Source organism: Saezia sanguinis (assembly GCF_963921665.1).
Lineage (GTDB): Bacteria > Pseudomonadota > Gammaproteobacteria > Burkholderiales > Burkholderiaceae_C > Saezia > Saezia sanguinis.
The window spans coordinates 1-52,378 of record NZ_CAWUGC010000007.1 but is presented as its reverse complement, the minus strand read 5'-3'; the positions used below and the strand labels follow the sequence as shown (position 1 = coordinate 52,378).

Annotated in this window: 75 protein-coding genes and 2 tRNA genes (1 of these 77 cut by a window edge); 61 read left to right on the top strand and 16 right to left on the bottom strand. The window is 47.6% G+C overall.

Annotated elements, in window-relative coordinates; all coding sequences use genetic code 11:
• The 4 genes from pncA to AACY98_RS05480 all read left to right on the top strand — a co-directional run.
• Positions 1-616, top strand: partial view of a bifunctional nicotinamidase/pyrazinamidase gene (gene pncA, locus AACY98_RS05495; RefSeq protein ID WP_339802605.1) — the 3' portion only. It extends 17 nt beyond the left edge of the window; only the last 616 of its 633 coding nucleotides appear in the window; its start codon lies beyond the left edge, outside the window; the stop codon is at positions 614-616.
• 9 nt (positions 617-625) lie between these two features.
• Positions 626-1,108: a GNAT family N-acetyltransferase gene (locus AACY98_RS05490; protein WP_339802602.1), complete on the top strand. Its 483-nt coding sequence runs from the start codon at positions 626-628 to the stop codon at positions 1,106-1,108.
• Positions 1,109-1,271: 163 nt separating this feature from the next.
• Positions 1,272-1,460 (top strand): hypothetical protein, encoded by a 189-nt coding sequence (locus AACY98_RS05485; protein WP_339802599.1) that lies wholly within the window; start codon positions 1,272-1,274, stop codon positions 1,458-1,460.
• Between the two features lie 154 nt (positions 1,461-1,614).
• A complete protein-coding gene (locus AACY98_RS05480; protein ID WP_339802596.1) occupies positions 1,615-3,225 on the top strand; it encodes a hypothetical protein in 1,611 nt (536 codons plus the stop codon).
• Between the two features lie 147 nt (positions 3,226-3,372).
• Here AACY98_RS05480 and AACY98_RS05475 read toward each other — a convergent pair.
• Both AACY98_RS05475 and AACY98_RS15020 read right to left on the bottom strand, forming a co-directional pair.
• Positions 3,373-3,449: transfer RNA gene (locus tag AACY98_RS05475), tRNA-Arg, on the bottom strand.
• A 378-nt stretch (positions 3,450-3,827) separates the two neighbouring features.
• Complete coding sequence (locus tag AACY98_RS15020) at positions 3,828-4,250, bottom strand: surface-adhesin E family protein (RefSeq protein ID WP_423817528.1); 423 nt, start codon at positions 4,248-4,250, stop codon at positions 3,828-3,830.
• A 211-nt stretch (positions 4,251-4,461) separates the two neighbouring features.
• On the opposite strand from AACY98_RS15020, the gene AACY98_RS05470 reads away from it, so the two are divergent.
• From AACY98_RS05470 to AACY98_RS05460, 3 genes are all read left to right on the top strand, one after another.
• Positions 4,462-5,394, top strand: coding sequence for a 2-hydroxyacid dehydrogenase (locus tag AACY98_RS05470; protein WP_339802653.1), 933 nt, complete (start codon positions 4,462-4,464; stop codon positions 5,392-5,394).
• A gap of 416 nt (positions 5,395-5,810) precedes the next feature.
• Positions 5,811-7,538, top strand: coding sequence for an ABC-F family ATP-binding cassette domain-containing protein (locus tag AACY98_RS05465; protein ID WP_339802593.1), 1,728 nt, complete (start codon positions 5,811-5,813; stop codon positions 7,536-7,538).
• A gap of 100 nt (positions 7,539-7,638) precedes the next feature.
• Positions 7,639-7,715 (top strand) — tRNA-Pro (locus tag AACY98_RS05460).
• Between the two features lie 83 nt (positions 7,716-7,798).
• Here the strand turns inward: AACY98_RS05460 and AACY98_RS05455 are convergent.
• The 5 genes from AACY98_RS05455 to AACY98_RS05435 all read right to left on the bottom strand — a co-directional run bounded on the left by AACY98_RS05455 (position 7,799) and on the right by AACY98_RS05435 (position 10,790).
• Entirely contained in the window at positions 7,799-8,803 is a 1,005-nt protein-coding gene (locus AACY98_RS05455; RefSeq protein WP_339802590.1) for a tyrosine-type recombinase/integrase, read from the bottom strand.
• Positions 8,787-9,014, bottom strand: a complete 228-nt coding sequence (locus AACY98_RS05450; RefSeq protein ID WP_339802587.1) for a DUF4224 domain-containing protein — start codon at positions 9,012-9,014, stop codon at positions 8,787-8,789. Before AACY98_RS05450 ends, AACY98_RS05455 begins: the two co-directional genes overlap by 17 nt.
• Positions 9,015-9,023: 9 nt before the next feature.
• Positions 9,024-9,500 carry a single-stranded DNA-binding protein gene (ssb, locus tag AACY98_RS05445; RefSeq protein ID WP_339802585.1) on the bottom strand — a complete coding sequence of 159 codons (477 nt, stop codon included), beginning with the start codon at positions 9,498-9,500 and terminating at the stop codon, positions 9,024-9,026.
• A gap of 4 nt (positions 9,501-9,504) precedes the next feature.
• Positions 9,505-10,173: an ERF family protein gene (locus AACY98_RS05440; protein ID WP_339802582.1), complete on the bottom strand. Its 669-nt coding sequence runs from the start codon at positions 10,171-10,173 to the stop codon at positions 9,505-9,507.
• A 332-nt stretch (positions 10,174-10,505) separates the two neighbouring features.
• Complete coding sequence (locus tag AACY98_RS05435; protein WP_339802579.1) at positions 10,506-10,790, bottom strand: hypothetical protein; 285 nt, start codon at positions 10,788-10,790, stop codon at positions 10,506-10,508.
• A gap of 58 nt (positions 10,791-10,848) precedes the next feature.
• Here AACY98_RS05435 and AACY98_RS05430 point away from each other — a divergent pair, with 58 nt between their 5' ends.
• Positions 10,849-11,061: a hypothetical protein gene (locus AACY98_RS05430; RefSeq protein WP_339802576.1), complete on the top strand. Its 213-nt coding sequence runs from the start codon at positions 10,849-10,851 to the stop codon at positions 11,059-11,061.
• Here the strand turns inward: AACY98_RS05430 and AACY98_RS05425 are convergent.
• Genes AACY98_RS05425 through AACY98_RS05415 form a run of 3 tightly spaced genes read right to left on the bottom strand, consistent with a single transcriptional unit; the run spans position 11,054 to position 12,562 of the window.
• Positions 11,054-11,632: a hypothetical protein gene (locus tag AACY98_RS05425; RefSeq protein ID WP_339802573.1), complete on the bottom strand. Its 579-nt coding sequence runs from the start codon at positions 11,630-11,632 to the stop codon at positions 11,054-11,056. The two genes, AACY98_RS05430 and AACY98_RS05425, sit on opposite strands and share 8 nt — an antisense overlap.
• A complete protein-coding gene (locus tag AACY98_RS05420) occupies positions 11,632-11,880 on the bottom strand; it encodes a hypothetical protein (protein WP_339802570.1) in 249 nt (82 codons plus the stop codon). The genes AACY98_RS05425 and AACY98_RS05420 overlap by 1 nt, the downstream gene beginning before the upstream one ends.
• A gap of 19 nt (positions 11,881-11,899) precedes the next feature.
• Complete coding sequence (locus AACY98_RS05415) at positions 11,900-12,562, bottom strand: S24 family peptidase (protein ID WP_339802567.1); 663 nt, start codon at positions 12,560-12,562, stop codon at positions 11,900-11,902.
• Between the two features lie 74 nt (positions 12,563-12,636).
• Here AACY98_RS05415 and AACY98_RS05410 point away from each other — a divergent pair, with 74 nt between their 5' ends.
• Positions 12,637-12,879, top strand: coding sequence for a transcriptional regulator (locus AACY98_RS05410; RefSeq protein WP_339802565.1), 243 nt, complete (start codon positions 12,637-12,639; stop codon positions 12,877-12,879).
• On the opposite strand, the gene AACY98_RS05405 is transcribed toward AACY98_RS05410, so the two are convergent.
• Positions 12,880-13,032: a hypothetical protein gene (locus tag AACY98_RS05405; RefSeq protein ID WP_339802562.1), complete on the bottom strand. Its 153-nt coding sequence runs from the start codon at positions 13,030-13,032 to the stop codon at positions 12,880-12,882. It abuts the gene before it with no gap.
• A gap of 56 nt (positions 13,033-13,088) precedes the next feature.
• Between AACY98_RS05405 and AACY98_RS05400 the strand changes: the two genes are divergently transcribed.
• The 12 genes from AACY98_RS05400 to AACY98_RS05345 all read left to right on the top strand — a co-directional run bounded on the left by AACY98_RS05400 (position 13,089) and on the right by AACY98_RS05345 (position 19,743).
• Positions 13,089-13,481, top strand: coding sequence for a hypothetical protein (locus AACY98_RS05400; protein WP_339802558.1), 393 nt, complete (start codon positions 13,089-13,091; stop codon positions 13,479-13,481).
• Entirely contained in the window at positions 13,478-13,762 is a 285-nt protein-coding gene (locus AACY98_RS05395) for a hypothetical protein (RefSeq protein WP_339802555.1), read from the top strand. The genes AACY98_RS05400 and AACY98_RS05395 overlap by 4 nt, the downstream gene beginning before the upstream one ends.
• Before the next feature lie 8 nt (positions 13,763-13,770).
• Positions 13,771-13,938, top strand: a complete 168-nt coding sequence (locus tag AACY98_RS05390) for a hypothetical protein (protein ID WP_339802552.1) — start codon at positions 13,771-13,773, stop codon at positions 13,936-13,938.
• Positions 13,935-14,603 carry a hypothetical protein gene (locus AACY98_RS05385; protein ID WP_339802549.1) on the top strand — a complete coding sequence of 223 codons (669 nt, stop codon included), beginning with the start codon at positions 13,935-13,937 and terminating at the stop codon, positions 14,601-14,603. Before AACY98_RS05390 ends, AACY98_RS05385 begins: the two co-directional genes overlap by 4 nt.
• A gap of 16 nt (positions 14,604-14,619) precedes the next feature.
• Positions 14,620-15,474: a hypothetical protein gene (locus tag AACY98_RS05380; protein WP_339802546.1), complete on the top strand. Its 855-nt coding sequence runs from the start codon at positions 14,620-14,622 to the stop codon at positions 15,472-15,474.
• The gene (locus AACY98_RS05375) at positions 15,458-16,234 is read left to right on the top strand and encodes a hypothetical protein (protein ID WP_339802544.1); all 777 of its coding nucleotides are present in this window, start codon (positions 15,458-15,460) and stop codon (positions 16,232-16,234) included. The genes AACY98_RS05380 and AACY98_RS05375 overlap by 17 nt, the downstream gene beginning before the upstream one ends.
• Complete coding sequence (locus AACY98_RS05370) at positions 16,215-17,006, top strand: ATP-binding protein (protein ID WP_339802541.1); 792 nt, start codon at positions 16,215-16,217, stop codon at positions 17,004-17,006. The genes AACY98_RS05375 and AACY98_RS05370 overlap by 20 nt, the downstream gene beginning before the upstream one ends.
• Positions 17,003-17,197 (top strand): hypothetical protein, encoded by a 195-nt coding sequence (locus AACY98_RS05365; RefSeq protein ID WP_339802538.1) that lies wholly within the window; start codon positions 17,003-17,005, stop codon positions 17,195-17,197. Before AACY98_RS05370 ends, AACY98_RS05365 begins: the two co-directional genes overlap by 4 nt.
• Positions 17,194-17,601 carry a recombination protein NinB gene (locus AACY98_RS05360; protein WP_339802534.1) on the top strand — a complete coding sequence of 136 codons (408 nt, stop codon included), beginning with the start codon at positions 17,194-17,196 and terminating at the stop codon, positions 17,599-17,601. Before AACY98_RS05365 ends, AACY98_RS05360 begins: the two co-directional genes overlap by 4 nt.
• Entirely contained in the window at positions 17,598-18,344 is a 747-nt protein-coding gene (locus tag AACY98_RS05355; RefSeq protein ID WP_339802531.1) for a hypothetical protein, read from the top strand. The genes AACY98_RS05360 and AACY98_RS05355 overlap by 4 nt, the downstream gene beginning before the upstream one ends.
• Before the next feature lie 253 nt (positions 18,345-18,597).
• Positions 18,598-18,888, top strand: coding sequence for a hypothetical protein (locus AACY98_RS05350; RefSeq protein ID WP_339802529.1), 291 nt, complete (start codon positions 18,598-18,600; stop codon positions 18,886-18,888).
• 252 nt (positions 18,889-19,140) lie between these two features.
• A complete protein-coding gene (locus AACY98_RS05345; RefSeq protein WP_339802526.1) occupies positions 19,141-19,743 on the top strand; it encodes a hypothetical protein in 603 nt (200 codons plus the stop codon).
• A 105-nt stretch (positions 19,744-19,848) separates the two neighbouring features.
• On the opposite strand, the gene AACY98_RS05340 is transcribed toward AACY98_RS05345, so the two are convergent.
• Together AACY98_RS05340 and AACY98_RS05335 are read right to left on the bottom strand one after the other, a co-directional pair.
• Entirely contained in the window at positions 19,849-20,250 is a 402-nt protein-coding gene (locus tag AACY98_RS05340) for a surface-adhesin E family protein (protein WP_339802523.1), read from the bottom strand.
• A gap of 119 nt (positions 20,251-20,369) precedes the next feature.
• The gene (locus AACY98_RS05335; RefSeq protein ID WP_339802520.1) at positions 20,370-20,654 is read right to left on the bottom strand and encodes a hypothetical protein; all 285 of its coding nucleotides are present in this window, start codon (positions 20,652-20,654) and stop codon (positions 20,370-20,372) included.
• Between the two features lie 99 nt (positions 20,655-20,753).
• On the opposite strand from AACY98_RS05335, the gene AACY98_RS05330 reads away from it, so the two are divergent.
• The 21 genes from AACY98_RS05330 (at position 20,754) to AACY98_RS05230 (ending at position 37,348) form a co-directional block, all read left to right on the top strand.
• On the top strand, positions 20,754-21,386 hold the full coding sequence (locus AACY98_RS05330) for a hypothetical protein (RefSeq protein ID WP_339802517.1): 633 nt from the start codon (positions 20,754-20,756) through the stop codon (positions 21,384-21,386).
• A 125-nt stretch (positions 21,387-21,511) separates the two neighbouring features.
• Positions 21,512-22,072, top strand: coding sequence for a hypothetical protein (locus AACY98_RS05325; RefSeq protein WP_339802514.1), 561 nt, complete (start codon positions 21,512-21,514; stop codon positions 22,070-22,072).
• Positions 22,073-22,124: 52 nt separating this feature from the next.
• Positions 22,125-23,996: a phage terminase large subunit family protein gene (locus AACY98_RS05320; RefSeq protein ID WP_339802511.1), complete on the top strand. Its 1,872-nt coding sequence runs from the start codon at positions 22,125-22,127 to the stop codon at positions 23,994-23,996.
• Position 23,997: 1 nt separating this feature from the next.
• Positions 23,998-24,249, top strand: a complete 252-nt coding sequence (gene gpW / locus AACY98_RS05315; RefSeq protein WP_339802508.1) for a gpW family head-tail joining protein — start codon at positions 23,998-24,000, stop codon at positions 24,247-24,249.
• Between the two features lie 2 nt (positions 24,250-24,251).
• Positions 24,252-25,880: a phage portal protein gene (locus AACY98_RS05310; protein WP_339802505.1), complete on the top strand. Its 1,629-nt coding sequence runs from the start codon at positions 24,252-24,254 to the stop codon at positions 25,878-25,880.
• The gene (locus AACY98_RS05305; protein ID WP_339802503.1) at positions 25,880-26,722 is read left to right on the top strand and encodes a S49 family peptidase; all 843 of its coding nucleotides are present in this window, start codon (positions 25,880-25,882) and stop codon (positions 26,720-26,722) included. The genes AACY98_RS05310 and AACY98_RS05305 overlap by 1 nt, the downstream gene beginning before the upstream one ends.
• A 1-nt stretch (position 26,723) precedes the next feature.
• Positions 26,724-27,257 (top strand): hypothetical protein, encoded by a 534-nt coding sequence (locus AACY98_RS05300; protein ID WP_339802500.1) that lies wholly within the window; start codon positions 26,724-26,726, stop codon positions 27,255-27,257.
• Positions 27,254-27,658 carry a head decoration protein gene (locus AACY98_RS05295; protein ID WP_339802497.1) on the top strand — a complete coding sequence of 135 codons (405 nt, stop codon included), beginning with the start codon at positions 27,254-27,256 and terminating at the stop codon, positions 27,656-27,658. Before AACY98_RS05300 ends, AACY98_RS05295 begins: the two co-directional genes overlap by 4 nt.
• A gap of 58 nt (positions 27,659-27,716) precedes the next feature.
• A complete protein-coding gene (locus AACY98_RS05290; protein WP_339802494.1) occupies positions 27,717-28,760 on the top strand; it encodes a major capsid protein in 1,044 nt (347 codons plus the stop codon).
• A gap of 9 nt (positions 28,761-28,769) precedes the next feature.
• On the top strand, positions 28,770-28,964 hold the full coding sequence (locus tag AACY98_RS05285) for a hypothetical protein (RefSeq protein WP_339802491.1): 195 nt from the start codon (positions 28,770-28,772) through the stop codon (positions 28,962-28,964).
• Position 28,965: 1 nt separating this feature from the next.
• Complete coding sequence (locus tag AACY98_RS05280) at positions 28,966-29,286, top strand: head-tail joining protein (RefSeq protein WP_339802488.1); 321 nt, start codon at positions 28,966-28,968, stop codon at positions 29,284-29,286.
• Complete coding sequence (locus AACY98_RS05275; RefSeq protein ID WP_339802485.1) at positions 29,283-29,828, top strand: ABC transporter permease; 546 nt, start codon at positions 29,283-29,285, stop codon at positions 29,826-29,828. The genes AACY98_RS05280 and AACY98_RS05275 overlap by 4 nt, the downstream gene beginning before the upstream one ends.
• 10 nt (positions 29,829-29,838) lie before the next feature.
• Positions 29,839-30,009 carry a DUF2635 domain-containing protein gene (locus tag AACY98_RS05270; protein ID WP_339802482.1) on the top strand — a complete coding sequence of 57 codons (171 nt, stop codon included), beginning with the start codon at positions 29,839-29,841 and terminating at the stop codon, positions 30,007-30,009.
• Positions 30,006-30,836, top strand: a complete 831-nt coding sequence (locus AACY98_RS05265; RefSeq protein ID WP_339802479.1) for a hypothetical protein — start codon at positions 30,006-30,008, stop codon at positions 30,834-30,836. The genes AACY98_RS05270 and AACY98_RS05265 overlap by 4 nt, the downstream gene beginning before the upstream one ends.
• Positions 30,814-31,497: a phage tail sheath C-terminal domain-containing protein gene (locus AACY98_RS05260; protein WP_339802477.1), complete on the top strand. Its 684-nt coding sequence runs from the start codon at positions 30,814-30,816 to the stop codon at positions 31,495-31,497. Before AACY98_RS05265 ends, AACY98_RS05260 begins: the two co-directional genes overlap by 23 nt.
• A 3-nt stretch (positions 31,498-31,500) precedes the next feature.
• Positions 31,501-31,860: a phage tail tube protein gene (locus AACY98_RS05255; protein WP_339802474.1), complete on the top strand. Its 360-nt coding sequence runs from the start codon at positions 31,501-31,503 to the stop codon at positions 31,858-31,860.
• Positions 31,861-31,920: 60 nt separating this feature from the next.
• The gene (locus tag AACY98_RS05250) at positions 31,921-32,622 is read left to right on the top strand and encodes a toxin-antitoxin system YwqK family antitoxin (RefSeq protein ID WP_339802471.1); all 702 of its coding nucleotides are present in this window, start codon (positions 31,921-31,923) and stop codon (positions 32,620-32,622) included.
• 59 nt (positions 32,623-32,681) lie between these two features.
• The gene (locus tag AACY98_RS05245; RefSeq protein WP_339802469.1) at positions 32,682-32,957 is read left to right on the top strand and encodes a phage tail assembly protein; all 276 of its coding nucleotides are present in this window, start codon (positions 32,682-32,684) and stop codon (positions 32,955-32,957) included.
• 120 nt (positions 32,958-33,077) lie between these two features.
• Entirely contained in the window at positions 33,078-34,949 is a 1,872-nt protein-coding gene (locus AACY98_RS05240; protein WP_339802466.1) for a glycoside hydrolase family 24 protein, read from the top strand.
• Positions 34,950-36,353: a DNA circularization N-terminal domain-containing protein gene (locus AACY98_RS05235; protein ID WP_339802463.1), complete on the top strand. Its 1,404-nt coding sequence runs from the start codon at positions 34,950-34,952 to the stop codon at positions 36,351-36,353. It begins immediately after the preceding gene.
• A 71-nt stretch (positions 36,354-36,424) separates the two neighbouring features.
• Complete coding sequence (locus AACY98_RS05230) at positions 36,425-37,348, top strand: hypothetical protein (protein WP_339802460.1); 924 nt, start codon at positions 36,425-36,427, stop codon at positions 37,346-37,348.
• A 345-nt stretch (positions 37,349-37,693) separates the two neighbouring features.
• Here AACY98_RS05230 and AACY98_RS05225 read toward each other — a convergent pair whose 3' ends face one another.
• Positions 37,694-38,113 (bottom strand): Arc family DNA-binding protein, encoded by a 420-nt coding sequence (locus AACY98_RS05225; protein WP_339802458.1) that lies wholly within the window; start codon positions 38,111-38,113, stop codon positions 37,694-37,696.
• Positions 38,114-38,183: 70 nt separating this feature from the next.
• On the opposite strand from AACY98_RS05225, the gene AACY98_RS15015 reads away from it, so the two are divergent.
• From AACY98_RS15015 to AACY98_RS05190, 8 genes are all read left to right on the top strand, one after another.
• Positions 38,184-38,360 carry an Arc family DNA-binding protein gene (locus tag AACY98_RS15015; protein WP_423817527.1) on the top strand — a complete coding sequence of 59 codons (177 nt, stop codon included), beginning with the start codon at positions 38,184-38,186 and terminating at the stop codon, positions 38,358-38,360.
• Positions 38,338-38,850: a KilA-N domain-containing protein gene (locus AACY98_RS05220; protein WP_339802455.1), complete on the top strand. Its 513-nt coding sequence runs from the start codon at positions 38,338-38,340 to the stop codon at positions 38,848-38,850. The genes AACY98_RS15015 and AACY98_RS05220 overlap by 23 nt, the downstream gene beginning before the upstream one ends.
• An 89-nt stretch (positions 38,851-38,939) precedes the next feature.
• The gene (locus AACY98_RS05215; RefSeq protein ID WP_339802452.1) at positions 38,940-39,278 is read left to right on the top strand and encodes a hypothetical protein; all 339 of its coding nucleotides are present in this window, start codon (positions 38,940-38,942) and stop codon (positions 39,276-39,278) included.
• 72 nt (positions 39,279-39,350) lie between these two features.
• On the top strand, positions 39,351-40,421 hold the full coding sequence (locus AACY98_RS05210) for a phage baseplate assembly protein (protein WP_339802449.1): 1,071 nt from the start codon (positions 39,351-39,353) through the stop codon (positions 40,419-40,421).
• Entirely contained in the window at positions 40,418-41,080 is a 663-nt protein-coding gene (locus AACY98_RS05205) for a phage baseplate assembly protein domain-containing protein (protein ID WP_339802446.1), read from the top strand. Before AACY98_RS05210 ends, AACY98_RS05205 begins: the two co-directional genes overlap by 4 nt.
• Entirely contained in the window at positions 41,077-41,520 is a 444-nt protein-coding gene (locus tag AACY98_RS05200) for a phage GP46 family protein (RefSeq protein WP_339802443.1), read from the top strand. The genes AACY98_RS05205 and AACY98_RS05200 overlap by 4 nt, the downstream gene beginning before the upstream one ends.
• Positions 41,510-42,649: a baseplate J/gp47 family protein gene (locus AACY98_RS05195; RefSeq protein WP_339802441.1), complete on the top strand. Its 1,140-nt coding sequence runs from the start codon at positions 41,510-41,512 to the stop codon at positions 42,647-42,649. Before AACY98_RS05200 ends, AACY98_RS05195 begins: the two co-directional genes overlap by 11 nt.
• The gene (locus tag AACY98_RS05190) at positions 42,639-43,259 is read left to right on the top strand and encodes a YmfQ family protein (RefSeq protein WP_339802438.1); all 621 of its coding nucleotides are present in this window, start codon (positions 42,639-42,641) and stop codon (positions 43,257-43,259) included. The genes AACY98_RS05195 and AACY98_RS05190 overlap by 11 nt, the downstream gene beginning before the upstream one ends.
• Positions 43,260-43,390: 131 nt before the next feature.
• On the opposite strand, the gene AACY98_RS05185 is transcribed toward AACY98_RS05190, so the two are convergent.
• Positions 43,391-43,900, bottom strand: a complete 510-nt coding sequence (locus tag AACY98_RS05185) for a hypothetical protein (RefSeq protein ID WP_339802436.1) — start codon at positions 43,898-43,900, stop codon at positions 43,391-43,393.
• Positions 43,901-44,047: 147 nt separating this feature from the next.
• On the opposite strand from AACY98_RS05185, the gene AACY98_RS15010 reads away from it, so the two are divergent.
• Positions 44,048-44,191, top strand: a complete 144-nt coding sequence (locus AACY98_RS15010; RefSeq protein ID WP_423817526.1) for a YHYH domain-containing protein — start codon at positions 44,048-44,050, stop codon at positions 44,189-44,191.
• A 60-nt stretch (positions 44,192-44,251) separates the two neighbouring features.
• On the opposite strand, the gene AACY98_RS05180 is transcribed toward AACY98_RS15010, so the two are convergent.
• Positions 44,252-44,677 (bottom strand): hypothetical protein, encoded by a 426-nt coding sequence (locus AACY98_RS05180; protein ID WP_339802433.1) that lies wholly within the window; start codon positions 44,675-44,677, stop codon positions 44,252-44,254.
• A 124-nt stretch (positions 44,678-44,801) separates the two neighbouring features.
• Between AACY98_RS05180 and AACY98_RS05175 the strand changes: the two genes are divergently transcribed.
• The 10 genes from AACY98_RS05175 (at position 44,802) to AACY98_RS05130 (ending at position 52,049) form a co-directional block, all read left to right on the top strand.
• Positions 44,802-45,332, top strand: a complete 531-nt coding sequence (locus AACY98_RS05175) for a zinc ribbon domain-containing protein (protein ID WP_339802430.1) — start codon at positions 44,802-44,804, stop codon at positions 45,330-45,332.
• A 159-nt stretch (positions 45,333-45,491) separates the two neighbouring features.
• Positions 45,492-46,148 carry a S24 family peptidase gene (locus AACY98_RS05170; RefSeq protein ID WP_339802427.1) on the top strand — a complete coding sequence of 219 codons (657 nt, stop codon included), beginning with the start codon at positions 45,492-45,494 and terminating at the stop codon, positions 46,146-46,148.
• A gap of 118 nt (positions 46,149-46,266) precedes the next feature.
• Positions 46,267-47,040, top strand: coding sequence for a BRO-N domain-containing protein (locus tag AACY98_RS05165; protein WP_339802425.1), 774 nt, complete (start codon positions 46,267-46,269; stop codon positions 47,038-47,040).
• A gap of 129 nt (positions 47,041-47,169) precedes the next feature.
• A complete protein-coding gene (locus tag AACY98_RS05160) occupies positions 47,170-47,520 on the top strand; it encodes a hypothetical protein (RefSeq protein WP_339802422.1) in 351 nt (116 codons plus the stop codon).
• Positions 47,521-47,589: 69 nt separating this feature from the next.
• Positions 47,590-48,696 (top strand): hypothetical protein, encoded by a 1,107-nt coding sequence (locus tag AACY98_RS05155; RefSeq protein ID WP_339802419.1) that lies wholly within the window; start codon positions 47,590-47,592, stop codon positions 48,694-48,696.
• 9 nt (positions 48,697-48,705) lie between these two features.
• Positions 48,706-48,873 (top strand): hypothetical protein, encoded by a 168-nt coding sequence (locus tag AACY98_RS05150; RefSeq protein WP_339802417.1) that lies wholly within the window; start codon positions 48,706-48,708, stop codon positions 48,871-48,873.
• Positions 48,874-49,059: 186 nt separating this feature from the next.
• Positions 49,060-49,563: a hypothetical protein gene (locus AACY98_RS05145; protein WP_339802414.1), complete on the top strand. Its 504-nt coding sequence runs from the start codon at positions 49,060-49,062 to the stop codon at positions 49,561-49,563.
• Between the two features lie 6 nt (positions 49,564-49,569).
• Positions 49,570-50,001, top strand: a complete 432-nt coding sequence (locus AACY98_RS05140) for a thermonuclease family protein (RefSeq protein WP_339802411.1) — start codon at positions 49,570-49,572, stop codon at positions 49,999-50,001.
• Entirely contained in the window at positions 49,998-50,627 is a 630-nt protein-coding gene (locus AACY98_RS05135) for a hypothetical protein (protein ID WP_339802409.1), read from the top strand. Before AACY98_RS05140 ends, AACY98_RS05135 begins: the two co-directional genes overlap by 4 nt.
• A gap of 132 nt (positions 50,628-50,759) precedes the next feature.
• Positions 50,760-52,049 carry an NBR1-Ig-like domain-containing protein gene (locus AACY98_RS05130; protein ID WP_339802406.1) on the top strand — a complete coding sequence of 430 codons (1,290 nt, stop codon included), beginning with the start codon at positions 50,760-50,762 and terminating at the stop codon, positions 52,047-52,049.
• Positions 52,050-52,378: the final 329 nt, after the last annotated feature.

Here is a 52,378-nt window from a genome sequence, read left to right as displayed (position 1 = left end):
GGTACTGATCGTGGTTGATGTGCAAAATGGTTTTTTACCAGGAGGGCATCTGGCTGTGGCTCATGGCGACAGGATTATTCCGGTCATCAACCATATTGCCCCCCTGTTTTCCAATGTGGTGCTGACACAGGACTGGCACCCAAGCGGGCACATGTCCTTTGCTTCTTCTCATGCCGGCCACAAACCTTACGATACCATGAAAGTCCGGTACGGCATGCAGGTACTCTGGCCTGATCACTGTGTTCAGGGTACACTGGATGCCGAGTTATCACCTTCACTGCGAATACCCCATGCCCAGTTGATTATTCGTAAAGGATTTCATCCTGAAACGGACAGCTATTCGGCTTTTATGGAGGCCGACAGGCAAACATCAACTGGCCTGGCAGGGTATCTTCGAGAACGGGATATAACACAATGTTATATTTGCGGTCTGGCGACAGATTTTTGTGTGGCCTGGACTGCGCTGGATGCCCGCCGAATGGGGTTTGCCGCTGTGGTGATTGAAGATGCATGTCAGGGGATTGATTTGAATGGTTCACTGACCAAAGCCTGGGAAGAAATGGCTGCGGCTGGGGTGCAGCGAATTCAGTCGGAGAATTTAACTTCCACAATATAATGCTGGTATATGAACGTATCACGTCTTAATGCTTTGTTAAAGCCCAGTGGCGATTTTGGCGAATTCCACTGGCAAATTAATACATGGTCTCAGTTGAACCAGGGCGCTACTGCTGTTCGCGATGCGGTTTTTAGCAAGGAGCAGATGGTTCCAACCGATATGGATCTGGATGGGCATGATATTGAGGCGGTTCACATTCTGGTGACAACTGCCGATGGAACGCCAGTTGCGACAGGACGAATGACCAAAGAAGGTGATGGCGTTTCGCGCATTGGCCGCATGGCCGTGCTCTTTAATTGCAGGGGCAATGGGTTGGGTAAGCTGATGCTGACCGAGCTGATGAAGTTTGCACGTCGGCGCAGAGATCATGCCATTGTGATTCATGCACAAAGTTACGCCATAGGGTTTTATAAAAAACAGGGGTTTGAGGTATTTGGTGAGCCTTTCATGGAAGCCAGTATTCCCCATGTCACCATGCGTGTCGCGTTGTAAATATATCTGCTGCTGGCTTCAGCAGAAACCGCATATTCCACTTTTTAAGAATGAGAGCATAACCACCTGAGAAATCAGGTGGTTATGCTCTCATCGGAATTGTTGAGGGATGGCACTGTCCACTAGAATGGAGCCTCAGTAAATCAGTGTTAAAGAGAAAAAAATGAAATGGGGCGCAGCTATACTTTCAGTTCTATTATTTGTAGTAGGTGGATTTGTGGTATTCGGAGCATTCATCATGTCCATTGATGAGCCCGGTTATGATGGCGTATTTAAGGTTGGTCTCTATATGATGGCAGGGGCCGTAATAGGTTTTGTCACCAGTATATTATGGCCATCCAAGAAAAAATAAAATATCATCAATAGTCCAATTACAAACACATATCTTATCAACCGCCTTCGGGCGGTTTTTTCGTTCACATATGTCCTTATTGTCCTAATAAAGTGAGTGTGAGATGTCATGAAAATGACGCTCTCTTTTAATATCACAATGAGGAAATACATAGATGGATACAGGAACTTCAAATCCCATAGCGGGTGAGGACAAGGCGTCTTCAGCAATAGCTACTTCGGTGCAGCCAGCAGCACAGGCAACAGTGGCTAGTGCTGCATCGCATCTGAAATACTTTGGTCACTTGCACACGCAGAACGGCCGCCAGAACGAGGTGGTGAACCATACCAACCTTTCGGTGATTTTCTGGTCTGACTATAACCAGCTGGTCCGCGATCTGGCTGTGGTTAAGGATAAAGGCAATAAGGCCGTGATCAGCACGCCGGTTTTGTATGCACCTTCTGCTGAAGGTGGGTACTACACCCTGGATCAGTTTGCAGAAACAAAGTGGCTGGGTTTCATGAACCGGTTAGTCGCAGATGGTTTTTTTAAACCAAATGAGGATGAAGTTGAGCAAGGGACTGTCATCGGGTTTTATCCGGTGGATGAGCCAGAGGAGAATAAGCTAGGGGATGTGAATGGTTCACCTTCACCAGTACTGGTTAACATTCTGAATATTATTCGAGGCAATAACCATTCGCAGCACGCACCAATTGCCGTTTGCAGTGGTGTTAATTATGGAAATGCCATTGCCGGTTTGAAGCTGTATAACTGGATCGGACTAGATGCCCATTTGGATACAGAAGAACAATATTTTATTAAGTTCAATCAGCTTCAGAGCATGCTGAATCTCCACTCAAAACAGCGGATGTTTCTCGTGCCATGTGCATCCATTACACCAGATGCTAATGGGAGTTTTCCAGAAATACTACATAATCCGTTCACAATGCTCTCTCATGCACAAAGCAACCCGGCTGTGATAGCGATTGTGGCGTACTTATGGAATTCGGTCAGTGCAGATAATGTTATCGGGTTGGGAGAAGGTGATGCCCGGTTGCAAAACTCCCGCCAGTGGTGGGATCAGATTGGAAGACAGGTGAAATACTCGCATGCCAATGCGCAATGGATCGGCCACCTGATTCCATCGACGATGATTGCGGGCAAACCATACGATGTGCGCGTGGACATGCGTAATACAGGCAATGTGAAGTGGGAGTTGGGTGAAGTGTTTCTGGGTACGCAGAATCCGCAGGATAACTTCATCTGGGGTGCTCACCGAGTATGGCTGCCTTCCAGAATCGAACCTAATCAGACGGCAATTATGGTGTTTCCGGTGATGGCACCATCAACGCCTGGCGTTTATAACCTGCAAGGACGAATGGTAGGGGATCATGGCAACTGGTTTGGAGACTACACCCCCAATGTAGCGGTTAACGTGATTGCTGAACAAACCAATGCACAGTGGATCGGGCACTTGATCCCAAACTCCATGGTTGCAGGTTGCATATATGATATCCGTGTGGACATGCGTAATACGGGCAATACAGTGTGGGAGCTTGGTGAGGTGTTTCTAGGTACACAGAATCCACAGGATAACACCATCTGGGGTGCTCACCGAGTATGGCTGCCTTCGCGCATTCAGCCTGGTGAAATAGCTGTCATGGTTTTTCCGGTAAGGGCACCGACAACCCCGGGTGTTTATAACCTGCAAGGGCGTATGGTGAACAGCCGCAACCACTGGTTTGGTGACTGGACACCCAATGTCGCAGTCAGTGTGGTTGCCTGATAAGCCTGATATAGTTTTATTCAAACCGCCTTCGGGCGGTTTTTTCGTTCATCTAATGAACAACTTGACAGTTGTCTGCGATAAAGTAGGTAGCCTCAGCAAGAGATCATATTCCCGCCGCGGGAATATAGGGCACATTGTTTTTATTGGCCTGTCCGGAGGGAATCGAACCCCCGACCCACAGCTTAGAAGGCTGTTGCTCTATCCGACTGAGCTACGGACAGGTAGCCTTGCATTATATGATATTGGTAATATCTTGTACAGGCGCGGCATTCAGGCAACCTTAGCGGATTTTGTACTGCCTAACTGTTTTGCATGTGTCAATGTTCCGCTGATACTATCTGATGCTTAACCGCGCGGTATCAATGCTTGTTTATTTCCGGGACGAATAACGTCAGTTTTGGTCAGAACACATATCCAACCACTCCTGGTGGTGGCTTTTTATTTTCGTTTAATCAGTTTCCACAGAACAACGATGATGAAAACAGCGATGAATATTTTTCCTGCTAGACTTCCCATTTCATATGAACTCATTTGTTAGCTCCTTGAGTGGTTATAAACGATTTGTATTCTGTAAGGCTTGATAAGCGGCTTTTTGTTGGTTATTGTGGGCAGACTTGGAGATAAACGTATGCGAATGGTTCATTCTCGTCGAGCGGTAGTGGTAGCGGATCGAATCGGCGAGGGAAGTCCTCCAATGTGCTGTAAATTTCTCCCTGAGCGAACCGTTCACTATAGTCTTTAATATGATTCATTCTTGCAGTTGTGTTTGTACAATCATATGTGATATTGAAAACAGCAGACTCATTTGGGGTGTGGTCGTTAAGTAAAATACGAGCGGTAATCAGACTGTTGTTGCTTGGGTCAACCTCTGGAGAATTCCAGTAATAAAAGCTATCGCCCCTGTTATTGGGTATGGGCTGCCAGGCTCCTTGATGCGTGTTAACGCAAGCACTTGTTAATAATGCTGTTATGGTAATGAGTAAGCGATACAAAATAACATTCCTGTAGGAAATATTGAACACCTTTATTCTATAGTTTAGGTTCGTTCATATATATCAATGCCAATAATTCCCCACGAAGTGGGCCATCACCGCTGTCTGTTTTCGGCAGTGATTCTGAATCATTCGTACATCATTCTTTTTTTCAAAGCCACGCTAACTTGTAGATATGCAGGGCTTTTATAATGAGTGCCAACGTTGTATGACATATACCGCGATGAAGGGGGTATAGATGATGAAACCTGTTTTGCTGGTGATTGTGAAGTTGACTGAGCCCTATCTGGCACGTGCCAGGCAAACCTATGAAGTCATTTACGAGGCCGATCCGGCCCGGCGAGAGCAGGCCATTCAAACACATGGCAAAGATGTTCAGATAGTTCTGACCAATGGCATTGCAGGCCTGACAGCAGAAGAAATGCAACAGATGCCCCGGCTTGAACTGGTGTGTACCACGGGAGCAGGCTATGAACGACTGGATGTGGACTATGCGCACGCACACGGCATTGCTGCGGCCAATGGTGCGGGTACCAATGCGCATTGTGTGGCTGACCATGCCATGGCGCTGCTGTTGGCAACGGTCAGGCAGGTGGTGTATCTGGACCATGCGTGCCGTCGTGGGGTCTGGCGATCAGATGTGGCTTTACCTGCCAATGTTTCAGAAAAGAAGATGGGCATTATTGGCCTGGGAACCATTGGTCAACTGATTGCCAAACGCGCCGTGGGTTTTGAGATGGAAGTGGGTTACCATAACCGGCACCAGCGGCAAAATGTACCATATTCGTATTTCGGTAATGTGCTGGAAATGGCACAGTGGGCAGACTATCTGATGGTGGCAACCCCGGGTGGGGCACAGACACATCATATGGTCAATGCCCAGGTTCTTGAAGCGCTTGGGCCTGCAGGGTACGTGGTGAATGTAGGGCGTGGCAGCGTGGTTGATACACAGGCATTGGCACAGGCATTAAAAAATAAAACCATTGCAGGCGCCGGGCTTGATGTGTATGAAAGCGAACCTTCTCCGCCAGCTGATTTGATCGGATTTGATACGCTGGTGATCACACCGCATGTGGGAGGATGGTCGCCGGAGGCGATTGCCAATTCGGAGCAGCGTTTTTTGGATAATGCACGCTTGCATTTTGCAGGACAACCGATGATCTCTCCGATTTAAAAAGAGCCGACCAGTCAAAATCAGATAAAAGCCATTGAACTGTTCACAATACTTATGTATTGATATCGATGTATTTGAGGGCGGCACAAGTGCGAGTCTTGTATGCAACGGGCTGCGAGTTTGAGCAGACTCATGCACAAAAAGGCTGATCACTGTGCGCAGTGATGCTGAATTGGGGTTGAGGCATTTTTCCAACGCTGTGTGACTGCATGCCTGCACACATACTGGTTAAAGAGCGGCTTTGCCTTGTACAATAGAACGGTCAGCAGGCAGCATGCATTGCCTGTGCCAAGTAAGTTCCACTTATTACCTTCTGAGAGATTGTGAAATGCGTCTGTAAGTTCTGATTCTATGTTGTGCGTCACCCCGTTTGAGATGGCGGTGATGCGTGATAAACATGTGATGAAAGAGCTCTTATGACAAATTTCCATGCAGTTTTTTCTGCCGACGATACAGCTTTACACCCATCTGGATTTGCGTTGCACTTACAGCCTGCCAATGTGCCGTTGGCTGCGGTTTGCAATCACGCGGCAACCCCCTGGCTTGAACTGAAGCATATCAACTTGACCCTGAGTGATGGACGGGTGCTTTTTGACGATGCAAATGCTGGTTTTCATATTTTCGACTTTGCTGCTCTGGTTGGCCCCAATGGGGCAGGAAAGAGTCTGTTGCTACAGATCATGGCAGGTTTGCTGCAACCCAGCGGCGGAAAAGTAATGCGTATGTTGCCCGTTGCGTATATTCCTCAGAATATGGAAGCCCCCAGCGGCTGGACGGTTGCCGACATGGTGGGTTTAACCCCGGCGCTCAATGCCTTGACACATATTGAGCAAGGGAGGGCCGAGCAGGCAGATTTTGATCTGGCAGAAAGCTATTGGGAACTGTTACCGCGTATGCAGGCCCTGTGGTCAAGTTGCAGCCTGCCTGACCTGACTATGCAGATGCCTGCTGCAATGCTCAGTGCGGGGGAGCGCATTAAAACCGTTTTATGCTCCGCCTTTGCGAGCCAGGCAGGTGCGCTGATACTAGACGAGCCGACCAACCACCTAGATCGGGATGCCAGGGATTGGCTTTATCAAAAAATAGATTCGTGGGCAGGCGGCATTGTTGTTGCCAGCCATGACCGCGACCTGTTGAGTCGAGTGCAGAATACCGTTGAAATTTGTGACACACGTTTGAAACATTATGGCGGTAATTATGCGTTTTATGAGCAGCAATCGCAGGCGGAAGTGCAGCGAGCGGCAAAGCATTTGGAGCAGGCCAAGTGCGAAAAGAAGCGTGTTGAACGCGAGTTGCGCAAACAGCATGATCAATTGCAAAGACAGATTGTTCGAGAAAATGCGAAAGCGAAAGTAAGCAATCATTCCGGACTTTACCTGAGCCTCCTAAAAGAGAGTGCCGACCATACCCGGGGGAGAAAAAAGCGACAGCTTGATCAAATGAAAACGCAAGCGGCTACAACCGTGCAAAAGGCTGCACAACAGGTTCAGGGAGACCGCTCTGTTTTTGTCATGTTGTCTGAAAGTCAAGTTCCGGCGGGCAAACAAATTTGCCAGCTCGATGAATTAAAGACCTTGTATCCTGCCAGAAATGCACCTTTGAGCATGACTCTGAATGGCCCGGTACGGGTGGGCGTTGTGGGGCCCAATGGCTGCGGGAAAAGTGTTTTGATGAAAACCCTGGCAGGTTGGCTGATGCCTGCAAGTGGTGCGTGCCATGTGGGGGTGCCGTTTGCATGGTTTGACCAAATGCCAGAAAAACTGCTGACTGGTGAACGCAGTGTGTTGGAGCAATTGAAGGTCAACAGAAGTCCGGTGCCGGAAAGCCAGCTTCGCATGCAACTGGCACAACTCGGGCTGGATGCGGTTCATGTGCATTTACCTGCTGCACAACTCAGTGGTGGACAATGGCTGAAGGCGGCACTGGCATGCGCATTGTGGGCAGAAAATGCGCCCCAACTGTTGTTGCTGGATGAGCCAACCAACCATCTGGATTTATGGGCTTTGCGTGCGCTGGAAGGCGCTTTATCTGCTTTTCCCGGAGCAATGCTGGTCGCGTCGCACGACAGGCTATTTTTGGAAACATTGAAATTAACGCATATTTTGTCATGGTCAGAGGACCGGTGGACGCTCAATGAAGTCTGAGAACGAGAACCTTTAGTTTTTTACCCTGATAGCAAAGGATATATGGTGAAAATTCATTCTGGTCAGAATGGGAAAATTCATATATAATCTCTAATCTTTTCGGGGTGTAGCGCAGCCTGGTAGCGCAACTGCTTTGGGAGCAGTGGGTCGTACGTTCGAATCGTATCACCCCGACCACTTAACTATATGATTTAATTCATATATGTTCTTATTCAAAACATTGAAGCAGTGTTTTGATCATCTAACCAAAATAAAAGCATCTAACGGGTAGCAGAGATTCTTACAGGTTTCTGTTGGCGGATATATTCGCTTGTCTGCTGCTGGGTTGTGTGTCCTCCCATTCTCTGTGCAGCCGTAATGCCTGCATATTCATCCTTGTCTGTGAGGGCTTTGGCCCTCAGATCGTGGAAATGGATATTTCTGATCCCAGCTCGTTTGACGGCACGTTTCCAGGCCGTGGAAGCCCCAGAATATGAGTAAGGCTTTCCATCCTGAGTTGTAAAGACGTTGCTTGTAATGGTTATTTTCTCTTTTTTCAAATCAATCAAACGCTGTTCTAATTCTTTGAGTTTAGGCGTCCATTCAATAAGCACTTTGGCGCCTGTCTTTTGGGTTTGAAAAATGATGCCTTCTGTTGTCATTTGTGACCATTCCAGTGCCAGGAGGTCGCTGATTCTTTGGCCAGTCAGGTACGCCATGTCGATGAGGGCGCAGATCATCAGTCCCGATCTGGTTTTAAGCCCGTCCAATCCGTACATCGCTGCGACTTTTATCCTTCTGATCTCAGAGTCCGTAACATACCGTTTACGTGGTGGCGTGGACATTGTTTTAATATGCTCCACTGGATTGTCTGTGCGGTATCCTTTTTCAATTGCGTAGCGCATTAACTCGCGCATCATAGCCCTGTACATGTTATATGTACGGGGCTTTTCTTTGAATGGCTTGATAGCTTCAATGACATCTGGTGCCTGTACTTCACTGGCATTAAATTCAATAAATGCTTCCTTCAGGTTTTGGGAAATACGGATTTCATCTTTTTGAGTCTTGATGGCGTGTTTTGTCATAACCTCTTTTTGCCAGTCCTCAATCAGCTTTTTCATGCTTTCGTTTCTGGAGTCAGTCTGCATGAATTCTGAAAGCGCTGCATACATAGCTGGCAAACCATCCCGCACTGATGATAGCCGTATCCATTTACGTTTTTTGCCCTGGGCAAGAACATAATAGTATGCATTAAACTTTTTGTAGACATTAGACGGTAGTTTCATGTTTGTCAATCGGTCTTACCTTCGGGCGCTGAGTATTGTTTCCCGCACATACAGATTCATAATGCGCACGTTCAAGAATGACCGGGCCGGAGTCATTGGCCCTATACGCACGGTAAAAGCCACGCTCAATCAATGCCTTCAGTTGCTTTGCTGGTTGCTTTGCGCGGGTGATCTCTTCGATCTCTGTTTTGCTCAAAATAACAGCGCTCATCATCTTCTCCTAGAACGGGACATCATCTAAATCCGGGTCTTGTGCTCCCGCTTCCCATGCATCGCCTTTACCTGCCATGTTGGGCCGTGCGCTGCCGCTTTTAGCTGCTGCATAGCTGTTTAAGCCTGACTGAGCAGGGCGGGGAAGTTGGCCTTCTGAGCGTTGCAAGCGGGGTATCTGAGCATCAAAACATACTGTCTCAGTGGTGTACCTATCCTCACCGTTTTTATCCTGCCATTTCCGTGTTTGGACGCGTCCCTTTAGCTTTACCTCTGAGCCTTTACGGGCGTACTCACCAATGTATTCAGCCTGTTTGCCAATGATCTTGGCGCGTACCCATTCTGTGACTTCTTCCTTTTTCTGGCTATCCCAGTAGGAAGTCGCAACGGTTACATTGCATATTGCTGTACCGCCTGTTGTGTATGAAACTTCTGGATCACGCCCGAGTGTTCCTTCAATGAAATGTAGGTTTTCGTTTAAAGGCATTTAGTCATTCTCCTGATGTAACAGACACCTGATACTTCTTGATTGCGGTCCTGATGGTTGAATGAAGCTGCGACCAGATAGCAGGCTTCAAGGTTTCATCTTCTGGATAGGATTCGCAGAACATTTCCATGATCTCAATAGCTTGTTTGGGGTCTGGTTGCTGCTCTTCGGTTTCCAGCATCACAGATGCAACCTGATCAGCAACGGATTTCACTTCGGCTTTCATTTCATCTGAAAGAGCATCGAAAGCAATCTTTGTCGCTGATCCAGACTTCTTAGCAGGCTTGGATGCTGCAATACCATCATCATCTTCTTGTGGCATACCAAGCATTGCAGCAAGTGCATAGCGTCTAGCATAGGTCATAGCAGATCCATAGCCCTGCGCATCTTTCTTGGTGACTGGTACTGTGATAGTCGATTCAATCCATTGACCTGATGTGTGGATGAGGCGCGTTGTCAATCGAACTTCAACTGCTTCGGATGGTTCAGGACACTGGACAAACGAAATACCGTGCGCTGTGAGTGTTGGCTTTGCAGCCTCTATGATTGAAGCAAGGTTTGCATATTTAGAGCCCAGGTGAGGATTGATTGCATTTTTAATAGCGCCTTTCATTTCTGCCTGAGCAGTAGCAAGCGCCTGCGCTAATTCTTTGATTGATTCACTTTGGTTCACAGTCCACCCTCCAGATCAATAGCATCAGTGGTTTTCTCGGGCTCTTGTTTCTGAGGTACGTTTGGATATGGATACCATTTTTTATCAGGACGATCAAAACTTGATAACCAAACTGTCCCGTCATCACATGTTGCTAGCACGTATGTCCCATCATGAGTGCCGATTGATAAAGTATGAATAATCTTTCTCATTTCAATCTCCCAAGCCAGCCGCCGCATAAAACAGCATCAGCACAAAAAGCACAAAATATGTCTTTGTGATCGTCCATTCCTTGCGGCTGTACAGGTCATCATCTTGTTTATCCATGATTAGCTTTCAGAGTAGGGCGGTGGTCAGCGACGGGTAATCTTGTCTTCGTTGAGATCGGCCCATTCGTCGCAGATGTAATCAAGCACGTCTGCGGCATCCTGGTCATCAGCAGTTTTGAGAATCTTGATCAGCTTTTGAGCGATAGGCTCAGGACTGCCGTACAGCATCATGGCGGCCATTTTTGCGTTGCTGTAATTTCGGTCGTAGCGGTCTTTGTTCGTAGGATTATTTTTCAGGTCGAACAAGAACAACCCACGCGATTCTTCAATGAGCTCTTCGTTTGTTGGTTCTGCTATTGCGTATCCCATAGTTGCCACCGTTTGGTTTTGTTTGTCTATGGATTAACTATATCAAATGGTGTACATAATGTCAACACCAATTGATATGCTATTTGATATACTCAAGTATTGCAAACAACAAAAAAGCCGCAGGTGCGGCATTCACATAGGGTGGGTTAGAGCAGGGAGACTTGGACTATTTGGAGGTGGGGATATGAAGAAAGAAGATTTTATTGGAATAGCTGCAATTACATTATCATCAATAATTGTGCTTTTTCTTTTTTTATTATCAATTAGTTAACAGAGTCATCTGATTTTGAGTTTTCACCAATTGAAGTTTTATGTATGCTAAAAGCCCAATCACGAAGACAATTCATTGCCAAGTCGCTACCTATTAGTCCATCTTTCGTGCTCATAACTTTGTCGGAAAATTCAAGAAATGCATCAATAGCAAATTGAGTATCATTACTATCCTTTGCGATTGTCATAAGTGTTAGCGCTCTACTATATGCAGCAATCATCTCATCTGTTTTAGACTCTCTGACACAGGAATCGGGGGGAGGGGGTATCTGCGGTCTAACATAAATAGTATTAGACCTCAAATCATCTTGAGCCTTTCCTGAAAATGGTATGGGAGAATTTTCATTTAACATTTCTACAGCCCATGCGCGAACCTCTTCTGATTGAGATTTTGCGTCACCTTTTATAATATCCAACGCCATTGCAACATAATCTTTTCGAATATTATCATTTGATAATTGTCGCTGAATAATATATCCAAAAAAAGCAACAATGACGGGGATTGCAACTGCCGCAAATATTGTGGAAATTGCCTGCCAGTATTGAATTCTTGATAGTTTTTCTTTTTCCATCACCCCTCCCTATGTTGATCTTTTGGCTTAGAGACAGCCCAAAGAGTAGCAAGCACTAATAAAATGAGCAGGCAAATTGCCATGCCCACAAGAAAAAAGACCATGACCTTTATTTTGATCATCTGAATATCGGGATTATTTGATGGCGCTAGCTGGTGTAGCAGCAGCATTGCAACAGCGCCCAGCAGACATTCGGCGGCAGTCACCCCCCAGAACCCCAACTTTGGTTTTTTTTTGAGCTGGCGCATCTCTGCTCCTATGCCGCGCTTACAGTCGCTTGCCTTCCCATGCCCACAGGACACGGCCCAGAATTACAACCTCAGTGTGCCCATCAAGTACATCCACGGTTTTTACTTTTGGATTGTCACTGGTGATGGTGTACTGTCCACTCAGGTTTTGAGACACGCGCTTAATAAACAGCTTTTGCTGAGCCTCTAGGACATAGATACCATCAAAATCCACAGTATGTATTCCAGAATCAACCAGTATGACATCACCGCTTTTGAAGGTCGGTTCCATAGAGTCACCTGAAGCGTGAATAAATCTCAAATTAAAGTGCTCTGTCACCGGTCGGATGTTTTCGTTGATCCAGTTGGGCGAGAGTGTCAGCGTTCCGACTATCGCATCATGCGTATCTACTTGTTCCCCGTTTCCCATAGAAGCTACCGTTGTAAGTAAAGGTACTACAACACCCGGTTGAGCAGGATTAAATCCCTGTACATCAACAACTTCTTCAGAGAACCAGCCAGGTATCCTTAATTGAGACTCCGTCTTGTCAATAAACTTTTCCGTTATGGGACGATACCCATTAAGGAGGTTCCCAATGTGGGAGCCATTGGTATATCCGAGTCGCTTAGCAAGGGCAGTGTTGCCGCCCATTTTTTTAGCTAACTCACTTAGACGGGACTTCCTAAATTCTTGTGTATCCATTCTGTAACTATATCGGATGGTATAACACCATTGGGTGTTGCATAATCAATACCATTTGATATAGAATGGTGTGTATGGATCTACACAACTATTTCAAGCAGTCTAATGCCTTAACAGTTGAACAGTTGGCCGCAGCCATTGGAGTAAAACATGCAATGACGGTTCGCTCTTGGCAACATGGCTATGCAAATCGCAAACCAAGCCCGAAATACTGCGTCCGTATCGAAGAAGCCACAGGCGGTCTGGTCACGCGTAAAGACTTGCGACCGGATGACTATGCCGAAATCTGGACTGAACTTGCAGGGGAGGTCGCATGATCACACATCCTTCTTTCCCCGCATCAAATCAGCCAGCGACCGAGCGTAAATCCGGGCAAGCCAGTATTTCATGTCTTTATAAGCCTTCTCGCGCTCCAGTTGCTCTTTGGTTGGGCGGGCGCTTTTCTTCTGTGTTTGTTTTCGATTTTCCATGTGGAAAGTCTATTTTTTTTGACCGTTTTTGTACTGTCAATTACTGACATCACATCATGACACCAATTAACAGTAACCAATTAGTGTTTAATTTTGATCCCACTCTAGCGGATCGCTTCCAGACCTCCAGAGAGTACCTGGATCACTTGTCACGTAATCAAAAAGTGCTGCAAAAAGTGATAGCGATGGACATGGATATGTCCCCTAGCGCCCTGAGTCGGAAGCTGAACCCAAAAGATGGTGACTGTCAGAGATTCAACGTAGACGACATGGACGCCATGTTTAGGGCTTATCCGGCCATGGTTCCCCAGTTCATAACCTACCTGGTTTCAAAGTATTGCGATAGCCCCAAGAGCATGCAACAGCGCATCTGGGCTGAGATAGCAAAAACATCACAACGGCTTAACGAGTTAGCGGCATTGGCACAAACTCATGGAGAAGAATCATGAAACATTGTTATGTACCGATTGAGAACTATAAGGGCGAAATCCTCAATGAAGAGGCGCTGAAATATGTTGGAAAGAAGCCCAAGGCTCCTAAGCCAGAAAGAAAACAGCAGCACCGTGGATGGGATGTTCTCGGTTTGCCGCCGGATCATAACCCGAAACACCCCAAAAGCATTAAGGCCAGGGTGAAGCCGTTTGCTACATCGCAAGCAGCTTTTGACTGCAAAGCTTACATCGAAAAGATGGGCTGGACACAAGTCCGTGTGATTGAGCTTATCAGGTGAGGTGTCGCATGAAAAAACTGGTGCGCAGAAGCGACCCACTGACAAGCTTTCTGGCCGCAAACCGGGCAAAGCTGTTTGCAGGACCACACTACGAGCGCATGCACAAGGTCCGTGTGGTTACTGTTAACGGCCTGGATATCGTGCACAACGGCTGCAGGGTGTGGGAGCTGGTATGACGGCTTTAGTTAAGTATGATGCAGCGTGTAGGGCATTGGCAGAAGCCAAGGCCGTAGACGAAGTCAAAGACCTGCGCGACAAAGCCGAGGCCATGCGTATATACGCCATGCAGGCAAAGAACAAAACGCTTGAAGTAGATGCTGCTGAAATCCGTATCCGAGCCGAGCGTAGGTTGGGAGAGATGATCACCCATCAAAAAGAAACAGTAGGTCTTAACACAGGTGCGGCAGGCTTGGGCATCAACCAGCACAACAAACAAGAGGTGCGGTCGTTACCAACGACTGCACCAACATTGGCTGATGTTGGTATTAGTAAAGATTTATCAAGCCGCGCTCAAAAACTGGCTGCTGTACCAGAAGAAGAGTTTGAGACCGAAGTAGGCGAGTGGCGCGAGCGTGTTCAGATTGAAGGCCAGAGAGTCACAACACGTTTAGAGGTTGCAGGAGCGCGAGAAATTGCCAAACGTAAACCTGTTACCCCACCCAAAAACGCAGAAGAAATTAAAGCCAAATTAAAAGAAGCCGAAGCAGAGCGCTGTTCATCCTTGCTAGGCAGCTATGCACGTTTGCTATTGGGAGCAATCCAGCAAACAGAAGAATTTTCCCAAGAAGAGCGGGATTTGCTTATGCAAGTTAAAGCCGCCTTGTCTCAACATAACCTTTAATTGAAAGGATATTTCTATGCATACAGAACTTATCAATGTTACTCCTGAAGTTGCCAGCCAATGGCTGAAAAGCAACACCAATAACCGTGCGCTTCGCCGCATGGTCGTGGACAGCTTGAAGCAGGCATTCAGTCGGGGCGAATATGTTCCAACTCATCAAGGCGTTGCATTTTCAAAGGATGGAGCATTGCTAGATGGGCAACACAGATTGGTTGCTATTTCAGAATTGAAATCCGGTACATTTCCCATGCTGGTTTCATTTGATGTGCATGAAGATGCATTTAGAGTGATGGATATTGGTGCCAAAAGGACAACAGCCGATGCGCTCAGGATGGCAGACAGGCGTATTGTTGAAACAGCGAGGTTCTTGGCAGAAGTCTATGAAAACAAACGTCTGAGCATATCGCCGACTTACATCATCCCTTTTATAGAGGCCATTGAGCCTGCACATACCAAACTGATGCATTTCTGTGGTACTTACGCCAAAGCATGGAGTACCGTGGCCGTCCGTGGGGCTGCCACAATTCAATTGATGACAGGCAAAGATGAAGACTATGTTCTTTTGACATATCGCCAGCTTGTGCTAAGTGATTTCAAAGACATGTCTCAAATTGCATGTGCATTGGTCAAAGCTAAAGCCAGTGGGACGTTTAATGCTCGCAACCGTATGGATGCCTTTGCGCGTGCTATGAGTGTTTTTAGTCCAGAAAAAGCATCTTTGAAGCTGGCAAAACCCCTGTCTGAATCCACCGACATCGTGCGCAATGTATTTAATCAAATATTTGCACAAAAAAAAGCCACACCTAATGGTGTGACTGAGGATATTTCTGCTTCTAAGTATAGCAGAAAAGGGCGTGGATTTAAACATTAAAGGTTCCCATATGCCAAATCGAATCTTACGAGAAGGCATCCTGACCAGTGAGAGAGTCAACTCTCTTAACTGGCAGGAAGAAGTCTTTTACCGCAGGCTTATGTCTGTGGTAGATGACCATGGACGCTTTCATGCTCTGCCTAAGCTTTTAAGGGCAGCCTGTTACCCCCTTCATATCGACAAAGTATCCGACGCGGACATTGGCAAGTGGATCACCGCATGCGTGACAGCGGGCCTTGTAAGTGTGTACCCGGCAGCGGACGGGAAGCGATACATCCAGATATTGAACTTCGGGCAGCAAGTGCGAGCAAAGAGCAAGTTTCCGAATCCAATAGATTTCAGTGGCGAGCAGTTGAAATCATCTGATATCAATTGCAATCAATTGCCAGCAAATGAACACTTAGGCGTATTCGGAGACGGAGACGAAGGCGAAGACGATATATATAACTCTCCCTCTGGCCCCAAAGCCAAAAAGAAGTCTCGAATTCCCAAAAATTTAGAACCAACAAAAGAAATGGTTCAGTTTGCCATTGATCGTGGTTTTGACCATCAAAATGAATTCGAAGCATTCAAAAATTATCACATTGCAAATGCAACCCTAAGTGCCGACTGGTCAGCTAACTGGAGAACATGGGTGTTGCGAGGGGTGAAATATGCCGAAGAAAAGAAAAAGCCAAAAGCTCCACTATCGAAACCCAAAGCCATTGCAGAAAAAGACTTTACCGCAGGAGTGAATGAAGATGGAACGCTTACATTTTGATTCCGTTAATTCGCCATCCAAAGAGGCTAATTGCGACAAGCACGGAGCTTATACAGCCAAAGGATTCCAGATTGTCGCAGGAGGGCGCATGTTGTGGACACATTGCCCAGGCTGTGAGCAGGACCGCAAAGACGAAGAAGAGAAAGAAAAAGCCGCAGCAAAAGCGGCATGGGAAAAGCAGAAATGGGATGAACTGCTGGGGCGTTCCTGTATCCCAAAGCGATTTATCGAAAAAACATTTGAAACATTCGTGTGCAAAAACGATGTCCAGAAAAACGCTCTGGAAGTGTCAAAGTCGTTTGCCGAGCAATTCCAGCAACATGCAGCGAAAGGGACAGGTCTCATATTTCTGGGCAAGCCTGGGACCGGCAAAAGCCACTTGGCAGCAGCAATCATTCAGAAACTGATGCCCGATTACTTCGGGTTGTATACAACCGTTGGCGAATGCATACGTGCGGTCCGTGAAACGTGGCGAAGAGACAGTGAGCAGACAGAGCGCCAGGTATTGAACTATTTCATCTATGCCGATCTGCTGGTTCTGGATGAGGTTGGGGTCCAGTACGGCACGGAAGGCGAGAAAACCGTCCTATTTGACATTCTGGACGGTCGCTACCGGGAAATGATGCCAACGATCCTGATGGGCAATGTCACAGCCAAGGAACTGAAGGACTACATTGGGGAGCGTGCAGCGGACCGGCTGCGGGAAATCAATACCGCCATTCTGTTTGACTGGGCCAGCTACCGGACGCAGGCCAGAAAGGATGCCGAATGACAGACGCCTTTGATCAGATCGTGACGGAACTTGAAACAGGCCGCAACCGGATTGACTGGCTCAAGTATGACGGGCCAGAAGAAATCAGGAAGATGCAGGAAGAGGGCAAAGACATCGTGGAATTGATCCTGTGTACAAATTTGAGCATGAGCACGATTCGAAAAATCGTCAATGGGGAGATCGTGGCATGAGTGGCAAACGGTTTTTTAGGCTGGTAAACAAAGAGGTAAGGCGCAGGGCGGCTGATTATGTTCTGCACGAAGCACCGGAAGGCCATTTTATGGAAGTCAGTGAGCCGACCAGAACGCTTGAACAAAACAGCCGCATGTGGCCCATGCTCAGAGAAATAGCTAAGCAGGTTCCTGTGTATGGTGGTATCCGTATGACAGAAGAGGATTACAAGGATTTATTTACCGGCAGCCTGAAGCACATCAACTTTGTACCGGCTTATGGTGCGCCTGGCCGAATGGTGGGGCTTGGGCAGTCAACAAGTCAAATGACCAAATCGGAATTTAGTGATCTGTTCATCCTGATGGAGCAGTTTGCAGCAGAGCATGGCATTGTGTTTAGTTGGGAGCGGGAGGTGACGGCATGAGCAGGATTATTTGCTGGTTTTCCTGCGGGGCTGCAAGTGCTGTGGCCACTAAATTGGCAATTGCTGAAAATGATGGACAGCTTCCATTAACCATTGCATATACCGAAGTCGCTGAAGAACACCCGGATAACAAACGTTTTTTATCTGACTGTGAAAAATGGTTCGGTGTACCTATAACCATTTTAAAAAATGAAAAGTACAACGGCTCAATTTATGAGGTTTTCAGAAAAGAGCGATTTCTGGTCGGGCCATCTGGTGCCGCATGTACCCGTCTGCTAAAAAAAGAGGTCAGGAAAAAGTTTGAACAACCCGGAGATATTCAGGTATTCGGTTACACAGTAGAGGAACTGCATCGTGTAGATAGATTTATTGATGCAAATAACGAGGTCAGACTATCAACACCGCTGATTGAGCGGGGCCTGACTAAACAGGATTGTTTGGCGATGCTGGAGCGTGCTGGGATTGGGTTACCAATGATGTACCTACTTGGCTACAAAAACAACAACTGCATCGGTTGTGTGAAAGGCGGGGCAGGCTACTGGAACAAAATTAGACAGGACTTTCCAGCGCAGTTTGAACGTATGTCTCAAATGGAGGAGTCCTTGGGCAGAACAATCTGCAAAACCAATGGCAAGCGTATTTTTTTACGTCAGTTGCCACCGGACGCGGGGCGATACGAGTCGGAATCATCTGTTGAATGTGGAATTTTTTGCGAACTGGCAGAGCAGGAGGTGACGGCATGAATTATTTACGAATTCAGGGATGTTCTTGGGAGGATTTTTCACTACCAAGTTTATTCGCTTGTTCTCTTTTAGAAGGAAGCAAACTCGCAATGCCATCCCAAACGAGATGTAAGAGAGATAGAAGGACTGCAAAAGGATCCATAAGTCTATTAAACCATAAAAATATGATTATTTTATGAATAAGTTGCAAAAAAACACCATAACCCTGCCATGGCCCCCCAGGGAGTGCAGCCCCAATGCAAGGGTGCATCACATGGCACTGGCCAAAGCAAAGGTCATGTACAAGGAAATGTGCTTCTTGATGGCTAAAGAGCAAAAGTTACAAGCGCCGGTAGGTAGTCTGGTTATCAGTATTGACTTTTACCCACCAACAAAGCGTAGACATGATGCAGACAACGCTTTGGCCTCATGCAAAGCGGGAATTGATGGAATTGCCCAGGCGATAGGCATTGATGACAGCAATTTCAGAGATTACAGACTGTCCATGAAAGAGCAGGTCGGTGGGTATGTTGTCGTGACTATTTTGGGGAGTCATGGTGAATAACAAAATTACCCACAGAGAAAAGAATCATCTGGCCAAAGTCAAGCTTTTGCCTTGCTCAGTATGCGGTGCACCTGGGCCAAGTGATGCTCACCATGTTAGGCAGGGGAATCAATATACCTGCGTAGCCTTATGCAAGGACTGTCACCAGGGAAGTATTCTTGGCATCCACGGACAGAAGAGAGCATGGGCTATTGCAAAGATGGATGAGTTGGATGCATTGAATGTCACTGTAAAAAACTTGATGGAGACCAGATGACAGAACCAATCTTTAAAAGCATTGTCCAGGCCGTGCATGTCTCTTTTCTGATGGAGATCGTCATACCCAGCACCAAAGGGCAGACTGAAATCTGCATACAGCATCTGATGGAGAGCAGTGGCCACGTCTTCCAGGGGATACCTGAACCGGTTGTTAACACCAAGGGAATGCGTCAGGAAGACTGGTTTGCCCAGTGTGCACTGATCCGGCAAAAGGTGGAAGAGAGGCTTCCCCCGCCAGAAAGAGATGCTATCTGGGCACGGTATGGTCAGTATGACAACCGGATCAATGTATTTACTAAATCAGATGGCATTGAGGGGATGGCTATCTATGTTGAAAGCGTATCGAAGCTTAAAGGGGATGCTCTGCTGGAGTTAACAGCTAACTTTTATGGTTTGTGCAGGTACAACAAGAAGGGGAGAAAGATCGCTCCACCGTCGTTACGAGACATTGCTGACAGGTACAACAAGTCCAGAGTCACGCTGGCCCAAGTTAAGCAGGTTATAGGACGTTATGCTGCAGGCCTAGAAATGGAAGCAATGAAAAAACTCTCTGTGATACTAAACAACGAAATTACAGAACAAGCTGAAATTTCTTGACAGGGAGTACCACTTAGGGTAATATTTGTCTATTCTCGGGACGAATTGCGTATGTTTCGGTCAGAGTACATATCCAAGCCACCAAATCGGTGGCTTTTTTGTTGGTTATTGAGGGCATAATTTTTCGAAGAGAAATGATTCAATGGGATATTCCTCTTTAATTGGATGCCACGGCCCAGGAGTTCCTTTTTCTTCAGAAAACATCATTTTTTGCCCTTGAGCGAATTTCTGGGAATAAAAGATGAGTAACCCAGATAACCTTGAGAGGTTATCTGGGCAGTTGATATCTATGCCAGCCAACGTTGATCCTATCTGGTTATTTGTTGAATATGGATGATGAACGACGAGAACATGAAATATGTTTTCATTTTCATGATCTTGCCGTACGCTTAACGCGTCGTAATAAATGGTTTCGTTAGGGATTTGCACCCAATCCCGTGTTTGTGCTATAGCAGTCGAGCAAAAGGACGCGGCACAGATAGATAAGATAAGCAGGTATTTTTTCATACTCATATTTTATGGGTATGGTTGGAGCAAGTGTTCTGACTTGTAATATGCCCCACACAGTAGGCCAATAGCCGAACCGTGGGGCTTTTGTTTGAGTGGTGCACTTAGGGACGATATTCTCACCAGGTAGGTGCTGGACTATATCCCTTTTTGCGGTAGGTTTGATCAATGCGTTCTCTGATGACGTTAGCGGCTTTCTCTCCAGCTATGCGTCGGATGTTTCGATTGCCTTGTTCCCAGGCGAATTGGCAGAGATACCAGTCAGGGCCTAGGTATTCATGGCGACACATTCCCAAATAAGCCATAGCGGCCAACTGGGTGTTGACAGGATTGTCAGGGGCATCGATCCCTTTGATAAAAAAAACAATCTCTTCTTTAGTTGCTGAAGTAGGTATTTGTTTCATAATGCCTCCTTGGTTGCAATGAATAATTATTTTCATTTATATATTTAGTATATAACAGGAATATGACAACCAAAAAGAACCCAGAAGCCAGGCCAAGCGATGAGCACCCTGAATGATCTGCAGTCAAAGCTAAAGAACATTTCCAAGCAGATCAAATATGCTCAGGTGCGTGCGCTGACTAAGGTGGCCAGACAGATACAAGCAGATGAGCAGGCCAACATCGAAAACACCTTCGATAATCCAACACCGTTTACTGTCAATTCAGTGAAATCATTCGGTGCCAGACGTGATGACCTGAGAGCGAAGGTCTTTATACAGAGCATAGCAGCAAGCTATCTGGATCCGTATGAGAGCGGTGGCGTTCGTAAGCTCAGTGGCAATGCATTGCTCAACCCAAAGAGTGTGGCGCTCAACAAGTATGGCAACCTGGCGCGAAACAAGACATCGACACTGACCGCAAAGCCTAATGTGTTTGTGGGAACAGTAAAGACATCCCGTGGTGATGTACGAGGCATCTGGCAGCGTAAGGCAAGACGCAAGACAACAGCCAAGAGGCGCAGGACAGTATCGAAGAGGCAAGCCAGCCAGTTGAAACTGTTGATCAGATTCGGTGATGCTCTACCGGTGAAGCAGGAGTTAGGCTTCTACGATGTAGCGCAGAAGACAGTAAGCCAGCATCTGCAGCCTGCAATGCAGGAAGCAATACGTGAAGCGTTCAGTACGGCGAAATGAAAACGATGTTTCTTGCTGCTGTCGGTGGGTATGGGTCCTTCCCTGTAATGTATTACATGTGGGCATTGCGCCCGCGCAGTGTTTCACTAGCTATAAAGTTTTGAAATTTGGGTAACACAAAACAGATGAAGCAATCTGAATTTGCCAAGCTCCATGGTGTGAGCCGAAAAACCGTTACAGCCTGGAAGGCGCGGGGCTGGCTGGTGATGGAAGGTGATGAGGTTGATGTAGACGCTTCCAATAAAAATATCGAGCGTTACCGCAAAACTGTTACCCGCAGTGGGGGTAACAAATCAGGTAACAACGCACAAGGTAACAAAAAAAGTAACAGCGAAACGCCATCCCAAGCAGCAGAGCGATTGATTTCTGAGCAGGGCGCGCAGCTCAATTATGACGAAGCACGCACACTGAAAGAAAACTATTTTGCATTGCTGACCAAGCTGGAGTACGAAGAAAAATCCGGGCAGCTTATGCCCTACGCTGACATGCTTAATGACGTGTCAAATGAATATGCAAGGGTTCGTACCCGCTTGCTGGCCATTGCCCCGGAACACGGGCCCAGGTTAAGACAGATAGGCATGGTAGGTGATGATGCCCAATATGTTGAAGCTTTACAAGAAGTGATATGCGAAGCAATGAATGAACTCACCATTGACAAACGAGAGTCGGTCGAGGCGCAAGTTTAGGGCTGGGTTAATTGCGAGAAGAAAAAAGTTAAGGCCACCTCCAAAACTTACCTTGAGCGAATGGGCCAATACCTACGGTGTGCTGTCTAAAGAAACCAGTGCGCAGACAGGTAAGTTCAGATCGTTCAAGTACCAGGACGGGATCATGGACGCGGTGACCGATCCGGCCATTGAAGAAATCTCGGTGATGAAGTCGGCCCGTGTGGGGTATACCAAAATCACTGACCACGTCATCGGTTACTTTCTGGAGCATGACCCATCCCCCATTCTGGCAGTGCAGCCACGTGTGGAGGATGCGGAGGACTACAGCAAGACCGAGATCATGCCGATGCTGAGGGATACACCCAGGCTGGCAGCAATCACGCCTCAAGGCAAGGCGAAAGATTCTAACCAAACAATACTGAGAAAACAGTTTCTCAACGGTGCCAATCTGGTGCTGGTAGGTGCCAACAGCCCAGGAGGCTTTCGGCGTATCACTAGCCGCATTGTCATCTTTGATGAGGTAGACGGCTATCCGGTGGGCGGTGCCGGCTCCGAAGGGGACCAGATTGCACTGGGTAAAAAACGCTCGGAGACATTCTGGAACCGAAAGATTATTCTGGGCTCTACACCCACCGTGAAGGGGTTGAGCCGTATTGAAAAGTCCTACGAGGACAGTGACCAGCGTAAATACTTCGTGCCATGTCCGCACTGTGGTGAGTACCAGGTGTTGGAGTGGGGCGATAAAGACAGTCCCTATGGCATCAAGTGGCACAAGGACGAAAACGGCGAAGGCCTTCCCGAAACCGCTTACTATGCCTGCCGACACAATGGTTGTGTCATTGAGCACAAAGATCTGAAATGGATGGTGGACCGGGGCGAATGGAGAGCTACAGCCCCATTCAAGGGGCATGCAGGTTTTCATATTTGGTCGGCATACAGTCTTTTCCCCAATGCCGCATGGAAGTATCTGGTTGCAGAGTGGCTCAAGGTCAAAGGCGATCCACTGCGGCGCCAGACTTTTATCAATACCACGCTGGGCATCCCGTATGAGGATGCCGGTGATATTGCACTCAGCGAGCAGCGATTACTGAACCGCTGTGAAGTGTGGGGGGCCGAGGTCCCGGACGGTGTAGCAGTGCTGACGGCAGGCATTGACACCCAGGATGATCGATTTGAAATTGAAGTGGTTGGCTGGGGTGCCAATGAAGAGAGCTGGTCAATTGCGCATGATGTGATCGAGGGCGATCTGGAAACCCCGGAACCCTGGGAGAGGTTGGATACCTACCTCAAGCAGGTATGGCGCCGCGCCGATGGCAAGGGTTTTGTCATCAAGGCCGCATGTCATGACTCTGGTGGCCACCACACCCAGCAGGTATACAAGTTTGCCAAAGAGCGCATTGCGCGCCGGATATGGGCCATCAAAGGTGAGTCAGCCCAGGGCGGCAAACGCTCCCCGGTGTGGCCTGCCAAACGGGTCACATCCCGCACCAAGGCAGCGTACCGGCCGGTCATTATCGGAGTCAACGCAGCCAAGGATTCCATACGCAGCCGCTTGAATATGTCGGTTCCGGAAAACGGCCAGGCGGCAGGTTATATGCACTTCCCGGCTGAGCGGGATCTGCACTATTACTCGCAGTTGCTGGCAGAGCGGCTGGTCACCAAAGAAAGCAATGGGCAGAAATACCGGGTTTGGGAACTTAGGCCGGGGCGTGCCAATGAAGTGCTGGACTGTTGGGTGTATGCATATGCTGCACTGTGTGGTCTGTTCCATCATGGCCTGAAGCTCAATGTTTTGGCCAAGGGTGTGCAGGAATCCCCAGACAAACTGATACCGCCACCAGCGCAGGAAGAAAAGAAAGTGGATTTGAGATATCCGGGTGTTGTCATGCCGGAAACCGAGCCCCCGAAAAGGGGATCATTTGCAAAACGATTACCGAGTTAATATGGTCAGCAGAACAATCTTTATCGGCATGAGCAGGCAGCAACTGCAAGAGTTGCTCAGCAAAGCACAACAGGCTTATATTGATCTGATGAGCGGTAACAAGGGCGTATCGTTTTCCTATACGCAAGGAGATGGCACCCGCTCGGTCACCTATAACCAGGCCAGCGTGCAGGACCTGCTGGCTTTGATTCAGCTGCTGCAGGTTGAACTTGGCCTGGCCATAGGTCGGCGTGCCGTGAGATTCAGGTTTTAACCATGGAAAACCAGGTCCAGATTCTGGGGCCCGATGGCAGGCCCCTGGCACCGGTGCGCGCCAAGCCTGCTGCATTAAATGGTTACAGCCGGGTCCCCTATGATGCAGCGGATTCATTCAGTGACCAGCTGGCTAACTGGCAACCGTGGCTCGGGTCACCGGATAATGAAATCAATATCTACCGCAACCGGATTGTTGCGCGCATGCGTGACATGGTGCGTAACGATGGCTGGGCCAGTGGCAGCGTTACCCGGTTGCTCGACAATGCGGTTGGTGCACGTTTCCGTCCGTTGATCCAGCCGGATTACCGTTATCTGGCCATGGTCAGCGGTAACTCCGCATTTGATTCCAGATGGGCTGCGGAATACGGCCGTGCGGTTGAAGCACATTACCGGGTATGGGCAACCGACCCTGGGCGTTATTGTGACCAGGAAAGAAAGCTGACATTGCCACAACTGCTGCGGCTGGCGTTCCGGCATAAGCTGGTTGATGGCGATGCATTGGCCGTGCTGCATTACCGAACAGATCGTATTGGACAGGGCAAGGGGCAGTATGCCACCACCATACAAATGGTGGATCCGGACCGTCTGAGCAATCCCAATGAGTCCTTTGATCTACCCAACATCCGGGGTGGTGTGGAAATTGATGATGATGGTGTGCCGGTGGCTTATCACATCCGCAAGGCCCATGTCGGGGATTGGTGGAGCGGTGAGCAGACCATGACCTGGGAGCGTGTGATTCGTGAAACCTCTTGGGGTCGTCCGGTGGTGGTACATGACTTTGACCATGACAGGGCCGCACAGCACCGGGGAACCGGTATTCTCACGCCGATTGTCCAGCGCATGAAGATGCTCATCAAGTACGACCAGTCGGAACTGGAGGCTTCTATCCTGAATGCGATTTTCGGAGCTTATGTCACGTCTCCTTATGACCAGGGCATGGTTGAAGGTGCACTCAATAATGAAGAAAGTCTGGGTGCATATCAGGAGGGCCGGATTGAATTTCACAAAGACAGCCGCCTTTCGCTGGCCAATGGAGCCCGTATACCGGTCATGTATCCGGGTGAAGCGATCACCACTGTCAATGCGGCACGTCCGACCAGCAATTTCAAGGATTTTGAAAGCACTGTACTGCGTAACATTGCAGCAGCCCTTGGGTTGTCTACCCAGCAGGTCACACAGGACTGGTCGGATGTGAACTACAGCTCAGCACGCTCGGCAATGCTGGAAGCGTGGAAAACATTGACTCGCAGGCGTGATGAGTTTTCGATTGGTTTTGCCCAGCCGATACTGTCGGCCTTTATTGAGGAACTCCACAGCTATGCGGATCTGCCATTGCCGAACAATGCACCGGATTACCTGGAAGCCAGGGCTGCTTATTGTCGTGCCAAGTGGATTGGTCCTGGCCGTGGCTGGGTGGATCCGGTGGCAGAAAAGAAGGGCTCCATCCTTGCCATGAGTGCCGGCCTCTCAACACTGGAAGATGAGGTGGCAGAAAACGTTGGGGAAGACTGGGAAGAACAACTCGACCAGTTGGCCAGAGAAAAAGAAGCCTTTGAAGCCAGAGGTCTGACACATCCCACGCTTAACAGCGTAGGGGAAGAACCTACCACCAAAACACAGGTCATGTGATGAATCTACCCCATATCGCCCAGCGTCTGTTTAACACGCCGCTGGCACTGCACCCGCGTAAAGCGGAAGTTGTGATTGCTGCGCTCAGTGACCGCCTGGGTCTCACCAACAGCAAAACCCTGTTGATGGAAGGTAGCGAATTCAACCATAAAGCCAAAGACTGTGGTTATGAAGTTGTTGAAGGTATTGCTGTCATTCCGGTGCAGGGTACGCTTGTCAACAAACTGGGAACACTGCGGCCGTTTAGCGGTATGACCGGATATGACGGTATTCGCTTTAACTTCCTTTCAGCACTGGAGGATCCATCTGTCAGAGGCATCTGTCTGGACATCGACTCACCCGGTGGTGAAGTAGCCGGGTGCTTTGACCTGGTGGACACCATCTACAACGCACGTGGCACAAAGCCTATCCATGCCATTTTGTCAGAGAGTGCTTATTCGGCTGCTTATGCGATAGCCAGTGCAGCAGACAGGATCATGGTGCCTCGTACCGGTGGCGTAGGCTCAATTGGGGTGGTTGTGATCCACTACGACTTTTCTCAACGGCTCAAGGAAGATGGTATTAAGCCGACCATTATCACTTGTGGCACCCGCAAGGCCGAGAGTAATCCACTGGTGCCGCTCTCAGAAGAAGCGCAGACAGCGCTGCAGGCCGATGTGGATGCTACTGGAGAACTGTTTTTTAACACGGTTTCCCGCAACCGTGGCATCAGTGTGAGCGCTATCCGGGATATGGAGGCCGCTTGTTTCATGGCCGGGCGGGGCGTTGAACTGGGGCTGGCTGATGAAGTCAGTTCACCGGACGCGGCATTTTTACAACTTTATGAACAACTGGAGAAATGAAATGAGTTTGAGCAAATTTGCCCACTTGCTGGGTATCAGCGCCAAAGCTTCGGAGGACGAGGAAGACAAAAAAGTCAAAAAGACTGAAGAAGAAAAAGAGGATGAAAAGGACGAAGAGGCAGAAGAGGAAGAAGAACCCAAATCCAAAAAGTCCAAAAAGGCTGAGGACGAGCAGGATGATACATCTGTTGAGGAAGACGACACATCTGATGATGAGGATGATGAGAAGGAGTCTCCTGACGCTAAAAAAGCCCGCGTCGCAGAAAACAAGCGCTGTGCGGCAATCTTTGCCAGCCCCCATGCTGCACGCAATGTCGGACTGGCAGCGCACCTGGCATTTGAAACCCGTGTCAGTGCTGCAGAAGCCATCAAAATGATGCAGTTGTCTGCTGGTGGCACATCCTCCAAAACGCTGCTGGATCGGCGCATGCAGTCGCTTGATGCACCCAGGCTGGGACAGGATGCACAGCATAAACATGCCAGCACCGCTGACCAGATGAAGGCAATCTACAACCGAGTGAAAGGTAAAAAATGAGCACACAGTATGGACAAAATCCATTTCGCCCGGGCATGAGCAGCTCGGTATTCAACCCCGACCAGCTGATTGCAGGTGTTTTGCAACCCGTCACACGTGACGTGACGATTACCGGTGGTGTCTATAAGCGGGGTACAGTGATGGGAAAAATCACAACCAGCGGACTGTATACGATCTGCAAAAAAACAGCTACGGATGGCAGCCAGAATCCGGTTGCTATTCTGGTCGATGACCGTGATGCAAGTTCTGCTGATGTTGCAGGGTCTGTATTTCTGTTGGGCGAATTCAACGCCAATGCAGTGACATTTGACGCCTTGTGGACACTGGCTGACCTGACCGCGGCAATGGATGTCAACAAGGTATTCCTGCGCGATCCTCTCCAGGCCCCTGTCATCCCCTGAACCTGAACCAACTCCTATCCAAGAGCCGCAAGGCTCTTTTCTTTTTTAAGGAAAGATAATGAACAGTATTTACGATACAAGTACCCTGGTGCAGGTGGTGCCAAACCTGATCACTGCACAGAACTGGCTGCTGGACCGCTTTTTTCCGAACGTGGTCACCAGCGATACTGAAGAGGTTGCCATAGATGTGGAAGCCGGCGCGCGCCGTATGTCCCCGTTCTGCTCTCCGCTGGTGGAAGGCAAACTGGTTGAATCCCTGCGTTACCAGACCAAAACATTCAAGCCCGCGTATATCAAGGACAAGCGCGCCCCTGATCTGCGCAAACCGATCAAACGCCAGATCGGGGAACGCATTGGTGGTGAACTCAGTGCAGCAGAGCGTGAACAGTTCAACCTGCAAAACGAGATGGCCGACCAGATCGACATGATCAACCGCCGCCTGGAATGGATGGCGGCACAGGCTCTGCAGCGTGGCAAAGTGTTGATCAAAGGCGAAGGCTATGATCCTATCGAAGTGGACTTTGGCCGCTCCAGCGATCTGACTGTGGCACTGTCCGGTTCTGACCTGTGGCCGACAACCATTTCAGATACCGTTACCAGGCCGACCGATGACCTGGAAAAGTGGGCTACGCTGATTCTGCAGAAGTCCGGTGTGGTGGTGCGTGATGTGGTGTTTACCCAGAAGTCATGGCAGGCTTTCCAGTGTGATGCCAAAGTCGCCAAATCCGGTGTACAGATGCCGCTGCTGTCTCCATACAACAATGCGGTCAATCCCGGTACACAGGTGGACAAGGGCGCGATCTATAAGGGCCGCTGGGGCAACTTTGACCTGTGGCTGTACAACGATTGGTTCATTGACCCGGAAGATAGCACCGAAAAACCGATGCTGGTTGACGGCAACATCATCATGTCTGGTGAGCAGTTGATGGGCACACGGGCATTTGGCGCCATCATGGACCCAGCCTTTAATTATGGTCCGATGGCTTACGCGCCCAAGACCTGGCTGCAGGAAGACCCGGCACAGCGCTTCCTGATGATGCAGTCCGCACCGATTGTCATTCCCAGCCGCGTCAATGCATGTTTCTGTGCCACTGTGGTGTAAGGAGGATGTATGGCAACAGCGAATAAGACGTCAGAAAAAGCAGCAGAAACATTAACGGGTAGCGTCAAGCTGAAAGTCATCAACGGCCGTGTCATCCATGATGGCAAAGAGTATGTGGCCGGCATGGATGGCAAGGACGAACTTACCCTGCCGGCCAAGGACGCACAGCGTCTTTTGACTGTGGGTGTGGTTAAAAAGGCCTGACATGGTTGACTGGGATACCCATCTGCTGGCGCCGCTGCATGGTGTCTTTGGCGAACCGGTAAATTACCGCTCCCAGAGAGGAGATGCCTACGACATTGTGGGCATTTTTGACCGGGCGCACACGCGGGACGTTGAAACGCTGGAAGGTGATATTGCCATCAATACCACCAAGCCGGTGCTTGGCGTGCGTGATGCCCAGTTCAAATCACCTCCCAGGCAGGGTGACCAGTTGTTTGTCAGAGGCAGGCTGTATGTCGTCAGTGATGTCCAGCCCGATAGCCATGGTGGAACCCGGCTTGAACTCAATGAGGTGAAGGCATGAATTCAGCCGGCATACGCGAACTCGTGACCGCTGCACTAGTAGGAAAAACTGCTGCACAAGACCGGGTGTATTCCCCCCGCGACTGGCCAACCCATACAGAGATATTCCCGGTTCTTCTGGTTTCAACCCCATTCGAGAAGAAAAGCTCTTTGGGCCGCAATGCCCCGCAATTCAATACCGTGACCACGGTAGCAGTGAGCGGCCGTGTCATTGCCTATGACAAGGAAGACGGTACGTCCGGTGTGGCGCTGGCCACTGATGCGGTGGAAGCACTGCGCGACCAGATCCATGTGGCAGTGATCAACAATCCTGCCCTCATGCAGGAAATCCAGCAGTTTATCAGTGTTGATACCCAGACCGTGGTGGACGCGGAAGGGGAGGGGCATGTTGGTCAGGTGCTGGTGCATTTCCACATTGAGTATTACCAGGGACCAGAGGATTTCTATCCAGTGGAAGCCGTGCCGCTCAAAACCATTGAGATCAAGCAGAAGTATCCAGATGGTACGACACCGACCGGGCTCACGATTGAACTTGAACAGTAAAGGAAAAAATATGTTGATCAAACCCGCGACGGGCCGCAAAGTCCGCTATCCGGATTCAGATAGGTTTTTGCCTGAAAGCGGCGCCAAAGTCCCGGCCAGGGATCTGTTCTGGCGCAAACGAATCAAACAGGGCGATGTCATTGTTGTTACGCCCAAGCCCAAAAAAGGGAGTGAATCATGAGCGTTTCATTCAATAACATCCCGAGCGCGCTTCGGGTGCCGCTGTTTTATGTCGAAATCGACAACTCCATGGCCAATACGGCGCAGGAAATCCAGCGAACCCTGCTGATCGGACAAATGACGACCGGTACAGCACAGCCCAATGTTGCCATCAAGGTATCTTCTGTGACTACCGTTGCAGGTCTTTGCGGACAGGGCTCCATGCTGCATACCATGATGTCCAAATATCTGGCCAATGACGGGATTGCCGAGGTCTGGATTCTGCCGCTGGCAGATGACACCACCGAAATGACACAAGCCGAGGGCTCCATCAGTATCGGATCAGCAGCTTCCGAATCGGGTATTCTGAGCCTGTATATTGCTGGCACACGTGTTCAGCTATCGGTGCGGGATTCCTACACCACAGCGGAAACTGCCAGCGAACTGGCTGCCAAGATCAACACCAATGGTGATCTGCCGGTAACAGCGACGGTAGATGCTTCAACAGTCCAGTTGAAGGCCAAGAACTATGGTGTGTGCGGCAACTCGATTGACCTGCGTTTGAACTATCTGGGCACAGCAGGTGGTGAGTCTATCCCTGCCGGGCTGACGGTTACCATTACGCCCATGTCTGGTGGTGCCGGTGCACCGGACCTGACAGATGGTCTGGCCAACTTGCAGGACAGGGCGTTTGACTTCATCGTCAATCCCTACACCGATACAACGTCTTTGAACGACCTGCGGGATTTTCTGTCAGACCAGACAGGGCGCTGGGCCTGGGACAAGCAGATTTACGGGCATTCATACAGCGTCGCCCAGGGCACTTATGGAGCTCGGTACGCTGGGTGAAGCACGCAACGACCAGCATGCAACGATCTGGGGCGTGTACGACAATCCCAATACCGACTATGATCTGGCTGCGGCCATGGTGGGGGCGATTGCAGGACCTATCCGAAACGACCCGGGTCGGCCAACCCAGACCCTGCAGGTGCTTGGCGTGCTGGCTCCACCACTGGAAAGCCGCTTTACGCTGACCGAGCGCAACAACCTCCTGTACAGCGGTATCTCAACCTTTGTCGTAACAGATGATGACACCATTCAGGTGGAAAACACTATCACGACCTACCAGCGCAACAAATTCGGCGCAGCAGACGACAGCTATCTGCAGATCGAAACACTGTACCTGCTGATGTATGTGAACCGGTATATGCGTACCCAGGTTACTAGCAAGTTTGCCCGGATGAAACTGGCTGAAGACGGTACACGCTTTGCCGCAGGGCAGGCCATTGTGACGCCGGCAGTGATCAAAGCCGAGTTGATTGCCCAGTACAAAACGCTGGAGTTCAATGGTTACGTGCAGGGGGCAGCAGCTTTTGCCAAAGGCATCATTGTTGAGAAGGACCCGAACAACCCGAACCGGGTCAATGTGGTCTGGCCTGGCACGCTGATCAACCAGCTGCGTATCTTTGCGGTACTGAACCAGTTCCGCCTCATTTCACCTACGGAGTAAAACATGGCAAGACCCTTAGCAGGAACAGCCACCGTCACACTGGACGGTGTGTCTGTCAACGTCGCCGGTACTTTTCGTTACCGTGTCGGCAACAAGAATCGCGAAACCCTGACCGGGATGAGCGGTATCCATGGCTTCAAAGAAACCTTTGTGCCGCCCTATATTGAAATGGCCGTGCGTGACCATGGCGGTCTGGATATGGATGAGATTGCAGGCTACACGGAAATCACTGTCGTAGCGCAACTGGCCAACGGCAAGACCATCATGGGCGAAGGCATGTGGATCGTGAACACCCAGGAAATGGACTCTCAGGAAGCCACTTTTACAGCCCGGTTTGAAGGTCAGTCAGTGATTGAATATTAGTGGCATACATCCGGCTTGTTAGAATACGATCTCATTTCAGCACCAAAAAGGTCAGAGACTGTGAAAAAAGTAATTGTTGCTCTATTTGCTTCTTTTGTAATGATTGCGTGTTTTGCTACTGATGAAACGGCACCTTATGAAATAGATACTGTGGCTACGGCTAATGCCCCATGGAAAGTTAACGAATTAATATCCGTTAATGAAGATGCATCAAATCATAGCTATGAAGTTCGGTTTTTAGGAGTCACTACGCAGGGCAGTTGTATTATTCAAGAATTTCATAGTTCAAATGCTTTAAAAGCAACAGATCCATATCTGGTTAATTTACCAATTGATATGCTAAAAGAATATAGTCGAAATGGTACTGCTGGGCGGGAAAGTCCGATTGAAGGGTATCTGGTCGAATATAGGGATGACGGGAGTAAGTTTCGTGAAACAAGGTATAAAAATGGTTTGAGATACGGAGAAATCAAAGTCTGGCATTCCAATGGTCAATTGTCTGATGTGCTGCCAGTAAAAAATGGAGCGGGGCATGGCATTATGACCATGTGGTTTGAGAATGGTGAATTGTCAACAAAAATCTTTTTTAATAATGGAAATGCATATCGAATAATTTCATGGGATATGTCAGGGCGGAAGTCAACGGATTCATGGAGAGAGGAAGGGGAACCAACTCTATATTGCTCATGGGATCATAGAGGCAATCTACAAAGGCATGAATGGGATTGTTTAAATGCTGATGAATCTCATTTTGATGAATAGATTTGTAAACGTAATAGCCACCTTCGGGTGGCTTTTTTATTACTTCATAAGGAATGTAAATGGACGAAACCACTACCATTGAACTAAGCCGGGCTCTTGAAGATAAGGCCACGAAAACCGAATGGACCGAGATCACGCTCAAGGAACCTGTGCTGATCCAGGTCGAGCAGTTTCAGGACAAACTGCGCGCAACCAATAACTCGGTAACGGCTTCACGCTTCCTGATCCATCTGGTATCGGGGGTGTCGGAGAGCGCACTCAAAATGATGGCGATCAGTGATTACAAAAAGTGTGATGCCTGGCTGAACCGTTTTTTTACGACGAAGGCGGAATGACCGCCTGGCGCGAATTGGCCGCTGACGTGACATATTTCTACAAATGGGGGCCTCATGATGCATGGGGCCTTTCTCACAGCAAGCTCGAATTCTGGGCTGAACAGGCGCTGAGGATCAAACATGCCTGAAAAATTTGAAGTCACCCTGGTAGGCAACGACCAGCTGGGCGGTATGCTGGAGCGTAACATTGAGAAAGTGTCAGAACTTGCGGCCAGTGCCCAGAAGGCCAATGCCAGCATGGGCAAGGAAGGCAGTCAAGACGCCCAGAGTAATCTGACTTTGCTGGAGAAGAAATTCTCTGCAATTTCGGACGTCGCTAAAAAGAATGTTCAGCACCTGGGGGACATGGTGCCTCCACTCAAAAATATCGGAGCACTGGTCGGGCCTCTGGGTAAGCTTGGTATTGCCGGAGGTGCTGTATATGGTGTCAGCCGCATTGCCAGTAGCATGGGAGATATGGCTCGGCATGCCTACAGCATGGATAACAGTGCAAAGAACATAGGGCTTTCTGCCGAGAAACTCTCAATGGTCTACGGGGCTTTCAGGCTGGCCGGGGTTGATGAGCAGGCGGCTTCTCAGTCTCTTGTAACGGTAGCTGATACCTTTAACGATATTCTCAGAGGAGGTGAAAACGGTAACCGGGTAATGAGCCAACTGGAGGCTATGGGGCTGAGCAGGGATATGATCCCGGTGCAGTATGACGCCTATGGTAACCAGACGGTGATTGTTGATAAGCTGCTGCCGGTGCTCGATAGTATTTACGACAGCATTCAAAGCCCACAAATCCGCCATGAGTTTGCCAGGGCAACCGGTATAGACGACAGTCTGGAGGCGTTGTTGCGTGGAGACAGGAGCGTACAGGACCGCTATCAGCAGGCGTATGACATTGGACTGGTTACTCTGGAGGAAACCAATAAGAGGCTTAATGAACTCAACAGCAACTTAACTCAGACATCTGCATCTATTTCAGGTTGGTGGAACCGTACAAAAAATGATGCGGCTGATTGGATATTAAGTGATGGTTCTGTTATGAACGGCATTACTGGTGTTGGGGACGTGTTTAATCATGGTGACAGGGCCGCATGGCAAATGGCTGCTGGCATTAACCTGGATGATGATTCGGCCATGTGGCGAACCATGCAGGGGGATTCACAGTATGACCAGTTTAAAAGCACCCTGGGCTGGTGGAATCGTTTCCAACTTGGATCAGGTGTTATGCCTGAGGGAGTCTGGGATGAGTTTGTAGACTTCAAACAGCAATCCAATCCTGATTACAAAGATCCATTTGCCGGTCGTATTGGGCCCAACACGCTTGTCCGTGGTACTCCCATTGGAGAAGATGACACATCTTCCACTGCTGCATCAATGAATGGTGTTTCGTCTATTGCCGCCTCTATTTCTCAGGCAGATGAAAACATCAAGAAATTTCTTGACCTCATTGCGATGTCTGAGGGAACTTTCGGCAAAGGAGATGATGGCTATAACGTCACTTTTGGTGGTGGGTTGTTCAATAACGGGTTTGCGTATCATCCTAATATACAACGACCATTTAGACAGACCGACGGAAACTGGAGCTCATCTGGTGCCGCTGGTCGCTATCAGTTCCTGAATTCCACATGGGGAGACCTTTCCAAGCAATTAGGGCTGACAGATTTTGGCAAGGAGTCACAGGACAAGGCTGCTATTGAACTGATACGTCGGGCCGGGGCTCTGGAAGACGTCAAAGCAGGTAACTGGATGGGAGCGGTAGGCAAACTGGGCAATATCTGGGCCAGCTTCCCCTCTTCTCCCTATCCACAAGGAAGTCATTCCTATGGTCAGATGGGGCAGTTTTGGGGCCAGATCAACCAGTCACGTCCTCTGGCCGATGATATTGCACAGGCCATCAACCAGAAGCCGGCACAGGTCAACATCAACATCTCCAACGGTAGAGACACACAAACTGTCAGTGTACGCACAGGCGGCACTGTCACCACATCCATGGCATTCTAAATGGGCATCATCACCAACACCATCAAATCCACGCTTGGCCTGACGTCTGATCCGGGCTGGCAGTGGAGAGAGCATATCCATGCAGCATCATTTCGGGGTGTGCCGTTTGGTGTAATGAGCGGTGACGGTACATTCGGGCGCCGGGTTGCCGTGCATGAATACCCGTTTCGGGATTCTGTCTATATTGAAGACCTGGGCCGCAGTACCCGGCGCCTGACGATCCGGGGCTTTCTGGTGCAGGAAAGCAAAGTCTACCAGGCAGGAGATGTATTCACGCAACGTGACAGCCTGATTGCTGCGTGTGAACAAAGCGGCAGTGGTACATTGGTTCATCCCACACTGGGAGAAATCACCGTTTATGTGCCTGATGGCGGTTTGCAGATCAATGAGGGTGTCGAGTCTGAGCGTGTCTTTGAATTCACGCTAACCTGTATGGAGGGTGGTGAAAAAGCCTTCTCCATTCAGGTCGGGGCCGAGTCCATTACCCGGCAAAGCTGGCTGAGTACACTGGTCACCATTGCGACAAGGTATGTGGTGATGGTCAAATCCGAAATTAACAGTGTTGCCTATGCCATTCGTGCAGTAAAAAGTACCACGGGCGGATTCATGGAACTCGCACAAAGCACGCTGGATGCAGTGAGCAACCTGCAAGGCGCCGTTGAATCAGCCTTTGGCAACCAGAAATACAGCCGCTACAACTCAGGCTCAATTGGCGGGAGTGTATCCGGGGTGATCGGAGTATCACGCAATGAGCCCGATGTCGCTAACCCTGCGGTAGTTATTGCAGAGAAAACCGCCACGTCTGTGATGGATAAAAACACGGTGGAGCAGACCATCGAGGATGCCGGGGACTATATCAATCTAGAAGAAATCCCCGAATCCATTCAGAACATCATCAAGGAAATGGCTGAAGCCACAGGCAGCGACAAAGACAAGATAAATGCCTTTGAGACGCTTTCACAATACACCAACAGCGGTTACCAGAAGAGTCAGTTAGACAAGACACTGGTTGATCTCACGGTAGGCATGATGGTCTGGATGTCGACCAGCACCATGACGTATGTAGCTTTGCAATATACGCCTTTCAGCCTGGAAGAAGCCCAGAGGATTCTGGAACGGGTCTGCACGGCTTTGGATCGTGCTTTGTTGCTCTGTGCGGATTTGGGTGAAGATGAGTGTTATCAACTGCTGTTAGAGCAGCGCAGGCAGTTTGTACAGGCTTATACACAGAAATATGCGTCACTCTCTAATCTGATGCAGGTTAGCCTGAATGCACCGTTGCCGGCATTGTTGCTGGCCAATAGACTGTACCAGGATGCAACCCGCAGCAGTGAGTTGATTCAGGCAGCCAATCCGAAACATCCTGCGTTTATGCCAATAGAGTTTCGAGCAAGGAAAGATTAATATATTGAATTATTGTTGCGAGTATTATCAATACTGGTATGATTTATGCCATATAACTTGTAGAGATAATTATGAGCACAAAGAAAACTACTAAAACTGAACAGGAAGATACTGATCAAGGGCCGGAGAGTGTATCGTCAGATAAGTCCGATTATTGTTTTGTAATTACACCGATAGGTTCAGGGAACTCTGATATTCGCAGGGAGGCAGACGGGCTAGTCGATGCTGTAATAACACCTATTTGTGACGAATTTAATTTAAGAACCATTGTGGCTCATCGAATGCCCTCACCAGGTTCAATCACGCAGCAAGTTATTGAACATGTTTTAGAAGCAAAACTGGTAATCGCAAATCTGACTCGCCTTAACCCAAATGTCATGTACGAGCTTGCAGTCAGGCATGCAGCAAGACTTCCTGTTATTTCTATTGCAGATGAAACAACCCAATTACCTTTTGATATCAGAGACGATAGGATAATTTCTTATAAAAATGATATCTTGGGCACTGAGGAGCTGAAAAAGGATCTCAAAGAATCAATTAAAAGGATTTTTCATGATTTGAAAAATAAAATTGAACCTGATAATCCCATCTATCGTACACGAACCAGTATGATAATGAAAAATATAAAAACAGGGGATGTTGGTGAAAAACAAGCGCTTGAATATATCATTGATAGTTTGGTTTCTATCGACTCTAAATTGCAATGGTATGAATCACGCGATAGGGTGGGAATAGTTGAGAATAATATAAGAAATAATGAAGAAATTCAAATTTTTATTAAAAGAAAGAAAGACATCACTGGCAAAAGAATTTATGAAGAAATAGATACTGCTATAAAAAAGGGTTTAATTAATGGTGTTTCTCTTAATCATGTTGAATCAAACAGCGACGGCTCTATTCTTCTAGTGATGACAGGTTCTAATGAGGATGCTAGGCGAACCATAGTATATCTGAAAGCTGTTATGGGATGTGAGGCCTATGCCCTTAGGAAATAACAAAAAATTATAATTTTTGAATCCATTACTTTTAACGATTTTTAGTATTGAAGCCCTCTTAATGAGGGCTTTTTGTTATCTAGTTATGTTTATTCAAAAATTACTTTTCATTTTTTGCAGCTAATATTAACCAAGCTCCAGAGATAAGTTCTAGGATTGAAAGGAAGAATGGAGTTCGCCAAGTGATGTCTGATGGATATGATCTGTGACTGAGTTGATACATTGACAAAACAAAAAATAACAAAGCCAAAGTAATCAATATAAATCCTACTTTTTTCATAACTCCAGATCTCGTTGTTATGCGTTGTGGTGGAAGATGGATTATTAAATATTGCTATGTAAATTCTATTTCCCGGTTGTTTTTTTACTATCTTTTTTCCGGAGAAGTCTTTTTACTTCCTCAAGGGCTGGAATAAAAGCAATATCAGGATTGTCATCAAGTACTTGATCGAATAGGTCTCGGTTTTCATCTATGAATTTTTTATTTTCTACAGCGATTGATGCCCAACCTAACATAAATTTAGCGCCTGGTTGAACGGTAACTTGCATTTTCTTTTCAATAATTTCAAACCATTCTTCAGGTGTGAACTGCTTGACTCCAAGGCTTTGTTCGAGACGTGCGATTATCTCAGCATTAAGGCTTCTACCATTATTTTTCGCTTCATTTTCCAGCATTTCTCTCATCGTTTGAGACATGCGTAACGGATAGGATGATGGTTGCGTTTTTGAGTTCATGTTGCAATTATGCAAATCTTTTAGATTCATATCAACAAATCTATTTGAATCTAAATCTAATAGAATCTATACTGCATGTATTGACAAATGAAAGACTAATATGAGCAACCGAAATCAAGTAAGTCCATATCCATTACGAATACCTCCTGAACTAAGAGCGCTGCTGCAAAAGCAAGCTGACATAGTAGGACGATCACTCCACACCGAAATCATGAAACGACTGGAAAAAAGCTGTCAACAACAGGAGACTCCGAATGAACAATATCCTCAAATTTGATTTTCAAGGACAGCATGTAAGTTTTGATACTGATGGGTGGATTAATGCAACGGAAGCTGCTACCAGATTTAATAAACGCGCTGCTGAATGGTTAAGATTGCCTGCAACTCAAAGTTATATGGAGGCTCTTGCTAAGGCTTTAGGTTTAAACCTCATAGTGGGAAAATCCCATCATGGCTTAGTTAGGGTAGTTCGGGGTGGTTTTCATCCCTGTACATGGCTACACCCGAAGTTGGCTGTTCCATTTGCTCGGTGGTTATCAGATGAGTTTGCCGTTCAATGTGATTTGTACATCGATTCCATCTTATTTGGTAATGGATATGCCCTAGATCAGTTTAGAAATGCATGTAATGCTTTTGAGGCAGCCAAACTTGCAGCAAGTCAGTACGGTAAGGGGTTGGCAATTTTCCGCTGGCAAAAACCAGAACTGATAGAGACTATTGGCTATTGGCAGGAACAACTGAAACTTCCATTGGTGATGGCAGCATGAAAACTCATCCTACAAAGAGAAATGCCTCAACGGCGGCAACCGTTAAGGCATTCATAGATAAAACCCAAACCGTCTAAGAAAGGGTCTATATGAATGATACAGCAGAACCGCCTGTTAAGGCAAGAGTGAAGGGCAATGCAGAGTTGGTTACGCCTCTAGAAGGCAGCCCAAAGCGTCTGTTACTGGACACATTGGACGTACTCAACCGGTTTATGGAACTGACAGACCTGTGGATATACCAGGCCCGTGCTATCTCTATATTGGCACAAAAGCAGTCCAATGACAGGGACTATAAGTTTTTTCCTCAGATGATGGCATCAATGTCAGAAGTATTACGGAGATCCATCAACGACAACACTGTAATCTCAGACTGTGCGGAGTTAATCATCGATGTAAGTTCGGCAGCAGAGAAGGCTTCCTCTTTTTGAACTGATATATTCTTTTCATACTTTCCTATGTATGATACCCCGCTTCGGCGGGTTTTTTTATTTTGAAACCTGATGGATACCTTAACCCTCAAAATCGCCGGCAAAGAACTCTCCGGATGGGAGTCGGTGCGCGTTACGCGTGGCATAGAGCGCATGCCCTCAGACTTTGAACTCTCGCTGACGGATTACTTTCCGGCTGATGGTCCTCAGATCGTCAATCCGGGTGACCCGTGTGAGGTGTATCTGGGTGAGGACAAGGTCATTACCGGCTATGTGGACCGCTGGAATGCATCCATTGGTTCCAGTGAGCATGCCATACAGGTGACAGGACGAGGCAAGTGTCAGGACTTGGTGGACTGTTCTGCAGATTACGAGAAAAACGTCATCAATGGTGTGACTGCTTTGACTCTCTCCCAGAAACTGGCATCTGGCTATGGCATCAATGTCACAACTGATGTGAACGACTACCAAACCGTACCTCAGTTCACCATCAACTGGGGCGAATCCGCTCAGGAGGTGATTGAACGTGTATGCCGCTGGGCCGGGGTGTTGTATTACGACTTGCCAGATGGTGGCCTGTTTCTGACCCGTGTCAGCACCAAAACTGCCATGAGTGGTGTGGAACAGGGGGTAAACATTCAGCAGGCAGACTACAGTGCATCAGTCGACCAGCGGTTTTCTGAATACGTGGGTGTGTCTTTGGGCATATCACCTGCATACAGCCTGACGGCCAATTCATCTTATGACCGGGTGTTGCTGGCTACAGCCAACGATCCAGAAATGGAGAACCTGCGGGGCCGCAAACACATCACCATTGTCGAGAGTACGCTGATCCAGAAGAACCTGGCACAGACTGCAATCACCTGGGAAATGAACAGGCGTTACGGCCGCTCCAAGGTGCTTAAGGTCAGGGTTGATAGTTGGAGAGACATTGATGGCATTCTGTGGACGCCTAATACACTGATTCCGATTCACATTCCGGCCTTCGGACTGGAAGACCTGCAATGGACGCTTGCCGAAGTCGAATTTTTGCGAAATGATAAGGACGGCACCACAGCGCAATTGACGCTGATGCCACCTGAAGCATTCAGCATTGAGCCTTATGCGTTCTACGCTGATCTGCTGAAAGGTCCAGGCACATGAACATCAAGGAAGTATGGCGCCGGGTCATGATGCTGGCCGGCATGTCGCGGGTGACTTCGTTGTCTGACCAGGGCAATGTCCAGAAAGTCCAGTTACAGACGCCGCTGGATCTGCGGAATGACACCTTGCGTTTTGCTGAATTCGGTTTCAGTTCTGGCCTTCCCAATGGAACTGATGTGATTGTGTTGTCCCTTGGCGGGGACCGGTCGGCCCAGGTGGCTGTGGCCAGTAACCACAACGGATTCAGGCACGAAGGACTCCAACCCGGTGAGGTGGTGGTCTATAACCAGTGGGGGCTGTACGTCAAACTCAAAAAAGACGAAATCGAGATTGAGGCCAAAGGGCAGAAGGTCAACATCAACAATGCCAGTGATGTCACGGTACATGCCAGTGGAACCGTCACGATTGATGCGCCGGACACCAAACTCACGGGAAATCTGACCGTGGCTGGCATGACAACGATTAACGGCCTGAATGCAGGTGCCTCAGGCGGTATCTCTACTTTCTACAGCACCATAGACCATTACGGAACCTACAACATTCATGGTAGTTTCTACCATATTGATGGCGTTATGGTGAGCCTGGGCCGCAAGATTGATGGCAACCATACACACGATTACAGCGCGGGTGGTGGAACAACGGAAAGGCCAAATGCATGACGACCGATATCACCACTTTTTACGATGTTGAGGCCGTGCATTGTGACTGGAATGTTGTTTCCGGTGATCTGGCCAGTGGCAACGACCTGCAGACCGCCATTTTGATCAGTCTGTTTACCGACCGGTTGGCCAATGCAGATGATGAATTCGATGGCAACGACAGAAGAGGCTGGTGGGGTGATGGGGATTACCGTATCGGATCACGTTTCTGGCTGTTACAGCGGCAAAAGCTTACCACTGCTGTGGCACTCAAGGCAGAGCAATATGCCAAAGAGGCTTTGCAGTGGCTGGTTGATGATGGCGTTGTCAAAACCATCCAAATACAGGCACGAATACGCTGGCCAGACAGGCTGTATCTGACGATTGAATACACCCGGCCCGATCAGGGCACCAAAGAATTGTTGAAATACTACTGGATCTGGAACCCAAATGCCGTTTAACCGACCGACTTTGACCGAACTGCGTGAGCAGAACCAGGGCTACATTGAGACTCAACTGGAGAGCGTAGGCAAACTCCTGCGTTTCTCTAACATGCGGGTGCTTTCCGATGTGATTTCAGGCATGTCGCATCTGCATTATGGCTATCTGGACTATATTGCGCGCCAGGCCGTGCCAATTACCGCTGTGGATGAATACCTTGCCGCCTGGGGCTCTCTGGTGCGTGTATATCGCAAGCCAGCTGGGTCTGCTTTGTGCACTCAGGTGCGATTTACTGGGCAGGATGGTGCCACAATTGATGCCGGCGCTATCCTTAAGCGCTCTGATGGCTATCAGTACACGCTGGATGCCAAAGTTACCATTGAAAACGGAGAAGCCATCGACAGCATAACTGCTGTATTGCCGGATCCGCAGAAGGATACGACCGGGGGAGGGGCCAAGGGCAACGCTGCAGCAGGTACAACGCTGGTACTGGATACCACCTGGACAGGAATCGACTCTACAGCGGTGATGGTGGTAGCTGCAACGGGCGGCACTGACATTGAAGACGAAGATAGTTTCAGAAACCGCATTTTGTTTGCCTACCGTAACACCCCGCAAGGTGGCAGTAAAGCGGATTACATCAAATGGGCGCTTGAAGTTCCTGGTGTGACCAGAGCCTGGACAGTCGGCCGGCTGGTGGGACCGGGAACGGTAGGGGTCTACATCATGACCGATGGCAGCGGAGACGGTTTTCCGAGCGGGGATAATGGCGTATCAAGTAAGGAGGCCTGGGGGACACAGAAAGCAACTGGCATGCAAGGTGAAGTGGCTGACTATATCTATGATGTACAGCCTGTTACGGCGCTGGTGTTTGTCTGTTCTCCGGTCAAAAAGGAAGTGGATTTTGAGATTACAGGCTTGTCAGAAGCGACCGAAGAAACCAGACAGAAAATCCGCAATGCAATTGAAGAAGTGTTTTTTGATGTGGATGAACTGGACGGCAGCAGCGTTATCCTGCTCTCAGAGTTGAACTATGCCATCTCCAATGTCACCGGAACCACCGGGTACATCCTGGCAGAGCCTGCCGGCAATATCACATTGGATGTGGGAGAGTTACCCGTCATCGGTGAGGTGACCTATGCCCAGTAGGTTCGCGACACAGGATTACACGCATGCCTTGCAGAACCTCATGCCAACGGGTATCGCATGGCCGCGCAGTCGTGAAAGCACTCAGCATGCGGTGCTGTCTGCGTTGGCTCAGGCTTTCCAGAAAAGCGATGAGGCCGGCAGTGATCTGATTACTGGTGCATTTCCGGCAACGGCACTGGACCTGATTACCGAGTGGGAAGAAACGCTGGGGCTGCCTGATGAATGCTCTATCAGTGAGCAGGACAGCATTGCAGTACGCAGGAACGCTATCGTCTCCAAACTGCTTGGGGTAGGAGGGCAGTCAAAAGATTACTTTATCCGCTACTTTGAAGCGCTGGGTTATCAGATCACCATCACTGAATACCGACAGGCAAGGGCAGGGTGGTCAGTGGCAGGGGACCCTATCAACGGTGAATATTGGCCGTTTGTGTGGCTGGTGAGAGCACCTGATGCAACCTATGTGCAGGCCAAGGCAGGGCAGAGTTATGCAGGAGATCCGCTGAGGTCAGGTGGCAACAAGGCGCTGGACTGCACGCTCAGGAAGATTTCACCATCGCATACCGTTTATATAGTGGAGTTTGTGGAAACGGAGAACCGTAATGATCATTAATCCTGACTCAATGGTGGCTCACAACCATGTGGTTGTATTGAATTTCTCAACACAGAACATTCCAAAAGAAAAGGAGTTTTGGCTTGAGCTCGTTTATGGGCGTGGGTTTGTCAAGTTTCGCCAGCAAGAATCTAATTTGGCAAACTTTGTAGCAGTTGAAGTAGCTGAGGGATGTTTTCCAGACCTTTATCCAATAGCTTCATTACAAGGTGTTTTATGGCGTCGGAAGGCAGCGATCGAAGCTGATCGAGGAATTTCTTCTTATCTTGCTGAGGAATCTCAGGAGAGTTAGAGATTTTTTCGCTCAGAAGTTTGATAACGTCATCGTGAAACTTCACTGTGACTACGTTCAGGATCGCACCCAAGCCGCCATCGTCTTTAAGAAAGTCAATGCCTTTAGAAGTAATTGTTACACCAACAATTTGTTTTAAGTGAGAAAGTTTTGGTAAATTAATTTGTCGAAAATGTGTTTTAACGAGCCCATGACCTTCTAGATAACTCAATTCTCTTGTAATAGTTACGTCATCTATATCAGAGAATATCTTTTGAGGATTTGGGACGGGGTCAGGAAAGAAACTAACCAGAGTGGAAAGGATTTCAAGCTGTCTTTCTCGGTTAAACATTTCATCGACTGTTGTCATGGTGCCTCCAAGCAAATTCATTTTTACTGAATATACCCTTCAGTAGCCTATCTATTGGTTTTGATACTTGAATTGGATTCTGGTAATACCAAAGGAATATCTCATAAACGTTCATAATAAACAGGCAGGAAAATTTAAGGAGATATTATGAAAAAATTACTGACAATCTGCGTTGTCCTGTTTTCATTGGGCGGTATTATTGGAAGCACTGTTGCACAAGCACACTCGGGCCGTACAGATAGTAACGGCTGTCACATGGACCGTAAAACGGGTACTCGGCATTGCCATTGATGGCATGACATTGGATAACAAAAGCCCTTATGAGAGGGCTTTTTTCGCATAAGTATGTTTTTACAGTTCTTTCAGCTTTATGTACTTATCACGAGCTATATCAAATATCCAAGCCATTGTTAGGAAGCATGCAACTAAATATGCACATAAAACTGCAACTTTAGAAATTTCTATGTTTCCTCGACCTAAATAGACCATAAACATTATCAAGACAACTGCAAAGCAAATAGCGAGAATCTTTGCCATAAAACCATAATATGCGATATCAAGAAATAGCATAATTTCTTCTTTTACCTTAATTATTGGAGCGATTCGCCAGTTCATGATTTTATGATAAGCATTTATGAGACTTGTTTTCTTAAGAATATGAAGAACGGTAATACAACCAAGAATGAAAATTGCGTACGCCCATGGCTCAAATGCCCAAGGATTCTCCTTTTGGACGATTTGAAGTATTTGCGTAATTATTGGTGTTGATGTGAGCACTGGCATCTCCTTCATTTTGTTTACAAGCAAACATAACTCTAATTGGCTTGAATGACAAGTACTTTGTGTAAGTACTTTGTACGATTAGAGATTGATACAATTCGCTCGAAAGGAGACACACTAAATGGCGTTAATCAATTGCCCTGAATGTAACAAAGAAGTTAGCGATAAAGCAGAAACCTGCCCGAACTGTGGAATCAAAATCAATACGAATACCACGACAATTGCCTCAGCTGGTAATAAAACACTTGATTTAGGTATCCTTCTATTGGTTCTACCAGTGATTGGTATTCTGTTAATTTGGTTTTGGGTTGGAAGCATGAATCTGCTGCAATCTCCAAAATCGACACTTAATCTTATAGCGATCATCGTACTCATTGGTACAGCAGTAGCTGCGGCTCTTGAAGTTAGGAGCGCAATTCAACAACCAGGCAGTAAAAAGAATCCGAGTGACCCTATCACATGGGTTTTTCTGATTGCACTCTTATGGGTGATTGGGTATCCCCTGTATCTACACAAGAGAAAACTGTATGGAAGAAAAGGTATGTTGCTTGCAGGTATTGTGCTGATGGTTTTGTTTGCTGGCAGTTATTTGATTATGAATGCAGCAATTAATGAGCAAATAGCGAAGCTGCAAAATATTTTTGGGCGGTAGTTCTGGCTAGAGTCCATATCCCAACCTGCTAATAGTATTGAGCAGTTTTATTAGCCCCTGAAAGGGGTTGGACGTAGGTTGTAAGTATTTGTGCCAGCGTATGATGCTATATGGTAAAATAATTACTTTATTGATATATTGTTATTACCATTGTAAATTATGGCATCAAAAAATCCTCTATTGATCGAAGCGGAGAATAACAGGCGCAACCAACTTAGACTTTGGATTGAGAAAAATTATGGAGGTGTCGCTGCTCGTCTCATCAAAGCATTTAATTTGAATCAGGGTGAAATATCTGCTTTATTAAGAGGAAGTAAAGCATTTGGTGAGACAAAGGCAAGAAGTCTTGAGATGACGCTTGGCATGCCTAAACACTATCTTGACCAGCATCAAGGTCAACAGCTCATAGCAATATCTTCTTTGCTGACTAGAGATGTAAACATCATCATTCCTGATGTCCATAAATCTATTGCACAAATTGTTGTTACAGAAGCATGGATAAAACAAGAGTTGCAAGAATATGATCCTTTCAATTTGAGAGTTATTACTGGGGGGCGTGGTGATTCAATGTACCCATTATTTGGCCCAGGGGATCCGTTAATTATTGATATCAGCGCAAAAAGTGTAGATTTGGATGGTGTATATTTTTTTGAAGCGAATGGGGATTTTTTTATCAAACGAATTCAAAAGGGTATCAATGGGAAAGATTTGATTATTTCTTCCGATAATCCTATGTATCCACCTATGCGAGAAACAGTTCAATCAGGTCTTAACATTTTTGGACGTGTAGTAAAAGCATGGAGAAGCCAAATCTAGAACATCAAATAGATAAAACCTAAAAAGTAATATAAAAAATACATAAATGTATTGACATGTGCCTCTTTGTTAGCCATAATTGCTGAAACGATTAGCAATTATCAGTAGGAGGTACTTTATGAACGAAATCACCACATTCAACTTTGACCAAATGCCCGTGCGCATCATCATGAAAGACGATGATCCATGGTTTGTGGCTTCTGACGTTGCAACCATTCTTGGTTACGCATCTGCAAAGGATATGGTGCGGATGCTTGATGATGATGAAAAGGGTAGGCAGATAGTGCCTACCCTTGGTGGCAACCAAGAAATGACTATTATCAGTGAGCCGGGTCTGTATAAGACGATCATCAAAAGTCAGAAGGCAGAAGCCAAACCTTTCCAACGTTGGGTAACCCATGACGTACTGCCTAGCATACGCAAGACGGGTGCGTATGTTGCGCCCAGAACTAAGCAAGCCAGTCCATTGAAGATGGTTACAGATGCAGCCCGGGCCTTTCCTCATCTTGTTAAGGCAGGCAAGTTACTGGGATGTGATAGCAATGCAGCAGCAATTAGTGCTAACCAGATTATTCAACAGACCGCAGGTATCAATTTGCTCGAAATAATGGGGCGTACCCATTTGGTTGCTGCTAACCAAGACTCTCTGTATTACACCCCAACCGAATTGGGCAGAATGATCAACACCAGCGCACGCGGCGTCAATCTATTGTTGGCTGAGGCTGGGTTGCAGATGAAGTGCGATGAAGTCTGGGAAGTGACAGATGAGGGTAAAAAATTTTGCCGGATTTATGACACGGGTAAGCGTCATGGCAGTGGTGTCCCGATTACTCAGATCAAGTGGGCGCAGAATGTGTTGGCTGTGATTGCTGAAGAGCAGGTGGTAGCATGACAAATAATCTAAAGATGAACGTGAAATCGCGTTTATCTAGCTTATCAAAAGGAAATGCCTCAGTAGCTGTAACTACCAAGGCATTCATAGACAAACAAAACCCAACTCGCTAAAGAAAGGAATTGTTATATGAATGATACCGCAGAACCGCCTGTCAAGGCAAGAGTGAAGGGCAATGCAGAGTTGGTTACACCCTTGGAAGGCAGCCCAAAGCGTCTGTTACTGGACACATTGGACGTACTCAACCGGTTTATGGAGCTGACAGACCTGTGGATATACCAGGCTCGTGCTATCTCTATATTGGCACAAGAGCAGTCCAATGACAGGGATTACAAACTGTTTCCTCAGATGATGGCAGGACTGTCAGAGATGCTGTACCGATCAATCAATAACGATACCGTAATCTCTGACTGTGCAGAGTTGATCATCGATGTAAGTTCGGCAGCAGAGAAAGCCTCCTGTTTGCCAGCGCACTCTTAAACCATAAACAAACAGCAAACCAGCCAGCTAACCTCTGGCTAGGTTGACTGCACCCTAAAAGGAAACATAATGCAAAAAATAGGTTCAATTACTTCAACAGCAGATAGCAATGGAGAGTTTACCAATGGTGTTGTGGCGCAAGGCATCGTGCCAACACTGCTTGATGCTGCGTGGTTCAACACCATTCAGCGTGAGCTCGTGAAAGTCGTAGAAGGCGCAGGGCTGGAGCTCAACCCCAGCGACAACACACAGATATGGCAGGCTATTAAACTGTTGGCCAGTGGACAGATTGAGATTGCGGCAGACGCTGACATCGTAGCCGGCACAGCAGGTAAGCTAATTGATGCCGCTGGGCTCCTGCGAAGAACAGACAGCGGCAGGCAGCCACCATTCAATCAAGCGGTCTGCGATGCGATTAATGGATATCCCAAAGGCGCTATTCTGCTTAGCACAGATGGACTGACCTTATGGCAAAGCAACGTGGATGGCAACACCACAGATCCGGATTCAGCCAAAGCCAGCGGTTGGATAAAAGCTAACAAATCACTTTCGATCAACACACGGGTATTCACTTCGTCAGGAACGTATACGCCTTCTGCTGGATTGGCATATGCCATTGTGGAAGTGTTAGGTGGCGGAGGCGGAGGGGCTCAAGTTGCATCAGCAACAAGCCAGGGTTGTGTAGGTGGTGGCGGAGGAGCTGGCGGGTATTGCAGAAAGGCAATATCGGCTGCTGACATTGGTTTAAGTGTGACAATTACTGTGGGAAGCGGTGGTGTATCACAAGTAGCAGGGGGCACATCGTCTTTTGGGGCGTTTATGAGCGCAGGTGGTGGTGGCGCTGGGTCTCCCGGGACATCTGGCACGTACGGTGGGGCAACTGGAGGTGCAGGAGGATCAGCGACGGGAGGTGATCTAAATGTAGTCGGTTTCAATGGCGGTTTAGGTTGGTGGCCGAGTGCATCCGTTGGAACGTCTGGTCCTGGTGCAAATTCATTTTATGGAGCTGGAGCAGCACCAAGACTCCTGGCTCCAAATACATCACAAGCAGGCATCAGCACAAATGGTTATGGTGCAGGTGGCTCAGGAGGCGCATCATCTGGTTCAACGGCTGTGGCTCTTGGTGGGAACGGGGGGCCTGGACGTGTAATTGTGACTGAATACATATTTGTTTAAGGAGGCGACATGAAAACGTATGCAGTTGTAAAAGATGGAGTGGTTGTAAACCTAGTGGTTTGGGATGGCAAATCACAATGGAGGCCAGATGAGGGCAAGGCCATTGCTTTGGGAGCAGAGGATATTGTGGACATCGGGTATGTCTACGAAGATGGCAAGTTTATTAAAGGTGAATAAAAACCTCTGGAGAGGTGTCGCAGCAAAATGCCCTCATATTGAGGGCTTGATGTTTGTGTACTGACCGGAATAATTGGAAGAGGGACATTGTGTTATGGCTAAAACTTGTGATGTGTTGTTATGCCATGTAATAGAATATCAGTGACTTTAAGTGATAAGTAAAACATGAGAGCAGAAAGAATAGTGATGAAAAGTTTTTTGGTTATAGTGCTATTTGTGATGTTTGGCATTACGAGTTATGCGCACAGTGTTGAGCAATGGATTGAAAATCAGTATTTCCATATTCTAGAGAGTAAGTGTATGAGTGATAGTGATGCGTCAAAACGGCCTTACTGTGAATGTACAGCTCAGCAAACTGCACAAAAATATACTTTTAGAGAACTTGAAGAATATTCAAAAATGCCACGAGATTCAGAAGAGTATCTTGCTTATTATCACTCTATGGAAGAAATTGTTGTTACATGCATGTCGCAACACTCTGGGACATATACTGAAGCACTTAAAGAAAGCTTCCGCTCTATTTGTAAACAGGGAGGAAATACTGAGAGTGTTTGCGAGTGTGCTGTTGGAAAAGTGTTTTCAGAACATACTATCTTCGATTTCCATAATGCAGATCGTAATGTTGACGAAGCTATGGAATTGATAAGCTCAATTGAGCAAAAGGTTCATGATTGTACAGGCATCAAGTGAAGTGTTATGCTCGAAATACTCTTCTGCCTAGTCGTCGGCATAACAGACGGCGACACTCTTAAAGCCCGCTGCGGCGAACCTGGAAACTATGAACAAGTACGGGTGCGTATTGTTGCCATAGATGCACCTGAAAGGGGGCAGGACTACAGCGTAAAAGCCAGAGAGTATCTAAGTGACCTATGCTATCAGGTCAATGCTGAGATTATTGTGCATGGTCGGGATCGTTACGGACGCATCGTCGGGCAGGTAATCTGCAACGATGTAGATACAGGATCTGCGCTGGTCGAGGAAGGTCTAGCTTGGGTCTATCCGCAGTACGCCAAAGATCATGAATACCTGTACGGATTTCAAAACCACGCTCAGAATGAGGAACTCAATATCTGGTCGATGCCTAACCCCGTCCCGCCCTGGGAATGGAGAAGAGAATCAAGAGAATGAAAAAATGGCTAATGTTGTTATTTGTTTTAATGCTCACTGGGGTAAGTTACGCTGAAAAGCTATCGTATGAAATAGACGACGAAGCCACAAGTGCGGCAATTTGGAACGTTGGCGATAGTATCCTGAAGAAAAACCTGGATGATCCTGAGCTTGCAAGCGAAATAAGATTTTTAGGCATTACAGTTGATGGAAATTTTATTGTACAAAATTTTTATTTACGCAATGAAAGTAAAGCTACAGATCCGTACCTTGTGAAGCCTTCTAATGTCTCATATCTGGGGGTTTATAAAAGTTATTATCCTACAGGCGAAAGATGGACTGAAAATTATATTTCCCCTCCTTATGGGATCAATATCAGCTGGTTTGAAAATGGGAACATCAGTGGCTTGATGTTTTCGGATGCCACGAATATTGTGGGGATCACTTTTAGGTGGGATGAGACAGGATACTTATCATCTATGTCAGTATATGGGGAAAACAATCGGCTTTTAACATGGATTCTTTTTGGTGAGAGTGGGCGAATTATGTCGCTGTCATTACACAACCCAGAGAACCCTAATCTGGAATGCACCTGGGATTTTGGTCGTTTGGTTGTCAAACAATGGGAGTGTCCAGGAGCAAAATAATAATACAGAACAGGCTTAGCCGCTTTGGGCGGTTTTTTCGTTCACATATGCCCTTATTGTCCTATTAAAGTGAGTGTGAGATGTCATGAAAGTGACGCTCTTTCTACTACATATCACAATGAGGAAATACATATGATGAATACAGGACTTTTACATCCCACTGTGGATGAGGGTAAGACATCCTCGGCAATAGCTGCTTCGGCGCAGCCGGCAGTACAGGTAACAGCGACTAGCGCCGCATCGCATCTGAAATACTTTGGTCATTTTTTCACTGCGACAGGACATCAAAATGCAGTGGCAGAACATACCAACCTTTCAGTAATAGATTGGTCTTTCAGTAGCGACAACAATCTATTTGTGGATTTGGCTGTGCTTAAATCCAAGGGCAATAAGGCTGTGATTTCTACTCCTAATCTGTTCACGCCCAGAGTCAATGGTGTTCAATACTATAACCTTCTGGGCAATGCCAGTTTGATATGGTCCTCTTTTATGCAGCAGCTGGTTAGCAGAGGTTTTTATGATGTTGCCAATCCTGAAAATGGAACCGTGATTGGATTTTATCCACTGGATGAACCTGAGTTGGCTGGCGGTATGGTAGACGTCAATGGCGCACCTTCACCCAAGTTGGTACAAATTATTAACATTCTCAGATCGAACTACCAATCCCGCTTCGCACCGCTTGCAACCTGTGCAAGCATATACTATGCAAATGCTATTGAAGGGTACAAATTGTTTGACTGGGTTGGGTTGAACGCCTATATGGATAAAGACGATGAGTATGAAGGTAAATTTCGTCATCTCAGGACACTTTTGAATCCGAATCAAAAAATGATTCTGGTGCCACAAGCAACAATTTTCAAAGCTTCTAACCAAACAGAACAAGATGATTATTCATATCATTCTGCAGACAGAATGCTGTTTATTGCACAGACTGAAGCATCTGTTTTAGCGATAGTGCCTTATCAGTGGAACTCGGAAGGCAACGGCATCACCGGGATTATTGGTCTGGGTTCAGGGGCACCGGAGTTGCAGGGGTTGCGCCAGAGATACGAGCAGATCGGTAAACAAGTGAAATTTGCAGGTGCCAATGCAAGCCTTGTGGGTTACCTGATCCCGACTACGATGGTGGCGGGTGGTTACTATAGTATCCGTGTGGATATGCGCAATACGGGCAATGTGGCATGGGAGCCTGGTGTGGTATTTCTGGGCACACAAAGCCCACATGACAATACCATTTGGGGTTCGCATCGGGTCTGGATACCACGGCGAATTCAACCAGGAGAGATTGCGCAAATCGTATTCGATGTCATGGCACCAAGAACGCCGGGCAATTACGTTATGCAGGGTCGCATGGTGGCAGAAGAAATCACCTGGTTTGGTGATTTGACAGCATACCATGTGGTCAATGTAGTCGCTGGGTAATGCAGTTTTATCGGTATTAAACCGTTCACCTAACAACTAGTGAGCCGTCTACGATGAAGTAGACGGCTTTTTTATTGGGCAAAAGAAAAACACAGGACAAGAAATGCAAAACTTTTTCAAAACAGTTAAAGGTCATATAGCGCAGGCAATCGGAGTGCCAGCAGCAGGAGTCGGAAGCTCCCTGGTGATCTCAATGCAGAATGATGTGATCAGGGCGTTCGGAATCACCCTGTCGAACTGGTGCCTGATCGTATCCTTTATTTACGGCCTGTTTCAACTGTTCATGGCTATCTATAAACACTTTAAAAAGAAGGGGGATGACGAATGAC

Excerpts from the sequence above, each read along its gene's own strand:
- AACY98_RS05305 (WP_339802503.1), top strand. The coding sequence starts at position 25,880 with ATGAATCTACCCCATATCGCCCAGCGTCTGTTTAACACGCCGCTGGCA.
- AACY98_RS05215 (WP_339802452.1), top strand. The coding sequence starts at position 38,940 with ATGAATGATACAGCAGAACCGCCTGTTAAGGCAAGAGTGAAGGGCAAT.
- AACY98_RS05285 (WP_339802491.1), top strand. The coding sequence starts at position 28,770 with ATGGCAACAGCGAATAAGACGTCAGAAAAAGCAGCAGAAACATTAACG.
- AACY98_RS05455 (WP_339802590.1), bottom strand. The coding sequence starts at position 8,803 with ATGAAACTACCGTCTAATGTCTACAAAAAGTTTAATGCATACTATTAT.
- AACY98_RS05340 (WP_339802523.1), bottom strand. The coding sequence starts at position 20,250 with ATGAAAAAATACCTGCTTATCTTATCTATCTGTGCCGCGTCCTTTTGC.
- AACY98_RS05410 (WP_339802565.1), top strand. The coding sequence starts at position 12,637 with ATGGATCTACACAACTATTTCAAGCAGTCTAATGCCTTAACAGTTGAA.
- AACY98_RS05325 (WP_339802514.1), top strand. The coding sequence starts at position 21,512 with ATGAAGCAATCTGAATTTGCCAAGCTCCATGGTGTGAGCCGAAAAACC.
- AACY98_RS05385 (WP_339802549.1), top strand. The coding sequence starts at position 13,935 with ATGACGGCTTTAGTTAAGTATGATGCAGCGTGTAGGGCATTGGCAGAA.
- AACY98_RS05240 (WP_339802466.1), top strand. The coding sequence starts at position 33,078 with ATGCCTGAAAAATTTGAAGTCACCCTGGTAGGCAACGACCAGCTGGGC.
- AACY98_RS15015 (WP_423817527.1), top strand. The coding sequence starts at position 38,184 with ATGAGCAACCGAAATCAAGTAAGTCCATATCCATTACGAATACCTCCT.
- AACY98_RS05470 (WP_339802653.1), top strand. The coding sequence starts at position 4,462 with ATGAAACCTGTTTTGCTGGTGATTGTGAAGTTGACTGAGCCCTATCTG.
- AACY98_RS05200 (WP_339802443.1), top strand. The coding sequence starts at position 41,077 with ATGACGACCGATATCACCACTTTTTACGATGTTGAGGCCGTGCATTGT.
- AACY98_RS05395 (WP_339802555.1), top strand. The coding sequence starts at position 13,478 with ATGAAACATTGTTATGTACCGATTGAGAACTATAAGGGCGAAATCCTC.
- AACY98_RS05275 (WP_339802485.1), top strand. The coding sequence starts at position 29,283 with ATGAATTCAGCCGGCATACGCGAACTCGTGACCGCTGCACTAGTAGGA.
- AACY98_RS05265 (WP_339802479.1), top strand. The coding sequence starts at position 30,006 with ATGAGCGTTTCATTCAATAACATCCCGAGCGCGCTTCGGGTGCCGCTG.
- AACY98_RS05415 (WP_339802567.1), bottom strand. The coding sequence starts at position 12,562 with ATGGATACACAAGAATTTAGGAAGTCCCGTCTAAGTGAGTTAGCTAAA.
- AACY98_RS05225 (WP_339802458.1), bottom strand. The coding sequence starts at position 38,113 with ATGAATCTAAAAGATTTGCATAATTGCAACATGAACTCAAAAACGCAA.
- AACY98_RS05400 (WP_339802558.1), top strand. The coding sequence starts at position 13,089 with ATGACACCAATTAACAGTAACCAATTAGTGTTTAATTTTGATCCCACT.
- AACY98_RS05255 (WP_339802474.1), top strand. The coding sequence starts at position 31,501 with ATGGCAAGACCCTTAGCAGGAACAGCCACCGTCACACTGGACGGTGTG.
- AACY98_RS05260 (WP_339802477.1), top strand. The coding sequence starts at position 30,814 with ATGGAGCTCGGTACGCTGGGTGAAGCACGCAACGACCAGCATGCAACG.
- AACY98_RS05480 (WP_339802596.1), top strand. The coding sequence starts at position 1,615 with ATGGATACAGGAACTTCAAATCCCATAGCGGGTGAGGACAAGGCGTCT.
- AACY98_RS05330 (WP_339802517.1), top strand. The coding sequence starts at position 20,754 with ATGAGCACCCTGAATGATCTGCAGTCAAAGCTAAAGAACATTTCCAAG.
- AACY98_RS05220 (WP_339802455.1), top strand. The coding sequence starts at position 38,338 with ATGAACAATATCCTCAAATTTGATTTTCAAGGACAGCATGTAAGTTTT.
- AACY98_RS05130 (WP_339802406.1), top strand. The coding sequence starts at position 50,760 with ATGATGAATACAGGACTTTTACATCCCACTGTGGATGAGGGTAAGACA.
- AACY98_RS05295 (WP_339802497.1), top strand. The coding sequence starts at position 27,254 with ATGAGCACACAGTATGGACAAAATCCATTTCGCCCGGGCATGAGCAGC.
- AACY98_RS05490 (WP_339802602.1), top strand. The coding sequence starts at position 626 with ATGAACGTATCACGTCTTAATGCTTTGTTAAAGCCCAGTGGCGATTTT.
- AACY98_RS05405 (WP_339802562.1), bottom strand. The coding sequence starts at position 13,032 with ATGGAAAATCGAAAACAAACACAGAAGAAAAGCGCCCGCCCAACCAAA.
- AACY98_RS05175 (WP_339802430.1), top strand. The coding sequence starts at position 44,802 with ATGGCGTTAATCAATTGCCCTGAATGTAACAAAGAAGTTAGCGATAAA.
- AACY98_RS05380 (WP_339802546.1), top strand. The coding sequence starts at position 14,620 with ATGCATACAGAACTTATCAATGTTACTCCTGAAGTTGCCAGCCAATGG.
- AACY98_RS15010 (WP_423817526.1), top strand. The coding sequence starts at position 44,048 with ATGAAAAAATTACTGACAATCTGCGTTGTCCTGTTTTCATTGGGCGGT.
- AACY98_RS05140 (WP_339802411.1), top strand. The coding sequence starts at position 49,570 with ATGCTCGAAATACTCTTCTGCCTAGTCGTCGGCATAACAGACGGCGAC.
- AACY98_RS05170 (WP_339802427.1), top strand. The coding sequence starts at position 45,492 with ATGGCATCAAAAAATCCTCTATTGATCGAAGCGGAGAATAACAGGCGC.
- AACY98_RS05145 (WP_339802414.1), top strand. The coding sequence starts at position 49,060 with ATGAAAAGTTTTTTGGTTATAGTGCTATTTGTGATGTTTGGCATTACG.
- AACY98_RS05300 (WP_339802500.1), top strand. The coding sequence starts at position 26,724 with ATGAGTTTGAGCAAATTTGCCCACTTGCTGGGTATCAGCGCCAAAGCT.
- AACY98_RS05195 (WP_339802441.1), top strand. The coding sequence starts at position 41,510 with ATGCCGTTTAACCGACCGACTTTGACCGAACTGCGTGAGCAGAACCAG.
- AACY98_RS05185 (WP_339802436.1), bottom strand. The coding sequence starts at position 43,900 with ATGACAACAGTCGATGAAATGTTTAACCGAGAAAGACAGCTTGAAATC.
- AACY98_RS05390 (WP_339802552.1), top strand. The coding sequence starts at position 13,771 with ATGAAAAAACTGGTGCGCAGAAGCGACCCACTGACAAGCTTTCTGGCC.
- AACY98_RS05350 (WP_339802529.1), top strand. The coding sequence starts at position 18,598 with ATGGCACTGGCCAAAGCAAAGGTCATGTACAAGGAAATGTGCTTCTTG.
- AACY98_RS05205 (WP_339802446.1), top strand. The coding sequence starts at position 40,418 with ATGAACATCAAGGAAGTATGGCGCCGGGTCATGATGCTGGCCGGCATG.
- AACY98_RS05270 (WP_339802482.1), top strand. The coding sequence starts at position 29,839 with ATGTTGATCAAACCCGCGACGGGCCGCAAAGTCCGCTATCCGGATTCA.
- AACY98_RS05450 (WP_339802587.1), bottom strand. The coding sequence starts at position 9,014 with ATGAGCGCTGTTATTTTGAGCAAAACAGAGATCGAAGAGATCACCCGC.
- AACY98_RS05360 (WP_339802534.1), top strand. The coding sequence starts at position 17,194 with ATGAGTGGCAAACGGTTTTTTAGGCTGGTAAACAAAGAGGTAAGGCGC.
- AACY98_RS05160 (WP_339802422.1), top strand. The coding sequence starts at position 47,170 with ATGAATGATACCGCAGAACCGCCTGTCAAGGCAAGAGTGAAGGGCAAT.
- AACY98_RS05230 (WP_339802460.1), top strand. The coding sequence starts at position 36,425 with ATGAGCACAAAGAAAACTACTAAAACTGAACAGGAAGATACTGATCAA.
- AACY98_RS05190 (WP_339802438.1), top strand. The coding sequence starts at position 42,639 with ATGCCCAGTAGGTTCGCGACACAGGATTACACGCATGCCTTGCAGAAC.
- AACY98_RS05210 (WP_339802449.1), top strand. The coding sequence starts at position 39,351 with ATGGATACCTTAACCCTCAAAATCGCCGGCAAAGAACTCTCCGGATGG.
- AACY98_RS05155 (WP_339802419.1), top strand. The coding sequence starts at position 47,590 with ATGCAAAAAATAGGTTCAATTACTTCAACAGCAGATAGCAATGGAGAG.
- AACY98_RS05435 (WP_339802579.1), bottom strand. The coding sequence starts at position 10,790 with ATGGGATACGCAATAGCAGAACCAACAAACGAAGAGCTCATTGAAGAA.
- AACY98_RS05365 (WP_339802538.1), top strand. The coding sequence starts at position 17,003 with ATGACAGACGCCTTTGATCAGATCGTGACGGAACTTGAAACAGGCCGC.
- ssb (WP_339802585.1), bottom strand. The coding sequence starts at position 9,500 with ATGCCTTTAAACGAAAACCTACATTTCATTGAAGGAACACTCGGGCGT.
- AACY98_RS05150 (WP_339802417.1), top strand. The coding sequence starts at position 48,706 with ATGAAAACGTATGCAGTTGTAAAAGATGGAGTGGTTGTAAACCTAGTG.
- AACY98_RS05485 (WP_339802599.1), top strand. The coding sequence starts at position 1,272 with ATGAAATGGGGCGCAGCTATACTTTCAGTTCTATTATTTGTAGTAGGT.
- AACY98_RS05425 (WP_339802573.1), bottom strand. The coding sequence starts at position 11,632 with ATGGAAAAAGAAAAACTATCAAGAATTCAATACTGGCAGGCAATTTCC.
- AACY98_RS05430 (WP_339802576.1), top strand. The coding sequence starts at position 10,849 with ATGTCAACACCAATTGATATGCTATTTGATATACTCAAGTATTGCAAA.
- AACY98_RS05245 (WP_339802469.1), top strand. The coding sequence starts at position 32,682 with ATGGACGAAACCACTACCATTGAACTAAGCCGGGCTCTTGAAGATAAG.
- AACY98_RS05165 (WP_339802425.1), top strand. The coding sequence starts at position 46,267 with ATGAACGAAATCACCACATTCAACTTTGACCAAATGCCCGTGCGCATC.
- gpW (WP_339802508.1), top strand. The coding sequence starts at position 23,998 with ATGGTCAGCAGAACAATCTTTATCGGCATGAGCAGGCAGCAACTGCAA.
- AACY98_RS05280 (WP_339802488.1), top strand. The coding sequence starts at position 28,966 with ATGGTTGACTGGGATACCCATCTGCTGGCGCCGCTGCATGGTGTCTTT.
- AACY98_RS05335 (WP_339802520.1), bottom strand. The coding sequence starts at position 20,654 with ATGAAACAAATACCTACTTCAGCAACTAAAGAAGAGATTGTTTTTTTT.
- AACY98_RS05465 (WP_339802593.1), top strand. The coding sequence starts at position 5,811 with ATGACAAATTTCCATGCAGTTTTTTCTGCCGACGATACAGCTTTACAC.
- AACY98_RS05135 (WP_339802409.1), top strand. The coding sequence starts at position 49,998 with ATGAAAAAATGGCTAATGTTGTTATTTGTTTTAATGCTCACTGGGGTA.
- AACY98_RS05235 (WP_339802463.1), top strand. The coding sequence starts at position 34,950 with ATGGGCATCATCACCAACACCATCAAATCCACGCTTGGCCTGACGTCT.
- AACY98_RS05420 (WP_339802570.1), bottom strand. The coding sequence starts at position 11,880 with ATGCGCCAGCTCAAAAAAAAACCAAAGTTGGGGTTCTGGGGGGTGACT.
- AACY98_RS05370 (WP_339802541.1), top strand. The coding sequence starts at position 16,215 with ATGGAACGCTTACATTTTGATTCCGTTAATTCGCCATCCAAAGAGGCT.
- AACY98_RS05355 (WP_339802531.1), top strand. The coding sequence starts at position 17,598 with ATGAGCAGGATTATTTGCTGGTTTTCCTGCGGGGCTGCAAGTGCTGTG.
- AACY98_RS05290 (WP_339802494.1), top strand. The coding sequence starts at position 27,717 with ATGAACAGTATTTACGATACAAGTACCCTGGTGCAGGTGGTGCCAAAC.
- AACY98_RS05310 (WP_339802505.1), top strand. The coding sequence starts at position 24,252 with ATGGAAAACCAGGTCCAGATTCTGGGGCCCGATGGCAGGCCCCTGGCA.
- AACY98_RS05345 (WP_339802526.1), top strand. The coding sequence starts at position 19,141 with ATGACAGAACCAATCTTTAAAAGCATTGTCCAGGCCGTGCATGTCTCT.